This window comes from Thalassolituus oleivorans MIL-1, assembly GCF_000355675.1.
In the GTDB taxonomy this organism is placed as follows: Bacteria; Pseudomonadota; Gammaproteobacteria; order Pseudomonadales; family Oceanobacteraceae; genus Thalassolituus; species Thalassolituus oleivorans.
The window spans coordinates 2,587,501-2,644,977 of record NC_020888.1 but is presented as its reverse complement, the minus strand read 5'-3'; the positions used below and the strand labels follow the sequence as shown (position 1 = coordinate 2,644,977).

General features: G+C 46.5%; 61 protein-coding genes (2 of these 61 cut by a window edge). 46 read left to right on the top strand and 15 right to left on the bottom strand.

Translation table 11 applies throughout. The features are described 5' to 3' along the window. The 39 genes from fliF to TOL_RS11970 all read left to right on the top strand — a co-directional run. A protein-coding gene (gene fliF / locus TOL_RS12160) for a flagellar basal-body MS-ring/collar protein FliF (RefSeq protein ID WP_015487634.1) crosses the window boundary here: on the top strand, window positions 1–506 show its final stretch. The gene continues 1,207 nt to the left of window position 1, outside the view; the window shows 506 of its 1,713 coding nt (coding positions 1,208–1,713); its start codon lies beyond the left edge, outside the window; the stop codon is at window positions 504–506. After that, entirely contained in the window at window positions 499–1,524 is a 1,026-nt protein-coding gene (gene fliG, locus TOL_RS12155) for a flagellar motor switch protein FliG (RefSeq protein WP_197537893.1), read from the top strand. Before fliF ends, fliG begins: the two co-directional genes overlap by 8 nt. A 1-nt stretch (window position 1,525) precedes the next feature. Continuing rightward, window positions 1,526–2,602: a FliH/SctL family protein gene (locus TOL_RS12150; protein WP_015487632.1), complete on the top strand. Its 1,077-nt coding sequence runs from the start codon at window positions 1,526–1,528 to the stop codon at window positions 2,600–2,602. Further along, the gene (fliI, locus tag TOL_RS12145) at window positions 2,589–3,920 is read left to right on the top strand and encodes a flagellar protein export ATPase FliI (protein ID WP_015487631.1); all 1,332 of its coding nucleotides are present in this window, start codon (window positions 2,589–2,591) and stop codon (window positions 3,918–3,920) included. Before TOL_RS12150 ends, fliI begins: the two co-directional genes overlap by 14 nt. Beyond that, the gene (gene fliJ / locus TOL_RS12140; RefSeq protein ID WP_015487630.1) at window positions 3,917–4,378 is read left to right on the top strand and encodes a flagellar export protein FliJ; all 462 of its coding nucleotides are present in this window, start codon (window positions 3,917–3,919) and stop codon (window positions 4,376–4,378) included. The genes fliI and fliJ overlap by 4 nt, the downstream gene beginning before the upstream one ends. Before the next feature lie 84 nt (window positions 4,379–4,462). After that, window positions 4,463–4,750: an STAS domain-containing protein gene (locus TOL_RS12135; RefSeq protein WP_015487629.1), complete on the top strand. Its 288-nt coding sequence runs from the start codon at window positions 4,463–4,465 to the stop codon at window positions 4,748–4,750. 24 nt (window positions 4,751–4,774) lie between these two features. Beyond that, complete coding sequence (locus TOL_RS12130; RefSeq protein WP_015487628.1) at window positions 4,775–5,137, top strand: response regulator; 363 nt, start codon at window positions 4,775–4,777, stop codon at window positions 5,135–5,137. Window positions 5,138–5,143: 6 nt separating this feature from the next. Continuing rightward, window positions 5,144–7,228 (top strand): chemotaxis protein CheA, encoded by a 2,085-nt coding sequence (locus TOL_RS12125; RefSeq protein WP_015487627.1) that lies wholly within the window; start codon window positions 5,144–5,146, stop codon window positions 7,226–7,228. Between the two features lie 11 nt (window positions 7,229–7,239). After that, on the top strand, window positions 7,240–7,749 hold the full coding sequence (locus TOL_RS12120) for a chemotaxis protein CheW (protein ID WP_015487626.1): 510 nt from the start codon (window positions 7,240–7,242) through the stop codon (window positions 7,747–7,749). Between the two features lie 93 nt (window positions 7,750–7,842). Then, on the top strand, window positions 7,843–10,224 hold the full coding sequence (locus tag TOL_RS19435) for a methyl-accepting chemotaxis protein (protein WP_015487625.1): 2,382 nt from the start codon (window positions 7,843–7,845) through the stop codon (window positions 10,222–10,224). Window positions 10,225–10,230: 6 nt separating this feature from the next. After that, a complete protein-coding gene (locus TOL_RS12110) occupies window positions 10,231–11,079 on the top strand; it encodes a CheR family methyltransferase (protein ID WP_051052409.1) in 849 nt (282 codons plus the stop codon). An 8-nt stretch (window positions 11,080–11,087) separates the two neighbouring features. Then, window positions 11,088–11,741, top strand: a complete 654-nt coding sequence (cheD, locus tag TOL_RS12105) for a chemoreceptor glutamine deamidase CheD (RefSeq protein WP_015487623.1) — start codon at window positions 11,088–11,090, stop codon at window positions 11,739–11,741. 8 nt (window positions 11,742–11,749) lie between these two features. After that, the gene (locus TOL_RS12100; RefSeq protein ID WP_015487622.1) at window positions 11,750–12,802 is read left to right on the top strand and encodes a protein-glutamate methylesterase/protein-glutamine glutaminase; all 1,053 of its coding nucleotides are present in this window, start codon (window positions 11,750–11,752) and stop codon (window positions 12,800–12,802) included. 62 nt (window positions 12,803–12,864) lie between these two features. Next, entirely contained in the window at window positions 12,865–13,170 is a 306-nt protein-coding gene (locus TOL_RS12095; protein ID WP_015487621.1) for an STAS domain-containing protein, read from the top strand. Between the two features lie 12 nt (window positions 13,171–13,182). Further along, window positions 13,183–14,898 carry a SpoIIE family protein phosphatase gene (locus TOL_RS12090; RefSeq protein WP_015487620.1) on the top strand — a complete coding sequence of 572 codons (1,716 nt, stop codon included), beginning with the start codon at window positions 13,183–13,185 and terminating at the stop codon, window positions 14,896–14,898. Window positions 14,899–14,923: 25 nt separating this feature from the next. Beyond that, window positions 14,924–15,259 (top strand): Hpt domain-containing protein, encoded by a 336-nt coding sequence (locus TOL_RS12085; protein ID WP_015487619.1) that lies wholly within the window; start codon window positions 14,924–14,926, stop codon window positions 15,257–15,259. Between the two features lie 65 nt (window positions 15,260–15,324). Continuing rightward, on the top strand, window positions 15,325–16,668 hold the full coding sequence (locus tag TOL_RS18435; protein ID WP_051052408.1) for a flagellar hook-length control protein FliK: 1,344 nt from the start codon (window positions 15,325–15,327) through the stop codon (window positions 16,666–16,668). Between the two features lie 251 nt (window positions 16,669–16,919). Further along, window positions 16,920–17,453, top strand: a complete 534-nt coding sequence (locus TOL_RS12075; RefSeq protein WP_015487617.1) for a flagellar basal body-associated FliL family protein — start codon at window positions 16,920–16,922, stop codon at window positions 17,451–17,453. 8 nt (window positions 17,454–17,461) lie between these two features. Further along, window positions 17,462–18,430: a flagellar motor switch protein FliM gene (gene fliM / locus TOL_RS12070; RefSeq protein WP_015487616.1), complete on the top strand. Its 969-nt coding sequence runs from the start codon at window positions 17,462–17,464 to the stop codon at window positions 18,428–18,430. 12 nt (window positions 18,431–18,442) lie between these two features. After that, window positions 18,443–18,985, top strand: coding sequence for a flagellar motor switch protein FliN (fliN, locus tag TOL_RS12065; protein ID WP_015487615.1), 543 nt, complete (start codon window positions 18,443–18,445; stop codon window positions 18,983–18,985). Next, window positions 18,960–19,478: a flagellar biosynthetic protein FliO gene (gene fliO, locus TOL_RS18430; RefSeq protein WP_144055369.1), complete on the top strand. Its 519-nt coding sequence runs from the start codon at window positions 18,960–18,962 to the stop codon at window positions 19,476–19,478. Before fliN ends, fliO begins: the two co-directional genes overlap by 26 nt. Continuing rightward, on the top strand, window positions 19,475–20,287 hold the full coding sequence (gene fliP / locus TOL_RS12055) for a flagellar type III secretion system pore protein FliP (protein ID WP_015487613.1): 813 nt from the start codon (window positions 19,475–19,477) through the stop codon (window positions 20,285–20,287). Before fliO ends, fliP begins: the two co-directional genes overlap by 4 nt. Before the next feature lie 8 nt (window positions 20,288–20,295). After that, window positions 20,296–20,565, top strand: coding sequence for a flagellar biosynthesis protein FliQ (gene fliQ, locus TOL_RS12050; protein WP_015487612.1), 270 nt, complete (start codon window positions 20,296–20,298; stop codon window positions 20,563–20,565). 13 nt (window positions 20,566–20,578) lie between these two features. Then, window positions 20,579–21,355, top strand: a complete 777-nt coding sequence (gene fliR / locus TOL_RS12045) for a flagellar biosynthetic protein FliR (protein ID WP_015487611.1) — start codon at window positions 20,579–20,581, stop codon at window positions 21,353–21,355. A gap of 10 nt (window positions 21,356–21,365) precedes the next feature. After that, window positions 21,366–22,511, top strand: coding sequence for a flagellar biosynthesis protein FlhB (flhB, locus tag TOL_RS12040; protein WP_015487610.1), 1,146 nt, complete (start codon window positions 21,366–21,368; stop codon window positions 22,509–22,511). Window positions 22,512–22,810: 299 nt separating this feature from the next. Then, window positions 22,811–25,015: a flagellar biosynthesis protein FlhA gene (gene flhA / locus TOL_RS12035; protein ID WP_015487609.1), complete on the top strand. Its 2,205-nt coding sequence runs from the start codon at window positions 22,811–22,813 to the stop codon at window positions 25,013–25,015. Window positions 25,016–25,027: 12 nt separating this feature from the next. Next, window positions 25,028–26,407, top strand: coding sequence for a flagellar biosynthesis GTPase FlhF (gene flhF / locus TOL_RS12030; RefSeq protein WP_015487608.1), 1,380 nt, complete (start codon window positions 25,028–25,030; stop codon window positions 26,405–26,407). A gap of 6 nt (window positions 26,408–26,413) precedes the next feature. Beyond that, window positions 26,414–27,232 (top strand): MinD/ParA family protein, encoded by an 819-nt coding sequence (locus tag TOL_RS12025; protein ID WP_015487607.1) that lies wholly within the window; start codon window positions 26,414–26,416, stop codon window positions 27,230–27,232. 3 nt (window positions 27,233–27,235) lie between these two features. Beyond that, window positions 27,236–27,970 carry an RNA polymerase sigma factor FliA gene (locus TOL_RS12020; protein ID WP_015487606.1) on the top strand — a complete coding sequence of 245 codons (735 nt, stop codon included), beginning with the start codon at window positions 27,236–27,238 and terminating at the stop codon, window positions 27,968–27,970. A 118-nt stretch (window positions 27,971–28,088) separates the two neighbouring features. Further along, entirely contained in the window at window positions 28,089–28,463 is a 375-nt protein-coding gene (gene cheY / locus TOL_RS12015; RefSeq protein ID WP_015487605.1) for a chemotaxis response regulator CheY, read from the top strand. 16 nt (window positions 28,464–28,479) lie between these two features. Beyond that, complete coding sequence (locus TOL_RS12010) at window positions 28,480–29,256, top strand: protein phosphatase CheZ (protein WP_015487604.1); 777 nt, start codon at window positions 28,480–28,482, stop codon at window positions 29,254–29,256. A 12-nt stretch (window positions 29,257–29,268) separates the two neighbouring features. Next, the gene (locus TOL_RS12005) at window positions 29,269–31,542 is read left to right on the top strand and encodes a chemotaxis protein CheA (protein ID WP_015487603.1); all 2,274 of its coding nucleotides are present in this window, start codon (window positions 29,269–29,271) and stop codon (window positions 31,540–31,542) included. A 12-nt stretch (window positions 31,543–31,554) separates the two neighbouring features. Continuing rightward, window positions 31,555–32,574 (top strand): protein-glutamate methylesterase/protein-glutamine glutaminase, encoded by a 1,020-nt coding sequence (locus tag TOL_RS12000; RefSeq protein ID WP_015487602.1) that lies wholly within the window; start codon window positions 31,555–31,557, stop codon window positions 32,572–32,574. A gap of 211 nt (window positions 32,575–32,785) precedes the next feature. Beyond that, complete coding sequence (locus TOL_RS11995) at window positions 32,786–33,568, top strand: ParA family protein (RefSeq protein ID WP_025265076.1); 783 nt, start codon at window positions 32,786–32,788, stop codon at window positions 33,566–33,568. Beyond that, window positions 33,561–33,917, top strand: coding sequence for a hypothetical protein (locus TOL_RS11990; protein ID WP_015487600.1), 357 nt, complete (start codon window positions 33,561–33,563; stop codon window positions 33,915–33,917). The genes TOL_RS11995 and TOL_RS11990 overlap by 8 nt, the downstream gene beginning before the upstream one ends. Next, the gene (locus TOL_RS18425) at window positions 33,907–34,764 is read left to right on the top strand and encodes a chemotaxis protein CheW (protein WP_015487599.1); all 858 of its coding nucleotides are present in this window, start codon (window positions 33,907–33,909) and stop codon (window positions 34,762–34,764) included. The genes TOL_RS11990 and TOL_RS18425 overlap by 11 nt, the downstream gene beginning before the upstream one ends. A gap of 176 nt (window positions 34,765–34,940) precedes the next feature. Continuing rightward, entirely contained in the window at window positions 34,941–35,423 is a 483-nt protein-coding gene (locus TOL_RS11980; protein WP_015487598.1) for a chemotaxis protein CheW, read from the top strand. Window positions 35,424–35,432: 9 nt separating this feature from the next. Beyond that, complete coding sequence (locus tag TOL_RS18420; protein ID WP_015487597.1) at window positions 35,433–35,813, top strand: DUF2802 domain-containing protein; 381 nt, start codon at window positions 35,433–35,435, stop codon at window positions 35,811–35,813. A 173-nt stretch (window positions 35,814–35,986) separates the two neighbouring features. Further along, window positions 35,987–36,226 carry a hypothetical protein gene (locus TOL_RS11970; protein ID WP_015487596.1) on the top strand — a complete coding sequence of 80 codons (240 nt, stop codon included), beginning with the start codon at window positions 35,987–35,989 and terminating at the stop codon, window positions 36,224–36,226. 14 nt (window positions 36,227–36,240) lie between these two features. On the opposite strand, the gene TOL_RS11965 is transcribed toward TOL_RS11970, so the two are convergent. The 3 genes from TOL_RS11965 to TOL_RS11955 form a co-directional block, all read right to left on the bottom strand. Continuing rightward, window positions 36,241–36,615 carry an MAPEG family protein gene (locus TOL_RS11965; protein WP_015487595.1) on the bottom strand — a complete coding sequence of 125 codons (375 nt, stop codon included), beginning with the start codon at window positions 36,613–36,615 and terminating at the stop codon, window positions 36,241–36,243. A gap of 8 nt (window positions 36,616–36,623) precedes the next feature. Next, window positions 36,624–36,968 carry a hypothetical protein gene (locus tag TOL_RS11960; RefSeq protein ID WP_015487594.1) on the bottom strand — a complete coding sequence of 115 codons (345 nt, stop codon included), beginning with the start codon at window positions 36,966–36,968 and terminating at the stop codon, window positions 36,624–36,626. A gap of 136 nt (window positions 36,969–37,104) precedes the next feature. After that, window positions 37,105–37,581 carry an Mpo1 family 2-hydroxy fatty acid dioxygenase gene (locus TOL_RS11955; protein WP_015487593.1) on the bottom strand — a complete coding sequence of 159 codons (477 nt, stop codon included), beginning with the start codon at window positions 37,579–37,581 and terminating at the stop codon, window positions 37,105–37,107. Window positions 37,582–37,686: 105 nt separating this feature from the next. Here TOL_RS11955 and TOL_RS11950 point away from each other — a divergent pair, with 105 nt between their 5' ends. After that, window positions 37,687–38,700, top strand: coding sequence for an AraC family transcriptional regulator (locus tag TOL_RS11950; RefSeq protein WP_015487592.1), 1,014 nt, complete (start codon window positions 37,687–37,689; stop codon window positions 38,698–38,700). A 6-nt stretch (window positions 38,701–38,706) separates the two neighbouring features. Here TOL_RS11950 and bcp read toward each other — a convergent pair whose 3' ends face one another. From bcp to nrdA, 4 genes are all read right to left on the bottom strand, one after another. Then, the gene (bcp, locus tag TOL_RS11945; protein ID WP_015487591.1) at window positions 38,707–39,180 is read right to left on the bottom strand and encodes a thioredoxin-dependent thiol peroxidase; all 474 of its coding nucleotides are present in this window, start codon (window positions 39,178–39,180) and stop codon (window positions 38,707–38,709) included. 84 nt (window positions 39,181–39,264) lie between these two features. After that, entirely contained in the window at window positions 39,265–39,786 is a 522-nt protein-coding gene (yfaE, locus tag TOL_RS19535; protein WP_015487590.1) for a class I ribonucleotide reductase maintenance protein YfaE, read from the bottom strand. Further along, window positions 39,786–40,916: a class Ia ribonucleoside-diphosphate reductase subunit beta gene (gene nrdB / locus TOL_RS11935; RefSeq protein WP_015487589.1), complete on the bottom strand. Its 1,131-nt coding sequence runs from the start codon at window positions 40,914–40,916 to the stop codon at window positions 39,786–39,788. Before nrdB ends, yfaE begins: the two co-directional genes overlap by 1 nt. A 109-nt stretch (window positions 40,917–41,025) precedes the next feature. Further along, the gene (gene nrdA / locus TOL_RS11930; protein ID WP_015487588.1) at window positions 41,026–43,302 is read right to left on the bottom strand and encodes a class 1a ribonucleoside-diphosphate reductase subunit alpha; all 2,277 of its coding nucleotides are present in this window, start codon (window positions 43,300–43,302) and stop codon (window positions 41,026–41,028) included. A 409-nt stretch (window positions 43,303–43,711) separates the two neighbouring features. Here nrdA and TOL_RS11925 point away from each other — a divergent pair, with 409 nt between their 5' ends. Continuing rightward, window positions 43,712–44,452 (top strand): response regulator, encoded by a 741-nt coding sequence (locus TOL_RS11925; protein ID WP_015487587.1) that lies wholly within the window; start codon window positions 43,712–43,714, stop codon window positions 44,450–44,452. A gap of 60 nt (window positions 44,453–44,512) precedes the next feature. After that, complete coding sequence (locus TOL_RS11920; RefSeq protein ID WP_015487586.1) at window positions 44,513–46,033, top strand: ATP-binding protein; 1,521 nt, start codon at window positions 44,513–44,515, stop codon at window positions 46,031–46,033. A gap of 186 nt (window positions 46,034–46,219) precedes the next feature. Here the strand turns inward: TOL_RS11920 and TOL_RS11915 are convergent, their stop codons facing one another. Then, window positions 46,220–47,140 carry a LysR family transcriptional regulator gene (locus tag TOL_RS11915; RefSeq protein WP_015487585.1) on the bottom strand — a complete coding sequence of 307 codons (921 nt, stop codon included), beginning with the start codon at window positions 47,138–47,140 and terminating at the stop codon, window positions 46,220–46,222. Window positions 47,141–47,193: 53 nt separating this feature from the next. Beyond that, window positions 47,194–48,744 (bottom strand): methyl-accepting chemotaxis protein, encoded by a 1,551-nt coding sequence (locus TOL_RS11910; RefSeq protein WP_015487584.1) that lies wholly within the window; start codon window positions 48,742–48,744, stop codon window positions 47,194–47,196. A gap of 121 nt (window positions 48,745–48,865) precedes the next feature. On the opposite strand from TOL_RS11910, the gene glpK reads away from it, so the two are divergent. Together glpK and TOL_RS11900 are read left to right on the top strand one after the other, a co-directional pair. Beyond that, the gene (glpK, locus tag TOL_RS11905; RefSeq protein WP_015487583.1) at window positions 48,866–50,344 is read left to right on the top strand and encodes a glycerol kinase GlpK; all 1,479 of its coding nucleotides are present in this window, start codon (window positions 48,866–48,868) and stop codon (window positions 50,342–50,344) included. 141 nt (window positions 50,345–50,485) lie between these two features. After that, entirely contained in the window at window positions 50,486–51,577 is a 1,092-nt protein-coding gene (locus tag TOL_RS11900; RefSeq protein ID WP_015487582.1) for a GGDEF domain-containing protein, read from the top strand. A gap of 11 nt (window positions 51,578–51,588) precedes the next feature. Here the strand turns inward: TOL_RS11900 and argF are convergent, their stop codons facing one another. The 5 genes from argF to TOL_RS11875 all read right to left on the bottom strand — a co-directional run bounded on the left by argF (window position 51,589) and on the right by TOL_RS11875 (window position 55,479). After that, window positions 51,589–52,494, bottom strand: coding sequence for an ornithine carbamoyltransferase (gene argF, locus TOL_RS11895; RefSeq protein WP_223248719.1), 906 nt, complete (start codon window positions 52,492–52,494; stop codon window positions 51,589–51,591). A gap of 21 nt (window positions 52,495–52,515) precedes the next feature. Continuing rightward, a complete protein-coding gene (locus TOL_RS11890) occupies window positions 52,516–53,682 on the bottom strand; it encodes an aspartate aminotransferase family protein (protein ID WP_015487580.1) in 1,167 nt (388 codons plus the stop codon). Window positions 53,683–53,823: 141 nt separating this feature from the next. Continuing rightward, window positions 53,824–54,729 (bottom strand): 30S ribosomal protein S6--L-glutamate ligase, encoded by a 906-nt coding sequence (gene rimK / locus TOL_RS11885; protein WP_015487579.1) that lies wholly within the window; start codon window positions 54,727–54,729, stop codon window positions 53,824–53,826. Next, complete coding sequence (locus tag TOL_RS11880) at window positions 54,729–55,139, bottom strand: ATP-dependent zinc protease family protein (RefSeq protein ID WP_015487578.1); 411 nt, start codon at window positions 55,137–55,139, stop codon at window positions 54,729–54,731. The genes rimK and TOL_RS11880 overlap by 1 nt, the downstream gene beginning before the upstream one ends. Continuing rightward, window positions 55,132–55,479: a MaoP family protein gene (locus TOL_RS11875; protein WP_015487577.1), complete on the bottom strand. Its 348-nt coding sequence runs from the start codon at window positions 55,477–55,479 to the stop codon at window positions 55,132–55,134. Before TOL_RS11875 ends, TOL_RS11880 begins: the two co-directional genes overlap by 8 nt. A 126-nt stretch (window positions 55,480–55,605) precedes the next feature. Between TOL_RS11875 and TOL_RS11870 the strand changes: the two genes are divergently transcribed. Further along, entirely contained in the window at window positions 55,606–56,454 is an 849-nt protein-coding gene (locus TOL_RS11870) for a LysR family transcriptional regulator (RefSeq protein ID WP_025265087.1), read from the top strand. Further along, window positions 56,451–57,413, top strand: a complete 963-nt coding sequence (locus TOL_RS11865; RefSeq protein ID WP_015487575.1) for an alcohol dehydrogenase catalytic domain-containing protein — start codon at window positions 56,451–56,453, stop codon at window positions 57,411–57,413. The genes TOL_RS11870 and TOL_RS11865 overlap by 4 nt, the downstream gene beginning before the upstream one ends. A 15-nt stretch (window positions 57,414–57,428) precedes the next feature. On the opposite strand, the gene queE is transcribed toward TOL_RS11865, so the two are convergent. Continuing rightward, window positions 57,429–57,477, bottom strand: the 3' end of a protein-coding gene (gene queE, locus TOL_RS11860; RefSeq protein WP_015487574.1) for a 7-carboxy-7-deazaguanine synthase. 656 nt of this gene lie beyond the right edge of the window; only the last 49 of its 705 coding nucleotides appear in the window; its start codon lies beyond the right edge, outside the window — the gene reads right to left on this strand; its stop codon occupies window positions 57,429–57,431.

Sequence of the window (57,477 nt, the reverse complement as noted above, 5' to 3'; positions counted from 1 at the left end):
TAATGAATGCGGATGGCGACATGGTACTGCAGCCATGGACAGATGCTGATCTGCAGCGTTTAGAAGTATTGGTCAAAGATACGGTTGGTTTTAATGCTGCGCGTGGCGATAGCGTTAACGTGATCAATTCGCCCTTTATGGGCAAAGGTGAAACATTGCTGGGTGATCCAGATTTTTGGACACAGCCTTGGTTCTGGGAAATCATGAAGCAAGTATTAGCGGGTCTTTTCATACTGGTATTAATTTTCGGTGTGATTCGCCCAACGATTAAAAGTATTGCCAGCAGAGGTCGTGATGATGAATCGAGTTTACTGGATGAATTGGAAGATGCCGAAGCCGGATTAGATGATGATCGCGTAACACTGGCAGGTATGGACGAATATTTATTACCAGGCGCATCAGAAAGCTATGAGCGTCAGTTAGATGCACTTAAAGGTCTAATTGCCGAAGATCCTGCGCGTGTTGCTCAAGTGGTTATTGGATGGGTGAACGAAAACAATGGCTGAGAATACGATGCCCGAAAATGCACTAGCGAATTTAAGCCGTGTTGAGCGTGCCGCTATTTTGCTCATGACATTGGGCGAGAAAGACGCTGCTGAAATTTTAAAACACATGGGGCCGAAAGAGGTGCAACGTGTGGGTACGGCGATGGCGACGTTGAAAAATATTAATCAAGGCCAAGTCGAAGGTGTGGTCTCTGAATTTTTAGATGCGGTGAGCGGCCAAACGGGCATGGGGTTGGGCTCAGACGACTATATTCGAAATATGCTGACACAGGCTCTTGGTAACGATAAGGCCGGTGCATTAATTGATCGTATTCTACTCGGTGGTAATACCACCGGACTTGATTCATTAAAATGGATGGAGCCGCGTCAGGTAGCTGATTTAATTCGTCATGAACATCCGCAAATTCAAGCCATTGTTGTGTCGTATTTAGATGCGGATCAATCGGCTGAAATTTTATCGAATTTTGATGAAAAAGTGTGCCTCGATATCATTATGCGGGTAGCGGCATTAGAAGCAGTACAGCCTGCGGCTTTGCAAGAATTAAACGATATTCTAGAACGCCAGTTTTCGGGCAAAGCAGGTGCGCAAACCACAAGCATGGGTGGGGTCAAAGTGGCAGCAAGTATCGTCAACTTTGTGGACAGTACCATTGCTGCGGAATTGCTCGAACAAATCAAAGAGGTGGACGAAGACCTGGGAACACAAATTCAAGATCTTATGTTCGTATTCGACAACTTGGTGGATGTCGACGACCGCGGTATTCAGACCTTGATGCGCGAAGTCTCGACCGATCTTTTGGTTGTGGCGTTGAAAGGTGCCGATCCTCTGGTGCAAGAAAAAATCTTCAAGAATATGTCGAAGCGCGCTGCCGAATTGCTGCGTGATGATTTGGAAGCGAAAGGCCCAGTTAAAGTGAGTGAAGTTGAAGCGTCGCAGAAAGAAATTCTTACTATTGCTCGCCGCTTGGCAGACGCAGGTGAGATTGTCTTGGGCGGCGGTGGCGAGGCCATGATGTAATATGACCGACACTAAGCGCGATGCGCCGATTCCGGCTGATAAAGCAGATCATGCTAAGCCGTGGCGCCTACCTTTTTGGACGGAACCTCCAGCTTATGTTGTTGAGCGCGAAAAAAGCGAAGCGGCAGAAGCTGAAGCAGAAGAGAATCTTAAAGCCGAAGCTGAAGCGGGGGAACGTCATCATTATCCAACGGCTGAAGAAGTCGAACTGATTCGCCGTGAAGCCTATAACGCAGGTCTTGAACAAGGCTTAGTTGAAGGTCGTCAGCAGGGTGTGAATCAAGGGTTAGAAGAAGGTCGTGCCGAGGGCTTAGAAAAAGGCCATGCGGAGGGTTTTGTTACAGGTCAAAAAGATGGTTTGCTGGCGGGCGAAAAAGCCGGTCGTGAAGCAGGCCGAGTTGCGGTTGAAGCGGAAGCTGCGCGCGTTGCTAAATTAGTTGCGACATTACAGGCAGAGGTAGCATTACGCGATCGAGAATTACCCGATGTGCTGGCAGGGCTGATCGCTATGATGACTCAGCATGTGTTGCAGCATGAATTAAGTCTTGGTGCTCAATCGATTCTTACTTATGTGAATACGGCGTTAGCGGCTTTACCGAGTGGTGAAAAAAATGGCCGCGTTGTGGTGTCGACTAAAGATGCTGCTTTGTTAAAAACCGCACTGGATAACATTGGTCGCACATTAGCATTTGACGTTGATTCTAGCTTGGCAGCGGGTGAGTGTCGTGTGGAGTCAGAGCACTCACTGATTGAATACAGTGTGAGTGATCACATGCAGCAGCAGTTAATTGATATCACTACCCGTATGTTGACGCATGCGAGTGACTTCCCTTCATATGACGAAACTAGCGATTCACTCGTGACGGAGCCTGATGACGACATCTTAGCTGCTGATATCTCAGAGGATATTCATTCAGCAGATGTGGATTCAGCAAATGTGGATTCAGCAAATGTCGATTCAGCAAATGTGGATTTATCGGCAATAGATCCTAGCCAAACAGAAGGCACGTCCTCGAACGAACTCGAACCACATAATCCGCTATCACCCTCATCGGAATTTAACGATGAGCCTAAGTGATCGCTGGCGCAATATTCGTCCTGAAGCTCTTTATCATCCGCGCACTGCCGGACGCTTAATTCGCATGGTGGGTTTAACCCTAGAAGCCGTTGGCCTAGATGTTCGTGTGGGTGACCGTTGTCGAGTGGAGCGCCAACAGGGCGGTGACATAGAAGCTGAGGTTGTTGGCTTTGATGATCAGCGCGTATTTCTAATGCCCATTGAGCAGGTCGATGGGCTCCGTCCAGGCAGTAAAGTTTGGCCACTTAACGGCGCTGCTGACGTGCCTGTGGGTTTTTCTTTGTTAGGGCGGGTTCTTGATGGGGCTGGTCGTCCACTGGATAGCAAAGGCCCATTAGTGGATATCGAACATGGGCATTTGCAAGGGCGTCCTATTAATCCTCTGCATCGCGCTCCAATACGTGAGCCTCTTGATGTAGGGATTCGTGCAATTAATTCGTTGTTAACCGTTGGCCGTGGGCAACGTATTGGTTTATTTGCCGGTAGTGGTGTGGGTAAAAGTGTGCTGCTGGGCATGATGACGCGCTTTACTACAGCCGATGTGATTGTCGTCGGTTTGATTGGGGAGCGTGGGCGTGAAGTAAAAGAGTTTATTGATGAAATTCTCGGGCCTGAAGGTCTTACTCGTGCCGTTGTTGTTGCCTCCCCAGCAGATGATTCTCCTTTAATGCGTTTACGTGCAGCGGCTTATTGCACTTCTATCGCGGAGTTTTTTCGTGACCAAGGACAGAACGTCCTGCTTTTAATGGATTCTCTGACGCGCTATGCCCAAGCACAGCGTGAAATTGCTTTAGCGGTTGGTGAACCACCTGCAACGAAAGGTTATCCACCATCGGTATTTAATAAATTGCCAAAATTGGTAGAGCGAACCGGCAATGGCCAAGAAGGTGGTGGTTCTATTACGGCGTTTTATACCGTGTTAAGTGAAGGCGACGATATGCAGGATCCAATTGCTGATGCTAGCCGCGCGATTCTCGATGGTCATATTGTTTTGTCGCGTCGCTTAGCAGAAGAGGGACATTATCCAGCAATTGATGTTGAGGCTTCTGTGAGTCGAGTTATGCCGCAAATCGTGGATGATTCTTGGCTGCAGAAAGCGCAATTGTGTAAACGATTAATGTCACATCATCGGCAAAATCAGGACCTCATTAGTGTCGGTGCTTACCAGCCAGGTTCTGATCAAGTGCTCGATGTAGCTATTGAACGTTTACCGCGTATTAAAGCTATGTTGCGCCAGGGTCTAAAAGAAGGCTCCAGTATTAAAGAAAGCATGGCAGCGCTTAATGAATTGTTCCCTAGTCCGGATAAACGCGGGTGAGCTATCGGCATCCTCGCGCTCGTCGTTTGGCTGTCGTACTCGAACTAGCCGAAAAAGACGAAAAAGAAGCGTTACGTCGTTGGGGCGATAGCCAAAAGAAATTAGTCTTAGAAGAAGAGCGCCAACAGCAGCTAACCGTATATGCGGCTGATTATCAAAAACAGATTGCGACGCCCAGCAGTGGTCACATCAGTGCCGGTATGATTCACAATACACTCGGCTTTATCAGTCAGATTGAAACCGCATTAAACCAACAGCAAGAGCAAATTAAACGTTTACGGGCTCAAACTGAACGCGCCCGTGACGCCTATCTGAAGTCGCATGGCAAAGTACAAGCCATGCAGCAGCTGCTGCAGCGGCTGGAACAGGAGTTCGAGCACGAACAAGATCGTCAACAGCAGCGCGAAGCCGATGAATGGGCCACTCGCAATGCGGCCATACGGCCTAAGTCACGTTAATTCCACACTTTTTCTTGCGTTTATCTAGCACCTTTGACTTTCCGGTCTAGTCTTAGTTTTAGGACTGAATCGAGAGTATCTCTGATGGCAACAACTACCTCCATTGAATGCGGCGAACGCTTAAGTATCGATACCGTTGAAAAACTGTATGCAGCAATGGAAAGGGCATTGCTTGAAGGCTCTGATGTCGAGTTACGAGCCGCAGACATACAGTATTGCGATACTGCAGGTTTACAGCTCGTACTGTCACTACGCCAGACGTTAGCGACAACAGATAATGATATTCACTGGCACGACGCCAATGATGTGTTGTTATCGACGGCTAAACATTTAGGTCTTGTAGCGGCGCTGAATCTTTCTTCAGTTCAGTAATTTCGGTAAATCGGGAGTTTTAATATGGCGAGTATTCTAGCGGTTGATGACTCAGCATCAATGCGTCAGATGGTAGCCTTCACCTTAAAAGGTGCTGGTTATCAGGTAAAAGAAGCTTCAGATGGTGTTGAAGCTTTGGCAATTGCAAAACAAGAAAAATTCGATTTAGTACTGACCGACGTCAATATGCCAAATATGAATGGCATTGAGCTCGTTCAGCAACTACGCCAGCTGGATGATTTTAAGTTCACCCCTATGCTGATGCTAACAACAGAATCAGCGGGCGATATGAAAATGCAGGGTAAGCAAGCGGGAGCTACTGGCTGGATTGTTAAACCGTTTAACCCTGAGCAGCTTCTAAGCACCCTCAAACGCGTTTTGGGGTAAGTTCAAATGAGTGTTGATTTATCGCAATTCCACCAAGTTTTTTTCGAAGAAAGCTTTGAAGGGCTCGATATCATGGAAAGCCAATTGGTGGACATGAGCCCGGAGACGGTGGATGACGAGATCGTCAACACAATCTTTCGTGCGGCTCACTCCATTAAGGGTGGGGCAGGCACATTCGGCTTTATGCCAGTATCTGAATTTACTCATGTTGTTGAAACACTATTAGATGAAATTCGCGCAGGTAAGCGCGCAATGGAATCGGAATACATTGATTTATTTTTACAATCAGTTGATTGCCTACGAGAAATGCTTGGCGCAATGCAAGCGGGTAATGCACCAGAAACTGCGCGCCCTGCTGAAATTAAAGTCGCCTTTGAAGCGATATTAAATGCAGGAGCTCCCAAGGCTAAAAACGAAGAAGTCGCCAGTGACGGAGTTAATGCGGAATCAGAGATGATTGGATGGCGAATCGAGATGCGCCCGCATATCGATATGTTGCGCACTGGAAATGAACCATTTCGTATGTTCCGCGAGCTGCGGGATGTGGTCGGCGAAGAGTATTTGAATGTTGAAGCGCATTTAGAAAACCTTCCAGAATTTACCAGTATTAATCCCGAAGAGTGCTACATCTATTGGACTCTAACGATCAATACACCCGCCAATATTGACTATATTCGCGCGGTATTTGAATGGGTAGAAGACGATTGCGATATTGAATATCACGAGATTCACAATGAAAACGCTGAGTTGTCTAAACCAACGGATATTGCAGTCGAATCCCCCGAAATATCTTCAGATGCTGTCGATTCAGTAGATGCGGCAAGTAGTGAACCTGTAGCGCCTCCTGCGGCTAAATCTGCATCCCCCAAGGCGACACCGAAAAATGCCGAAAGCTCATCTATTCGCGTTTCTATCGATAAAGTCGATAGTCTGATTAATATGGTCGGTGAACTAGTTATTACGCAATCTATGCTGGGCCAACTTGGCCAAGATTTTGATATGAGTCGGCTAGCTAAGTTGCAAGAAGGTCTATCGCAACTTGAACAAAATACCCGTGAATTGCAAGAAAGCGTGATGAAAATACGCATGATGCCGATCAGCTTTGCCTTTAGCCGTTTTCCGCGTCTGGTGCGTGATTTAGGCAATCAGTTAAGTAAGAAAGTTAACCTAGTGACCTTGGGTGAAAACACCGAGTTAGATAAAACAGTGATGGAAAAAATAGGTGATCCACTGGTTCATCTTGTACGTAATTCTTTAGATCACGGTTTGGAAACAACTGAGCAACGCATCGCGAATGGAAAGTCTGAAGAAGGCACCATTACGCTGAATGCCTTTCATCAAGGTGGCAATATTGTTATCGAAGTTGCGGATGATGGTGCAGGCTTAAATGAACAACGCATTCTCGATAAAGCTAAACAAAAAGGTTTAGTACCAGAAAGTCAGGTATTAACACCAGAAGAAATACATCAGCTGATATTCTTACCTGGTTTTTCCACCGCCGATGTCGTGAGCGATATTTCGGGTCGTGGTGTTGGTATGGATGTTGTGCGTCGTAATATTTCCGCATTAAACGGCACCATTGAAGTACGCTCACAGCGTGGTATAGGTTCTACATTTATTATTCGTTTACCTCTTACCTTGGCTATTCTTGATGGCCAGCTAGTTAAGGTTTGCGATGAAACCTACATTTTCCCGTTGGTATCCATTGTCGAGTCTATTCAAGTTAATCGCCGCTCGTTAAGTCATATCACTGGAAGCCAGTATGTCATGCAGTTGCGTGACGAATACATACCAATACTTCGTTTAGATGGCATTTTCGGTTTACGCAATGATGAGCCTGAACCCGAAGAGTTAATGCTGGTGGTAGTAGAAGGTGATAATGAAAAAATCGGTGTTGTTGTTGATGATTTAATGGGCCAGCAGCAGGTAGTTATTAAGAGCCTTGAACAGAACTACGAAAAAGTATTAGGCGTATCCGGCGCTACTATTTTGGGTGACGGTACTGTGGCTCTAATCATCGATATTTCTGGTTTAGGTAAAACACTAGACCAAATGAAAAAACGCAGCCGCAAATCTGAGCGGGCAGCCTGAGGAATAGCATAATGGAAGCAGTTGCAGAAAAAAATCAACGTGATTTAGTTGGTCAGCACGAGCAACAGTATTTAACCTTCATTATGTCAGGGGAAGAATACGGTGTTGATATCTTGGCCGTGCAAGAGATACGCGGCTGGGAGGAGTCGACGACCATCCCGAATGCGCCACCGTATATCCGTGGTGTCATTAACTTACGTGGAACCATTGTCCCGATTATGGATTTGCGCGCGCGGTTTGGGCTTCCCGAAGTCGATTATAGCCCTGTCACTGTAGTGATTATTTTGAAGTTTGAAGGCGCTAACGGTGATCGCGTAATGGGCATAGTGGTCGATGCAGTATCGGATGTTTATACCATCGCTGATTCTGATACGCGCAAGCCGCCGGAGCTAACTGAAGATCAAAACTCGGATTTTATTAAAGGTTTGGTCAATGTGAACGACAAGATGGTTATCTTGCTTGATGTCGATATTCTGTTGAATATCAAAGCGAAAAAATCAATTCAAGATGTTGTTGAGTAGTAAGAACATAACGTAAAAATCCATTGCCGGAATTGCTTACTACTACTTCTAAACAAAGCCGGATTGAACGAAGATAATGAAAGGGCTGTTATTATGAGTTTTTTAAAGAATCTATTTTCCGCTGAGAATAATAACGGAACGCAGGAAGCGATGCGTGAGTTAGAAGCTAAAGTCGACGCCTTGAATAAAAGTCAGGCCATGATTGAATTTGATATGAATGGCAATATTCTAACTGCAAATGATAATTTTCTTAATGTGATGGGATATCGCCTTGATGAAGTTCAAGGTAAGCATCATAGCATTTTTGTTGGCGCTGACTACAAAGCGAGCAATGAGTATCGTCAATTCTGGGATAAGCTGAATCGTGGCGAATTTGATAGTAACGAGTATCTTCGTATCGGCAAAGGCGGAAGCGAAGTCTGGATTCAAGCAAGCTATAATCCCGTTTTTGATTTGACGGGTAAGCCTTATAAAGTTGTTAAGTGTGCAACGGACATTACTAAGCAAAAGAACCAAGCCAGAGAGAATGAAAAAAACGCCAATATTGCTAATGCACTAAAGCTTTGCCAAGCGAATGTGATGTTGGCAGATAACGATTTAAATATTGTTTATATGAATGATCGTGTAAGTGAAGTGCTAAGTGGTCGTGAAAAAGATATTCAAAAAGAATTGCCCAACTTTCATGTGAGCAAACTTATCGGAAGCTCAGTTGATCAGTTTCATAAAAAGCCCAGTCATCAACGTCAAATGATGGGTGAACTAAAAGAATCCTACCAAACAGATTTAAAAGTATCAGGGCTTACATTCTCGCTTACTGCAACGCCATGGATTGGTACTGACGGCACTCGCATTGGTACTGTGGTTGAGTGGGTTGATCTGACCGAAGAACTCGCTCGTCAGCAAGTTGCTAAACGAATGGCAGATGAGAACTCTCGAGTTAAGCAAGCGTTAGATGTGGTAACCACCAATGCCATGATTGCCGATGGCGATCTGAATATCGTGTATATGAACAATGCTGTTAAAGACATGATGAGTAATGCGCAAAGCGATTTGCGTCAGGATATTCCTGGTTTTGATGCCAGTCGCTTAATGGGCGCAAATATTGATACTTTCCATAAAAAGCCTGCTCATCAGCGTGGTATGTTGGCGGCGCTGAAATCGACTTACTCAACGGAAATTAAAGTTGGCGGTCGTACTTTTGGTTTAATTGCAAATCCAATTCTCAATGACGCGAACGAGCGTATTGGTACGATTGTGGAGTGGAAAGATCGGACCGCTGAAGTATCGGCAGAACAAGAAGTGGATAATATTGTTGAAGCTGCAGCAGCAGGTGATTTATCTCGTAGACTTGAAACGGCCGGTAAAGACGGTTTCTTCTTGAATTTAGCGCAGGGCTTAAACCGCTTGCTGGCGATTTCTGAAAACGTGGTTAACGATACGATTCGTGTATTTGATGCGCTCGCCCACGGTAATTTAACGCGTAAAGTAGAATCTGATTATGAAGGTACATTTGGTAAGTTAAAACAAGATGCTAACTCAACGGTAGATCGCTTAACGGAAATCATTACTCGTATCCGCGAAGCCGCTGGCACTGTAGCAACCGGAGCCAGTGAAATAGCTCAAGGTAACGCCGACTTAAGTAAGCGAACCGAATCACAGGCTTCTAGCCTCGAAGAAACCGCATCAAGTATGGAAGAAATGACCAGTGCGGTTAAACAAACCAGCGAGAATTCGGTTCATGCTAATGAGCTGGCGTCTTCTGCGCGTCAAAAGGCACAAGAAGGTGGCCAAGTCGTTAGCAAAGCAGTAACTGCTATGGAAGAAATTAACCACGCCAGCAAAAAGATTGCCGATATTATTGGTGTGATTGATGAAATCGCTTTCCAGACTAATTTACTTGCGTTAAACGCCGCGGTAGAGGCTGCACGAGCGGGTGAGCAAGGTCGTGGTTTCGCGGTTGTCGCAGGTGAAGTTCGTAATCTCGCGCAGCGCTCTGCTGCTGCAGCCAAAGAAATTAAAGATCTCATTCGTGACAGCGTCGATAAAGTAGATGCGGGCACATCATTGGTTAATGAATCCGGTAAGACGCTTGCTGAAATTATTGACTCAGTTGATCGCGTATCTCTGATGATTCAAGAAATTAGTACGGCAGCTACCGAACAATCTTCAGGCATTGATCAGGTAAACAGTGCCATTGCGCAAATGGATGAAATGACTCAGCAAAACGCTGCCTTGGTTGAAGAAGCAACGGCTGCAGGTGAGGCGATGTCAGAGCAAGCGCAGAACATGACGCAAATGATGGGCTTCTTTACTCTGGATGCAGCTAGCGGTATGGGGCAAGTCGGTTCTATGAACTCGATGACATCAATGAATAGCCCAGCCCCCCGAGCTTCCGTTTCAGCGCCTAAGTCGAAAGCGTCAGGACAAGGTGGTTTATCGGTTAAAAGTAACGCTGATGAATGGGAAGAGTTTTAAGTCATTATGGGTACAGCCGAAAACATCGTGAATATAGGGGGTGATCAGGAATTCCTGATGACCCAAAAAGACTTTGACGAAATAGCGGCGCTGGCAATGACCCATACGGGAATTGTCTTAGGTAACCATAAGGTCAATATGGTTTATGCCCGAATTGCACGTCGGTTGCGTGTATTGGGCATGAACACATTCAGAAACTATTTAACCTATCTTAATGCGAATTTTGAGGCTGAATCGACCGAGTTTGTTAATGCTTTGACGACGAACTTGACGTCTTTCTTTCGCGAAAATCATCATTTTGATTTTTTACGCAGTGAAGCCTTTCCTAAGCTAAGACAGCAAGGGAAAAAACGCCTGCGTATCTGGTCTTCCGGGTGTTCGATTGGTCAAGAGGCCTACTCAATTGCAATTACGTTAAAGCAAAGTTCATTTCCTAGCGATTGGGATATTAAGATTCTGGCAACAGATCTCGATTCAAATGTGGTAGAAAAGGGGAATCAAGGTATTTATCCCGCGGATAGTATTTCGTCGTTACCTAAGGATGTTAAGCAAAATTACTTCAAGCACAGCCCAGACGGAAAAACGATCCGAGTTAAGGATGGGTTGCGAGAAATGGTGTATTTTAAGCGCCTAAATTTATTGGAGGATTGGCCGGTAAAAGGGCCGTTTGATATTATCTTTTGCCGCAATGTTGTGATTTATTTTAACAAGGACACTCAACGTACCTTATTCGATCGTTATGCTAATCTCCTGCCGGTTGGTGGTTATTTATTTATCGGCCATTCTGAGTCGTTGAATGGTATTTCCACTCGCTTCGAGTCTATTGGCAATACTATTTACAGAAAAATCCGGTGAGTGGGACTATGGCTATTCAGCTCAAAGCGGAACAACCCAAAGCATTACGAGGGTTTGAACACGTTAATCGTTATTGGGATGAAGTACACCAAACGTGGGCGGCGAAAATATTACCCGGTGAATTTTATGTCTCAACGCATGGCGAGATGATTGTGACGATACTGGGTTCCTGTATATCGGCATGCATACGCGATCGGGTGTTAGGTATCGGTGGCATGAATCATTTCATGTTACCTGTTCAGAATGAAAACTCTAGCGAAAATTGGGGCAGTAACCCAGTAACGCAAGAATCCCGCTATGGCAATTGGGCCATGGAGTTTTTGATCAATGAGATCTTAAAGCGTGGTGGTCGTCGTGAAAATTTAGAAGTGAAGTTGTTTGGTGGTGGCCAAATGATCGCCTCTTTAACCGATATTGGTCAGCGTAATATTTTATTTGTTTATAATTACTTGGCCAAAGAAGGTTTGAAAGTCGCGGCGGCGGACGTTGGCGATGTATATGCTCGAAAGGTTCTCTATTTTCCTGATACTGGCGCAGTGAAGATGCGCAGAATTACACATACTAAGAACGATACTTTGTTGCAGCGTGAAAATGAATACCGGAAATCGGTGGCTAAATCGAATCAGCCTAACTCTGGCGCCGGTAGCATCGATCTATTCTGAGAGGATTTATGAGTAAATCTATTCGCGTATTAATTGTTGATGATTCAGCATTAATCCGGCAAATGTTAAAAGAAATATTCGATGCAACACCTGATATTGAAGTCGTAGGGGTTGCCCATGACCCTTTCATTGCTAGAGATAAGATCAAACAGTTAAATCCCGACGTACTGACACTGGATGTCGAAATGCCCAAAATGGATGGGCTGCAATTTCTTGGTAATATCATGCGTCTGCGCCCTATGCCGGTTGTTATGGTCTCGACCTTGACTGCCGCAGGTGCTCCGGAAACGCTTGCTGCATTAGAGGTCGGCGCAGTCGATTACATCGCTAAGCCTCAGGCGCGTAATGCCGAGGAATTTGCTCAGTTCGCCCAGGTTCTGGTCGAAAAAATTCGTGTTGCCGCCGTCGCAAGAGTGCAACCTAAAGACGTAAGGCGAGAGTTGCCTCCGCGTGTTTTGACATCGATCAGTTCGAACTCGGCCGTGTACAAGCGCATTGTCGCAATAGGCTCGTCGACAGGCGGTACGGAAGCTATTAATACCTTGATTGAAGGTTTGCCTGGTCATTGTCCGGCAATCGTAATAACGCAACACATACCGGCGGTATTCAGTGCTTCTTTGTGCCTTCGACTTAATAATCGCTATCCAATGGAAGTCTTGGAAGCGAGTGAAGGGTTAGAGGTTAAACCGGGTCGCATTATTATTGCTCAAGGCGGCAGACATTTGCGTTTTCGTAAGCAGGGAGAGCGCCTTTTTTGTGTGATGGACGATGGTCCTAACGTCAACTTGCACAAACCTTCCGTGGAAGTCATGTTCGATTCACTACGCGAACTCATTGGTGGACGTAAGTTAGTGGTCGCTATGTTAACCGGGATGGGCGCCGACGGTGCTGCGGCTATGAAGCGTTTGCACGATGACGCAGCTATTACCGTAGCCCAAGATGAAGCCTCATGTGTGGTCTGGGGTATGCCGAAAGTCGCAGTAGAGCTAGGCGCTGTAGATACCATTCTTCCACTGTCAAAAATTGCTGATCACTTGCTAAATAAGGCGGTGAAAGCATGACAAATGGAATCCTTGTGCTAAACCTAAAGTAGCAATGATAAGAAACTTTTGGAGTAAATATAATGACAGTGAGTGCCTCTCTAGCCAGTAATGGCCGTGAGCTTACGATAAAGGTTCATGGGCGTTTCGACTTCAGTGCCCATCAAGAATTTCGTGATGCGTATGAGCACGGTGATTCGAATGTAAATAGCTACATTGTCGATTTGTCGGGTACTTCGTACCTCGATAGTTCAGCTTTAGGCATGTTATTGCTATTACGCGATCACGCTGGTGGCGATCAAGCTGATATTCGCCTAACCAACTGTAATGACGATGTTCGAAAAATTCTGACAATTTCTAACTTCGAGCAATTATTCACCATTCAATAAGAAGTCCTCGACATGGAAGCCATTAAAGTACTGATTGCTGATGATAACGAAATTGACCGCATGGTCTTGTCTCGAGTCATCCGCAACCAAGGAAATACAGTACTTGAGGCTAAAAATGGCACAGAAGCTATTGCCGTATACCTAGAGCATAAGCCAGATATTATTTTAATGGATGTGTTAATGCCGGGTGTAAACGGCAAAGAGGCAACGTTAAAAATAAAGGAAATAGCAGGAGAAGACTTCGTTCCTGTTATTTTCTTAACCTCCCTTACCGACGCCCAAAGCCTAGCAGATTGCTTGGAATGCGGTGGCGATGATTTCCTTAGCAAGCCATACAATCACATAATACTTCAAGCCAAAATTAATTCCTTTTATCGCATGTGTGATATGCACCGAACTGTGCGTAATCAGCGTGACACTATTGCTAAAAGTAACGAGCATATGCTGCAAGAGCAGCATGTGGCAAAAGCCGTGTTTGACAATGTTGCGCATGCTGGTTGTCTTAGCGCCCCTAATATTCGTTATATGTTATCGCCTTTAGCAGTATTCAACGGTGATGTTGTTCTTGCTGCTCGTAAGCCTGATGGCGGCATGCATGTACTGCTCGGAGACTTTACTGGCCATGGTCTGCCAGCGGCCATTGGCGCTATGCCATTAGCCGAAATATTTTATGGTATGACGGCAAAAGGCTTTGGTTTGGCCGACGTCATGCGTGAAATGAATTTGAAGTTAAAAGGTATTTTACCCATTGGTTTTTTTTGTTGTGCTGCTGGTGTTGATTTAGCCGTCGATCGACAGTCTGTGAGCGTTTGGATGGGTGGTGTTCCCGATTGCTACTTATTGCGCGCGGACGGTAAAACCGTCGAAACATTTTCATCGACTCATTTACCGCTAGGTGTGCTCAGCAATGAGAAATTTAGTGACAGTATGACGCGATTACCTATGAGTGATGGTGATCGGTTATTTCTCTGGTCTGACGGCATCATTGAAGCCCGCAATCCTGCGGGGGAATTATTTGGTCAAGAAGCGTTACGCGCTATATTCGACGATATAGATCAACCACAGAATGTATTTGATGCAATCCTTTCTCGGGTTACTGCTTATATCGGTGAGGCTGAAAAGGATGACGATACCACCTTGCTAGAATTACGTATGGTGGACTACGCCTTACCGGAAGAAGTGGAAGTTGCTCAAAGTGCCGGACCTATTGCGGGACCAATTGATTGGCAGATGATTTATGAATTAGGTCCACAAAGTCTACGTCACTTTAATCCTGTGCCTTTAATGAATCATGTAATGATGGAGGTGCCGGGCTTACGCGCTATGGGCGGACAATTATATACCGTCATGGCAGAGTTGTTTTCCAACGCTTTTGAGCACGGTGTGCTTGGTTTAAGTTCAAACTTGAAAGGTTCTGCTGACGGTTTTATGGAGTACTACCGATTGCGTGAACAACGTTTGAATGAGCTAGATGAAGGATATATTCGTATTGAAATGAACCACAAAGGGAACGGTCGTACTGGGACATTAACTTTACGTCTGATGGATAGTGGTGTTGGATTCGATTATAGCGCCATTAATTCAGAGCTATCCGATAGCCAATCAGGCACCTACAGCGGGCGTGGTATTCCTTTGTTAGGAAAAATTTGCGAGTCGCTGCAATTTCAGGGTTCAGGTAACATAGTGGAAGCAGTTATTCAGTGGCCACAAAATCAGTCTGGTTCCTAGTGCCGCAATTAAAGGAGAATACAGTATGGATGCCCTAGATATTGAAGCGATTACTACTCTGCGTGAAATCATGGATGATGAATTCGATGATTTAATTGATATTTATATCCGTGATGCCGACGAGCGAGTCTTGGCCATACGGGCACTCTATGAGAGCCATGATGCGGCAACACTGCGTATGACGACTCATAGCTTTAAAGGTGCTAGCAGCAATGTGTGTGCGCTTGGTTTAGCGAAAATAGCACAGAGCATTGAAAATGCCGCCCACAGTGGTCAGTTGGACGGCTTGGACGCGTCTATTGAGTTACTCGAAACCACTTACCAAGAAGTCCGTCACGACCTTCTCGCCTTACATTCTTAACTTCTATCTAATATTGGCCCGTCCTTTGCGTTAGTAGGAATATCCTCGACACACTGGAGACCGGGATGAATTCAACTGCACCTTCAAATCCATTAGCTAGTTTGCTGATGTCATTAGGTGGTGGCCTTCAGCCTCAAGGGCTGCAAGGCGCATCATTACTGACTGACGGCGAAGGTGACTTTGCCTCGTTGATGTCGCAGCTCAGCGGCACTGACTTAACTAATGGGTTATTAACTGATGGTACAAGTACGCTATTTAGCGGCAATAGCCTATTGCCAACGGCATTAACCGACGGCCAAAATTTGCCGTTAACCATTAATGCTGAAATGAATCTTGATGCGGATGGTTTGCCTTTAGCGTTAACAGATGATGCTGAGTTACTCATGATGCAAATCGAGACTCCGCCGGCTATTCGCTACTTACCCACTTCTTTGCGTGGTGAAGTCATTTCCGACGACGAATTACCAGATGATTCCTCGGACGCCGGGCTAGCGGATGAAGAGCTATTGGATGATCGAGTTGGGGCTGCATTGTTTTACGCGGGACCGCCATTACCAACGACTCCTGTTGATCAAACTCCTACCGACGTGGCAGCCGACCCTCTAGCGGCTATGCGTCAAGCTGCCTTAAAAGAGCGGTTACAAGGAAATGCGCAGGGGGTAGCGACAGATAACACAGATGTTGATGGCAGTACTGAGGCTGTTAATGATGACGGCTATGCGCCCCCCACCTCATTGGAAGAAGATAGACGGTTACGCGAGCACTTAGGTAATGGTATATCGCCAATGTCATCGCTGGCATCACAAGCTCCAGCGGCCGTTACTACTCCACAGAGTGCTCTTGCAGCGGCGATCAATGATGCCCAGTTACCGGCTGCAGCCGTAGACGCCGAGGCAGCATCAGATGCTACCTCTGATGTTGAGTTATCTGCCGACGTGGAGTTGAAATCCATGAATGAGCGATTGCAAACACAACTGCGAGAACGCTTGGAGTTTGGCCAAGATCGTCGCGAATGGGGTGGTGCGCTAGGCGCTCGTATAGCAACCATGGTGGCCGAGAATATTCAGCATGCTCGAATTCAATTAGATCCGCCGGAACTGGGTAGTTTAGAAATTAAATTACAAGTAATGCATGATCAGGCAACGGTGCAGGTGCATGCGCAGAACCATCAAGTGAGAGAAGTCTTGGAAGCAAACTCTCATCGTTTACGCGATGCCTTGCAAGGGCAAGGTCTAACGCTTGCTCAGTTTGATGTCAGTGAACAAGCATCGGGTGGAAATACGGGTGGCCAGTCTGATGGTAGCGGTCCATCCGGAGGGGAAGGCGAATGGCTCGCGACGGATGACGCTGAAGAACTGAATCGCCCAGTTGTTAAAGAAACTAATAATCTATTAGACACATTTGCGTAACCCGATTAACCACTTAGGGCGGGACGCCCGCACTTAGTCTTATGACGTCTGCCCGAGCCCAAGGATGATTGCTCGGGTTCTTTTAGGCTGGGATTTTGTATTTCCCAATCAAGCCGATTGTCTCCATTCCCAGCAGTTAACCCAGAACCTTCTAAACTAACAGTAGCGTGCAATAGCTTGTGACGTATTTTTGACGAAAATACATGGCACAACCTTTGCTATTTTGACTATAGGACAGGAGATTAGGTGATATGGCAGCGGAACAAGATTTAAAACTCGAAGGTGGCGCAGCGCCAGAAGAGCCACCAAAAAGCGGTAAGAAAAAGCTGATTCTTATCATCGTGCTCGTACTGATTATTTTAGGTGCTGGTGGCGGAGCAGCAGCCTTCTTCCTTCTAGGTGGCGAGGATGAGGCCGCGGCAGAGGGCGAGTTAGCCACTGAGGTTGTTGAGGAAGCGCCTGCGGAACCTGCCCAGTATGTGATTTTAAAGCCAGAGTTTGTCATTAGCTTTCAAGTGGGTACTCGCCAGCGGTTTTTGCAGGTGAGCATCGAAATTATGACGCGTCATCAATCCGTCGCGGATGCTTTGGCGTTGCACGAACCTATGATTCGCAACGAAGTGATACGAATTATAAGTGCTCAACCGTTTGAAGAACTGCGTACAGCTCTTGGACGTTTAGCGTTGCAACAAACGTTAAAAACTGAACTCGCACAGATTATGTCGCGCGAAGCAGGGTCCGATGATGTGGAAGCCGTATTGTTTACTAATTTTGTGATGCAGTAGGAAGAGTCGTGCAAGATTTACTGTCGCAAGACGAAATTGATGCGTTATTGCATGGTGTTGACGATGGCGATATTGGGCCGGAAGAAGACATCGATGCGGCTGGAGTTAGATCGTACGATCTGACCAGTAACGACCGTATTGTTCGCGGTCGTATGCCAACGCTTGAAATGATTAATGAGCGTTTTGCGCGGTATACCCGCATTAGCATGTTTAACTTTTTACGTCGCAGTGCCGATGTTGCATCTGGTGGCGTACAAATTATGAAATTTGGTGAGTACGTTCATACGCTCTACGTACCCACCAGTTTAAACCTAGTAAAAATGCGTCCACTACGCGGCACCGCATTATTTATTATGGATGCCAAATTAGTTTTTAAATTAGTTGATAACTTTTTTGGCGGTGATGGACGTCACGCCAAAATTGAAGGACGCGAATTTACCCCAACAGAAGTACGCGTTGTACAGCTAGTTTTAAGCCAAATATTTAATGACATGATGGAAGCCTGGGCACCCATTATGAAATTAGAATTTGAATATGTTGGGTCTGAAGTTAACCCTGCGATGGCGAATATTGTAAGCCCGAGCGAAGTGGTGGTGGTTAGCACCTTTCATATCGAATTAGATGGCGGTGGCGGCGATCTACATTTAACCATTCCGTACTCAATGATAGAGCCAATACGGGAAGTACTCGATGCAGGTGTACAAAGTGATATCGACGATGTTGATGAGCGCTGGCTGCATTCATTACGTGAAGATATTTTAGAGGCTCGTGTACCTATTCACGGTACGTTAGTTGAGCGTGAAATTAGTCTACGTGAGGTTGCGAAATTAAAGGCCGGGGATGTTATCCCGATTGAAATGCCCGAGAATTTTATTTTGCAAGCGAATGGTGTTCCTGTATTCCGCGGAAAAATGGGTATATCGAATGAGAATCTGGCGGTGAAAATCATTGACCAGTTAAAGCCAAGAAAACGCTGATAGGAGATCCCGATGAGCGACGATAAAGATCAAGATAAAGCCCCAGAAGAAGCCGAAGAGCTCGATCCCCAAGCGTTGGCTGACTCAGTAGCCGACGGTGTTAGTGAGGCCGAAGGCGACGATCAAGCGTTGGCAGACGAATGGGCTGCTGCAATGGAAGAATCTGGTGATGACGTAAGTAGTGATGATCCAGATGAAATTATGGCGGCGGCAACGACGCCCCAAAAGAATGTCCGCCAAGTGGAGCTCGATGAATTGGAAGATGAAAGCGTGCCGAGAGCTCAGCCAGAAGGCGGCCCAGAGTTGGACGTTATTCTTGATATTCCGGTGCGTATTTCTATGGAAGTAGGTTCGACGCAAATACCCATTCGCAATTTATTGCAATTAAACCAAGGCTCGGTGGTAGAACTCGATCGTTTGGCTGGCGAACCCTTAGATGTACTCGTCAACGGTACTCTGATTGCGCACGGTGAAGTTGTGATGGTTAACGATAAATTTGGTATCCGCCTAACGGATGTGGTGAGTCAGAGTGAACGTATTCAGCGCTTGCGCTAAAACCCTATTAATAGCCTTCTTTATGCTTTTAACGTTTTCGCTAAATGCAGAGGAAAGTACGGCTATTGTTGATGAAAATAGTGCTGAACTGGCTTCTACCGTTGGTAATAATGAACAATTGACGACTCAAAAACCGGCTGAAACAGTCAAAATTCAGCCAATGCTCGCGGTTAATCCGATGGCTAGCGCAGGAAAGGTAGCGCTATTTTTGGTGGTGATTGTTGGCTTGATTCTTCTTCTTGCATGGTTGGTTAATAAAACTAAAGCAGGTCAGTTGTCTCAGAGTAACGCACAAATTCGCTTACTTGCCACACTTCCTCTGGGTTTAAAAGAGAAGATCGCAGTCATTGAGGTTGGAGATCAACAAATTGTAGTGGGCATTACACCGCAGCAAATTACCACTCTGGCGACATTAACTGAAAAGCTCGATACAACAACGACTAACAGTAGCAAGAATTTTGCGGATGTTTTGAAAATGGCCATACGTAAATGACGATAAAAAAAGCACTAGGTTGGTTTCTACCGATATTTTTACTGGTTATGCCAACCTTAGGTTGGGCAGCGGATGCCGCTAGTATGATTGGTGCTACTGGAAGTGGCTCGGCGAGTGGAACGGGGGGCATGCTAGGTATCCCAGCGGTTGTTTATAAAACTACCGATACTGGCGGGGAATACACGGTTACCATTCAAATTTTAGCCATCATGACCTTGCTGTCGGTGTTGCCATCGCTACTAATTATGATGACATCATTTACCCGTATTATCGTCGTGATGGCGATATTACGTCAGGCTATGGGGTTGCAGCAAACGCCGTCGAATCAAGTCTTACTGGGTTTATCCTTATTTTTGACATTATTTATTATGATGCCTGTGTTTCGCGTGATCAACGTTGAAGCCGTACAGCCATATATTGCTGAAGAAATAACACCGCAAGTAGCATTAGAACGCGCCATCGTTCCTGTGCACGAATTCATGCTGGCTCAGACCCGCGAAACCGATTTGCAGCTGTTTATGCGTATTAGTGGTCGTCAAGATATTGCTACTCCCGAAGAAACACCGATTCATATCTTGATTCCGGCCTTTATTACCAGTGAACTGAAAACCGCCTTTCAAATTGGTTTTCTAATTTTTATTCCATTTTTGATCATCGACTTAGTCGTCGCCAGTATTTTGATGGCCATGGGTATGATGATGTTGTCTCCCATTATTATTTCGCTACCGTTTAAGATAATGCTGTTCGTTTTAATTGATGGTTGGGCCCTTATTATGGGAACACTCGCGAATAGTTTTGGTACGGTATAGGGGGGACTATGACCGAAGCATTGATTGGCGACATCTTCACCAATGCACTTTATTTAGTATTGGCAATTGTTATGGTCGTCATTATTCCTAGTTTGGTCGTTGGTTTGGTGGTAAGTACTTTTCAGGCCGCTACGCAGATTAACGAACAAACCTTGAGTTTTTTACCGCGTTTGATAGTTACCTTATTAGCGATTATTGCGTTTGGTCCATGGGCCGTGAATGCCGTATTAGATTACACCCGAGATATTTATCTTAATATTCCATTCTTGATCGGCTAATGGTACATATTCTATGTTTGAAATAGCCGCTCTAGATGTTAGCCATTGGGTGGCGCGCTATATTTTTCCCTTCGCTCGTATTGCTGGGTTATTGATGGTAATGCCTTTGATCGGTACGCGCATGGTGCCACAGCGTATACGTTTATTATTGGCGATTACCATTACTTTTGTTGTCGTGCCTGTACTACCGCCTTTTATCAAAGTCGACGCTCTTTCTCTTGCGTCTATCATCATTATTGCTCAGCAAATATTGATCGGAATTGCGCTAGGTTTTGCAGTGGAATTGCTGACCCAAGTGTTTGTTATTGCAGGGCAATTAATCGCAATGCAAACCGGCTTAGGTATTGCGACGACTGTCGATCCTAGCCAAGGGGCGTCGGTTGTTGTTGTTTCGCAATGGTTTTTGTTCATGGTGAGTTTAGTCTTTCTAGCACTTAATGGGCATTTAGTACTGATTGAAATACTGATTGATAGTTTTCGTACCATACCCATAGGCTTTGATGGATTTTCGGTAGAGCAGTGGGGGTTATTGATAACTTGGAGTGGCTGGATGTTTGCGGCTGCAACCGTTATCGCTTTGCCAGCAATCGCTGCTCTACTGATCGTTAACTTGGCGTTTGGTGTTATGACGCGTGCTGCGCCGCAGCTGAATATTTTTGCACTAGGTTTTCCGGTTACTATGATTGTGGGTATTTTTATTATCTGGATCAACATCGGTGAAATGGCTGTTGGCTTCCATTTATATATGGATACCTTGTTCGAATTTATTAAAAAACTGACGGTAATGTAGCGGAGCTATTATGGCAGAAGATACTAGTCAGGAAAAAACCGAGGAACCCACCTCCAGAAAACTCGAGAAATCGAGAGAAGAAGGTCAGGTTCCGCGATCAAAAGAATTGAGTACAACCATGGTATTGGTTGCGGGTGCCGCCGGGCTGCTTGCCCTTGGACCGTGGATATCCGAACGTGCAATCCGCATTGCGAAAATGGGATTTTCGTTCGAGCGTGAAGCCATTTACGACTTAGGCAGTATGTCCGCTCATCTTAATGCAGCAACACTAGAAGCAGCCGGAGCATTAGCACCTTGGCTGTTGATCGTTGTTGTTGCGGCTTTTGCTGGTCCTCTTAGTGTTGGTGGTTGGTTATTTTCAACCAAAGCGCTGGCTCCGAAAATGAATAGACTGAATCCCTTTAGTGGATTAAAGCGTATGTTTTCGGCGAACTCTTTGGTCGAATTGATTAAAGCATGGGCTAAAGTAGGCGTTGTTGGCACCGTTGCTTGGTTGGTTTTTACTTTTTATTTTGATGCGGCGATGAGCTTGCAGCACCAAGCGCTACGTCCAGCGATTGGCGGTACGCTCGAAATTATTTTATGGAGCGTTTTATATCTTTGTTTATCAACCTTAATTATTGCAGTTGCAGATGTACCTTGGCAGATATACAGCCACACCAAAAAATTGCGTATGACCATGCAAGAAATTAAAGACGAGTACAAAGAGTCTGAAGGTAAGCCAGAAGTTAAGAGCAAAATACGGCAATTACAACGTGAAATGGCCAACCGCCGTATGATGGCCGATGTGCCCGAGGCCGATGTTGTTATTACCAACCCGACACATTTTGCTGTGGCCTTAAAATATCAAGCTGACAGCATGGGAGCACCTTTGCTTGTGGCGAAAGGGAGTGATGAAGTGGCTATGCGTATTCGTGAGGTAGCCAAAGAAAATAACATCCCGCAAATGCAAGCACCGCCGTTGGCGCGTGCCTTGTACACTCACGGTAAGATTGGTGAAGAAATTCCAGAGGGTTTATATGTCGCTGTGGCACAAGTACTAGCGTACATCTATCAAATGGATATGTTTATTAAAGGCAAAGGACAAAAACCGAAGAAGAAACCAGATATGCCAATACCGCGGGATTTGCGAGTTGACCCCGAGCCGAAGGCGTAGCTTATGTGGCGTCCTGTGGGATATTTCGAATGGCGTTGTAGGAGGGAGTCAACGAACGTTTTTTGTTCGTACTCCCGATTGTTGTTTGGCGGCATATTCGGCACTGCTCGCTGGCGCTCCCTGAGTACCTCCTACAGCGTCACCTTCTTATACAAATCCAGAGAAACACATATCTTTTGTCTTTATCCTGCGTCACCGCATAAACCAACACCAAAAACAAAATATTTCCGCCGAAAACCAAAACAGGAAGGCTTCTTGCAATAGCTCTAAGCAGTGATAGTTTTTTGACGGATTTCAGAATGGCAACAGCCTCTAGAGCAGCCGTATTAGGGCAGTTTAAAAGTGTCGGTTCGATCTTAGCCAACGGTAATTTGGGCATCCCTACTATGGTGCTCATCTTGCTCGGTATGATGACGTTGCCGTTGCCGCCGTTTTTGTTGGATACCTTTTTTACCTTTAACATCGCCCTTTCTATCGTGGTGTTGTTAGTGAGTGTGTATGCGCAGCGTCCGCTCGATTTCGCCATTTTCCCGACGATTTTACTTATTGCGACATTACTCCGTCTTGCGTTGAACGTAGCGTCTACTCGTGTGGTGTTGTTGTACGGTCATGAAGGTGGGGATTCTGCCGGTAAAGTGATCGAGGCGTTTGGTGAGGTACTCATCGGTGGTAACTATGCGGTCGGTTTGGTGGTGTTTGCGATTTTAATGATCATTAACTTCGTGGTGGTAACCAAAGGTGCTGGTCGTGTTTCGGAAGTAACAGCGCGTTTTACCTTGGATGCAATGCCGGGTAAGCAAATGGCGATTGATGCGGATTTAAACGCAGGTCTTATTGATGCTGATCAAGCCAAGACTCGTCGTGCGGATGTGGCGGCGGAAGCCGATTTTTATGGTGCCATGGACGGTGCTAGTAAGTTCGTAAAAGGTGATGCTGTCGCCGGTATTTTGATTTTGATTATTAACGTTGTTGGTGGCTTCGCAATCGGTATGGCGCAGCATGATCTTACGTTTAATGATGCTGTTGCGGCCTATACCTTGTTAGCGATCGGTGATGGCTTGGTTGCACAAATTCCGTCGCTTTTACTATCGGTTGCTACTGCGATCATGGTGACCCGTAACGGCGGTGACGAAGACATGGGCCAGCAGGTATTTGGCCAAATGTTTGCCTCTTCACGTGCTTTGGGTGTGTCGGCAGGCGTGGTTCTACTGATGGGCTTAGTTCCGGGTATGCCGCACACCGTATTTCTGAGCGCTGCGGCTATTTCTGCAGCAATCGCGTACTACATTTATTGGAAAAAAGAAGGCGGTAAGCTCGGTGATGAAATCGCAAAACGTATTCGTGGTAAGACGGCAACGGCGGAAGCTGAAATTGCGGCAAATACCAAAAATGCGTTGGCAGCACCGAAAGAAAAAGCAGAGGCGGCGATCAAGCAGTTAGAAGTGAAAGAGCTGGGTTGGGACGATGTGGAACCTGTGGATCGCGTTGGCCTCGAGGTTGGTTATCGTTTAATTCCTCTGGTCGATAAAAATCAAGGCGGCCAACTGCTGAATCGTATTAAAGGTGTTCGCCGTAAGCTGTCGCAAGAAATGGGTTTCTTAATGCCTTCAGTGCATATTCGCGACAATCTTGATTTAACCCCTAACCAATATCGCATCACTTTAATGGGGGTGACATTAGCGGAAGCTGAAATTCATCCAGAGCGCGAACTCGCGATCAACCCTGGACAGGTGTTCGGCAAAATTGATGGTATTCCAACGGTTGATCCAGCCTTTGGTTTGGATGCCTTTTGGATTGATCCAAGTCTAAAAGATCGGGCGCAAACGCTCGGCTATACCGTGGTCGATGCTAGTACGGTGGTGGCGACGCATTTAAATCAAAAACTCAGTAATCACTCGCACGAACTACTGGGTCATGAGGATGTGCAGCACTTGGTCGATATGTTGGCGAAGCAGTCGCCAAAATTGGCGGAAGAGTTGGTGCCGGGTACGGTCAGTATCAGCCAGTTGCTAGCTGTGCTGCAAAACTTGCTGCGTGAGCAAGTGCCTATTCGTGATTTACGCTCTATCGCCGAGTCCTTGGCGAATTATCAAGGACAGAGTCAAGATACCGCCGCTATGACCACGGCTGCGCGCCTATCGTTAGCGCGCTTAATCACCCAGAACATCTTTGGCCATGCGGATGAACTGCCGGTAATGACGTTAGATCCAAGTCTGGAACAGTTGTTGCTTAAGACCTTACAACAGAGTGCTCAACAGGGCAGTCAGTATGGTTTGGTTCTTGAACCTACCATGGCAGATACGTTGCAAAGATCATTGGCCGAAGCTGTACAAGGGCAAGAAGCGGCAGGACGCGCCGCGGTGTTGTTGGTAACAACACAACTTCGCTCAAGCATGGCTCAGTTCGTTCGCAACAGTATCCCGCAGCTGCATGTTCTGGCTTATCAGGAAATACCAGATAACAAGAGTATTACCATTGTCGCCTCGGTTGGCGGTAAATCGTAGTGAGTACGTAACATGAATGTAAAACGTTTCGTCGCGGCAAATATGCAACAGGCTCTGCGTTTGGTGTCTCAAGAATTGGGGCCGGATGCAGTGATTATGTCGAGCAAGAAAATCGCCGAAGGGTTTGAGGTTGTGGCGGCATTGGATTATCAGAGCGGCCAAGACGCTTCGAGTAATCCAGAAGTTGAGCGCCAGTTGCGTTTGCAGCGCGAGCTAGAAGCCGCGAAGTCAGCCACTCGACAAGCAGAATTACAGCGTCAACGTACTGCTGATCGCGTTGCTTTTGCGGAAAAGAGCGATCTAACCAGCCGTGATGGTATTCGCGAAGCGTTAGCGGGTCTGCGCCCAGGCGCTCAGCCGGCAGGACAAACGGCAGCCGAAAAAGATATGGCTGCACAGGTGGCAACCGCTAAACCTATGTCAGCAAAAAATGACGATGGTTCTCATGTGTATAACAGCCGCTTGCAAGAGATGCAGGGCGAGTTGCGTGAATTAAAAGATTGGATGGTGAGTCATCAAGGCAGTGCTTGGGATACTCGTCGTCCGTTAACTTGGCAGCAATCGCAATTGTGGCAGCGCTGTCAGGATATGGGTATTGAACCAGCATGGGCCGATCGCATTGCTAGTAATTGTGCTGCTGATGTGGCGATGGACGAAGCTTGGAAAGCCGCTTTAAAACAAATAGCGGGTGATTTACCCATTACCCCAGCTGGACTACTTGAACGTGGTGGGCGTATTGCGCTTGTTGGCCCTACCGGCGCAGGTAAAACCACTACAATCGGCAAAATAGCGGCGCAGTTTGTAATGCGTCACGGTGCTAAATCGGTGGCTTTCGTAACTCTTGATAATTATCGCGTGGCCGCACATGACCAGTTAAAAGCTTTCTCTCGCATCTTAGGTGTGGAGATGCGTGTGGTGACTCAGGGCGGGGATCTCGCTAAAACACTGCTTGCACTGCGTGATAAGAAATTAGTTTTAGTCGATAGCGCCGGTTTAGGCAGTCAAGATCCACATTTTTCTGTGCAATTGTCTATGCTTAAACAGGCTGGGGCAGGTTTAAGTAAATTATTAGTACTGCCTTTGACTAGCCAAGGCCGCTGTTTACAAGAGAATTTTGAACACTTTAAAGCTGCCGGGTTAAGCGGCTGCATTTTTACTAAGTTAGATGAATGTTTTTCGCTAGGGCCGGGCATGAGTATCGCTGCATTAGGGCACTTACCGGTCACGCTCGTTACAGATGGCCCGCACATTCCGGATGATTTGCATTATCCAGATGCGATGCGATTGGTGAACTTAGCAGAGCAAATGGCCCGCATGGCCAGAACTCGTTGGCAGGCGGCCGAAGCCTTAAATATGGCAACGCAGCAAACCAGCTTTCAACACGGAGTATAAAACACGATGGCAAGGCACCCGGTTCAAGTGATCGCTGTTACTGGTGGTAAGGGCGGTGTGGGTAAAAGCAACGTCTCCGTTAACCTCGCAATTGCGTTGGCCGAAATGGGACGACGCGTTGTTGTACTCGACGCCGATTTAGGTTTGGCGAATATCGATATTTTATTGGGGATATCGTCCAATAAAACGATTGAAAATGTACTGCAAGGTGAATGCGATTTACGGGAAGTGATGGTTAAAGGCCCGGCAGGAATTCGTATTGTTCCTGCTTCCTCGGGGACGCAGAAATTGTCGCAATTAAATGCGATGGAACACGCTGGTTTAATTCAAGCATTCAGTGATATTGGTGATGATATCGACGTATTAATCGTTGATACCGCTGCGGGTATTTCTGATTCTGTGATGAGTTTTGTGCGCGCAGCGCAAGAAGTACTGGTTGTGGTAACCGATGAACCGACTTCTATTACCGATGCTTATGCACAAATTAAATTATTAAATCGTGACTACGGTGTATTTCGCTTCCGTATGGTGGCAAATATGGTGCGCACGCCGCAAGAAGGGCAAGCGCTATTCCAAAAACTGACCAAAGTGACTGATCGTTTTTTAGAGGTTGCCATGCAGTACGTCGGTGCTATCCCTATGGATGATGCCGTACGTCGTGCCGTACAGCGCCAAAAGGCGGTCGTCGATGTGTATCCTCGCTCTAAAGCTTCAACAGCATTTAGAGCTCTCGCCAAAAAAGTCGATGCTTGGCCGCTGCCGTCTTCGCCGCGTGGGCATTTAGAGTTTTTTGTCGACCGGCTGCTTCAGGAAGTTGAGGCCTAATCAATGTCTGCGGGTAGTTGTCTGGTGTACTCTGACGTTCAAAAAAACAATTTCGATCAGTTGGTTCGCGAACACGCAGGACTGGTAAAGCGTATTGCCCATCACATGATGGGACGTTTACCCGATAGCGTACAGGTGGACGATCTTATTCAAGCCGGCATGATAGGTTTGTTAGAAGCATCACGTAAGTACGATGGCGGTAAAGGCGCAAGTTTTGAAACCTATGCCGGTATTCGTATTCGTGGCGCTATGCTGGATGAAATTCGTCGTGGCGACTGGGCTCCGCGTTCCGTGCATCGCAATGCTAGGCGAATTACCGATGCAATTAAGCAGATAGAAAGTGAGAAAGGTCGTGATGCCGACGACAGTGAAGTTGCTGCATTTCTTGGTATTAGCCAAGATGAATATCATGGCATTTTACGCGATAGCGCTGGCTGCCGGCTGTTTAGTTATGAAGAAGTCGCCGAGAAAAGTGAGAACGGCTTTGAAGTTTTTAACGAAACTGCGCCCAATCCATTTGCAGGTATCGAGCGAGATGCCTTCCAAACTCAGCTCGCAGAAGCCATCAAAGGGCTTCCTGAACGCGAACAGCTGATTCTAGCCCTGTACTACGACGAAGAGCTCAACCTCAAGGAAATCGGCGCTGTGCTGGGCGTCAGCGAGTCTCGTGTCAGTCAATTACACAGCCAAGCGACCCATCGTTTGCGTTCACGCTTGGGCGATTGGCTTACTCGCTAATAAATATTGCATTCCGTATGTCGTGTTTCTGGATAAAGCGGTAACTAGGTCTACACTAAGTTTTAGGAACGACTGGGAATATTAAAGTCGATTATTGGAGGTCGTTTTGGACAAAAATATGAAAATACTCATCGTTGATGACTTCTCTACGATGAGACGTATCGTTAAAAACCTTCTTCGCGATTTGGGCTTTACCAACACGCAAGAAGCTGACGACGGTACGACAGCGCTCCCCATGTTACAGAATGGCGATTTTGACTTTCTAGTAACTGACTGGAATATGCCGGGCATGACGGGTCTCGACCTGTTGAAGCATGTTCGTGCAGACGACCGTCTTAAGAGCCTTCCGGTTCTTATGGTTACCGCAGAAGCGAAACGCGATCAGATTGTTGCAGCTGCTCAGGCAGGAGTAAACGGCTATGTAGTTAAGCCTTTTACTGCGGCAGTTCTGAAGGAGAAAATCGATAAGATTTTCGAACGAGTCGAAGGCTAAATAAGAAGGTTGGTCAATGGGTGACATAAGCCTGAAAGCTGCTAACAGTAAAGTCGGCTCAGAAATCAGAGAGCTAGCTGAGAACATGCTGCTGCAATTAGAGCAGGGTGATATCAGTAAAGCCGTAGCGCTAGTGAACAACCTCAATGAGGTTCGTGACCGCACTTTGTATAACGAGATCGGCCGCCTAACGCGGGCACTGCATGAGGCTATTAAAAACCTTAATGTCGATTCCGTTGGTGCTGGCTCTGACATTGAAAATACAACCGATAAACTCGCGTATGTATTAGAAATGACGGATAAATCAGCTAATCGAACCATGGATTTGGTTGATGCAGGGATGCCTTTAGCCTCCGATATTCATGATCGGGCAAAAACATTATCGGAACAATGGCAGCGCTTTTTAAATAAAGAATTAACACCTGCAGAGTTTCGAGCGTTAAGCAAAGAAGTGAATGAATTTTTGGGTGAAAGTGCCGATAAATCGCGGCAAATTCAGGGACACTTTTCCGAAATTGTCTTAGCTCAAGATTTTCAGGATCTCACCGGACAAGTGATACATAAGGTGACGGCCCTGATAAAAGATGTAGAAGATCGGCTAGTGAGCCTAGTGTTAATGGCCGGGCAAGTGGATGAGATCACAGGTATTAAACATGATCTCAATGACATAGCAGAAACTTCCGACGAAGGTGCCAACATCCGTGCGGAAGGTCCTCAAATTAATAAATCCAGTGACGACGTAGTTAACAGCCAGGATGATGTTGATGACCTATTGTCCAGTCTTGGTTTTTAAAGGAGCAAACGGATGAGTTTCGATGCAGATGAAGAAATCCTCCAGGATTTTCTCGTTGAGGCGGGTGAGATTCTAGAATTGCTCTCAGAACAACTCGTTGACCTCGAACAACGCCCAGATGATAAAGATCTTCTGAATGCTATTTTCAGGGGCTTCCATACGGTTAAAGGCGGCGCAGGTTTTTTACAATTAAATCCGCTGGTGGACTGCTGTCACGCTGCAGAAAACGTGTTTGATACTTTACGTAATGGTCACCGTCGCGTTAATCCTGATTTAATGGATGTCGTGCTGCAAGCACTCGATTCCGTAAACGAAATGTTTGAAAGTGTGCGTTCTGGTGCAGCACCAGCAGATGCTGATCCTGCCATTATTGAACGTTTACACCATTTAGCTAAACCGGCATCTGAAGACGAAGAAGTTGTTGCGGAAGCTGAAGAGCCTGTTGAAGACGAAGTGGAAAGCGTCGCTGAAAACAATATCGAAACTGAAGCAGCCACGGCTGATAATGGCGATATTACCGACGATGAATTTGAACTTCTATTAGATGCCTTAGATGAAGAACGCAGTCAGGCTGCTGCGCCGGAATCGACACCACCGCAAGCCGCCGCTGACGATGACGATTTGTTTGACATGGGTGGGCCTGTTACTACATCTGCGTCAGATGATGAGATTACTGAAGATGAATTTGAGGCCTTACTGGATCAAATTCATGGGAAAGGTAAAGGCGCAACAGTCGGTGAGGTGAAGGCTAGCGCTCCGTCTGCACCAGCCGGTACTGCTGATACTGCGCCAGTAGATGCACCACTAACAAGCGGTGGAGATGAATTAATCAGTGATTCTGAATTTGAGGAATTGCTTGATAGATTGCATGGTAAAGGCAAGCACGCATTTGCACCTGAAGGTGGAACCGATACCAAAGCGAAAAAGCCTGCAGAGCCGGTTAAGTCAACTCCAGCGGCAAAAACGCCTGCTCCTGCAGAGCCAGTGAAACCTGCTGCAAAAGCACCTACCGCAAAAGCGCCTGCTGCAAAAGCAGAGCCGACTAAGGTTGAGTCAATTGCTACGCCCGAAGCTAAGAAAGTTGAAAATAAAGAGGCAATGCAAGCTGAAGCGACGGTTCGCGTTGATACCAAACGTCTTGACGATATTATGAACATGGTTGGTGAATTGGTTCTGGTGCGTAACCGATTAGTGCGTTTAGGATTGAAGAGCACTGATGAATCAATGGCCAAAGCAGTTGCAAATTTGGATGTGGTTACTGGTGATTTACAAGCATCGGTAATGAAAACTCGAATGCAGCCAATCAAAAAGGTTTTTGGTCGTTTCCCGCGAGTTGTACGTGATTTAGCGCGACAGCTGAAAAAAGAAATTAATTTAGAATTACGCGGTGAAGAAACAGACTTAGATAAAAACTTAGTGGAAGCATTGGCTGATCCGTTAGTCCACTTAGTGCGTAATGCCGTGGATCATGGGGTAGAAATGCCAGATGATCGCGAGAAGTCCGGTAAGAACCGCGTCGGTACTGTGGTGTTATCGGCTGAGCAAGAAGGCGATCATATTCTGCTAGTGATTCAAGATGATGGCGGCGGTATGGACGCGGATGTCTTACGTCGTAAAGCCGTCGAAAAAGGCGTGATGGATCAAGATGCCGCCGATCGCTTAACTGAAAATGAATGTTTTAACTTGATTTTTGCTCCAGGTTTTTCTACCAAAGATGTGATCTCTGATGTGTCAGGGCGTGGCGTTGGTATGGACGTGGTTAAAACGAAAATTAACCAGTTAAACGGCACTATCAATATTACGTCGCGAATGGGTGAAGGCACCAGTATTCGTATCAAGGTGCCATTAACTTTGGCCATTATGCCAACCTTGATGGTGATGCTAAAAGATCAGGCATTTGCCTTTCCTTTGGTCAATGTTAACGAGATTTTCCACTTGGATTTAACCCAGACTAATATTGTAGATGGGCAAGAAGTGGTTGTTGTTCGAGAAAAACCGATCCCGCTGTTTTATTTAAAACGTTGGCTAGTTAAGGGTGATCATTCTGAGAATGTAGATGACTCTGCCCATGTTGTTGTCGTTTCGGTAGGTAATCGTCGTGTTGGTTTCGTCGTTGACCAGCTTGTAGGTCAAGAAGAAGTGGTGATTAAACCTCTTGGCAAAATGTTGCACGGGACCGCAGGCATGGCGGGCGCTACGATCACCGGTGACGGCCGTATTGCTTTGATTTTAGATATTCCGAGCATGCTGAGTCGCTACGCGACCCGTCAATCCAGTGCAGCATAATTAAGGCTTACTATGACGATTCGGGTATTAGTAGTCGATGATTCGGGTTTCTTTCGGCGACGAGTGTCTGACATCATTAATAGTGATGGCCGTATGGAGGTGGTTGGCGTCGCCAGTAATGGTCGTGAGGCGATAGAGCAAAATGAATTGCTCAAGCCAGACGTCGTTACGATGGATTATGAAATGCCAGTCATGGATGGTATTACCGCCGTTAAGAACATTATGCTGCAGCGGCCAGTTCCCGTTTTGATGTTCTCATCCCTCACCTTTGAGGGAGCAAGGGTAACGCTAGACGCTTTAGATGCAGGTGCTCTGGATTTTTTACCTAAAAATTTCGAAGATATTGCCACTGACTCTGCGCAAATAAAGCGTTTATTAACGGATAAAATAGCAGGTGTTGCGCGTAATCAAACACGTGTTAGTAAGCCGATAGCGACTAAATCGACGATTAAGTCAGATTTATCTAAAACTGAACTTATCATAATTGGCACTTCCACAGGTGGACCGGCGGCGTTGCAAGTTTTGTTTAAAGCACTGCCTGCTACGTTTAAAACGCCCATTATTATCGTTCAACATATGCCAGGGTCGTTTACTCCTGCTTTTGCCGAAAGGCTAAATAATATCAGTCCATTGGCAATAAAAGAGGCCGTCAACGGTGATGTTATTAAATCGGGACATGTCTACGTTGCACCAGGTGGTATGCAATTAATGGTTGATCGGCGTAATGGAGGATCGATTCATATTCGCGAGAGTGATCCACGCGTTAATTATCGTCCGAGCGTAGATATTGCCTTTGCTTCAGCGGCTAAACATTATGGTGCCAATGTTCTTGGTGTTGTCTTAACTGGGATGGGAGCCGACGGCCGCGAAGGGGCGCGTTTATTAAAAGAAGCGAAGTCTCACATATGGGCTCAAGACGAAGAAAGCTCAATCATATTTGGTATGCCAATGGCTGTTATCAAAGAAGGACTCAGTGATGAGATACTTGCGTTAACAAATATTGCAGGTCGCTTAGCGTCTGATGTCGGTTAATATCGATAGGCAATGATTCGCCGTGTGCGGAATGGTCATACCGTTGGTCATTCAATTATGCCGATTTTTGTCCCGTCTTTATGGTAATTACTACCGAAATCACTTTTTTTTAGCGAATTTATGCAGTCTGACACGGATTTTGCTTAGGTTGTTGTAATAACAGCAGGCAGCCGGAAAGCCGGGTTTGCCAGAATTCTACAGGATGGTCGTCGTGCGAATTTGGTCAATTTCAAATCAAAAAGGCGGGGTCGGTAAAACGACCAGTGTAGTGACGTTAGGCGGACTGCTAGCGGCGCAAGGTAAGCGTGTATTATTAGTTGACCTTGATCCCCACGGTTCTTTAACCAGCTATTTTCGTCAAGATCCAGATAGTTTAGATCGCAGCATTTACCATTTATTTTTTGAACAGCGGTATAAAGATAAACACTACATTGAGTCTGTTTTAAAGCCGACCTCACTGGCGAATGTTTCTTTATTACCAGCAACAACCTCTTTAGCTACTCTCGAACGTCAGGTGAGTGGGCAAGATGGAATGGGTTTGGTGGTTGCGCGTACCTTAGCTCAACTGTGGGACGACTATGATTATGCATTGATTGATACGCCGCCGATTTTAGGGGTTTTATTAGTGAATGCGTTGGCGGCATGTCAGCGTTTGGTGGTGCCAACTCAAACAGAGCACTTAGCCATGAAGGGTTTAGAGCGTATGGTGCATACGCTTAAAATGGTGATGCGCTCGCAAAATAGGCAATTGCCTTATTTAATTGTGCCTACGTTATTTGATCGTCGTACATCGGCATCGGTGACGACGTTAAAAGAAATGCGGCGTACTTATGTAGAATCCCTTTGGGATGAGGCTATTCCTGTCGATACGCGACTGCGAGATGCTAGCCATGAAGGAGTATTTCCTCATCAAATGGATCCCGATACTCGTGGCGTTAGGGCATATCGTCATCTTCTGAATATTTTGGATATGTCGGAGGATGCCCATGCCTGATGTTACTTCACCATTAATGGATTATTTCGATAGCCTGTTAGGTACAGCCTCTAGTGATATTGAGACAGTCGCGCTTAATCAGCGTCGTCAGCTTGATGATTTATTGGCGCAAGCTGTGGCACCCTTTGATGATGCTTCGGCGAAAATGGCAACGCAGGTTATAGAAACCGTTGCTGCAGGTTATGCCTTAATTCCATTATGGCTGCCGGGAACTCGACCGAGTAAAGCGCAGGCGTTAACCAACATGTTTGAATTATTGGACTTGGCCCGACAATTACCTATGGGGCGTATACATTCTGCATTGCTTGCAGCCTGTAAGCTTCCGGAGCCAGTAGATAATGAGTGCTAATAAGTCCGGTACTGCCACAGGGAATCAAGTGGATGGTGTGCTGCAGGATTATTTAGACCAGTTATTAGTGATTGCGACTGAGGTCGAGCCTTTGGCTTGCCAGCCAGTCACGCAGCGCGAAGTAATAAAGCCTATTCAAGCTACCACTGCACAGTCCTCACCAAGCGTGAATACAGTTGCAAATTCTCCTCAATTACTAGATTTAGTTGAAACCATAAGCCCAGAACGGTCATGGCCGACTGAAACTCTGGCTGAGCCAATGCTGGCCTCTACGCTGACAGTATCGACCTCAGAGCCAGTAACAGACGTCCCTGAAGTGCAAGATTGGGATGAAGGTGCAATAGCCGTTAGTCCGGTTGAAGAGCTAGAGCTTGCACCGCAAAAAACTGAAATGGCGAAGCTTAACTGGGCGTCAAGCCAAGGTATCGAATGTCTGATATTTAAAGTGGCAGGTTTAAAGTTAGCAATACCACTGCCATTATTGGGCGGTGTTTTTAATGTTAACGATAAAGTGACGCCACTTTTCGGCCAAGCTAAATGGTCGCTGGGGGTGTGGCAAAGTGATGAGCAGAAATTAACTGTGGTAGATAGTGCGCAGCTGATTATGCCTGAACGCGGAAAATCGCTCGTGGATGAAGGTTACAGTTACCTGATTCAGCTAGATCGTGCGCCTTGGGCACTCGCTTGCCAAGAAATTACGGATACCGTCACTTTGGTGGAGCAGTCAATTAAATGGCGTGGAGAGGGTAGTAAGCGTCCATGGTTGGCAGGAACGGTTATTGCGGAAATGTGTGCGTTGATTGATGTTCCTGGATTACTCTCTTTGCTTGAAGAAAATAGACGCTGAAGTACACGGTTCGCCGGCTTTTTGGCTTTATTTTCTCTATTCTTTCGCTATTTCTTGGCGACAATAAAAAATTTGCAATTCGGCTGGTACAGTTTGTGCTCTGATCTATAGTTAAGGAAGGTCCGTTATGTTTTTTGACACAGTCGGACAACGGCCTTTCTTAGCGAGGATGTTTTATGTCAGCGATTGCCGGAAATAAAAGTGTGGAAGATCCGGTTCTGCAATGGGTTACCTTTCGCCTTGAGAACGAATCTTACGGGATCAATGTGATGCAGGTGCAAGAAGTATTGCGTTACAGCGAGATAGCTCCTGTACCCGGTGCACCCCCATACGTACTCGGTATCATCAATCTACGTGGTAACGTAGTTACTGTGATTGATACCCGATTACGATTTGGCTTGCCAACGTCTGACACCACGGACCAGACCCGTATCGTGATTATCGAGGCGGAGAATCAGGTGGTAGGCATTCTTGTGGACGCAGTGGCTGAGGTGGTTTATCTACGTCAGTCGGAAATTGAAACCACTCCGAATGTCGGCAACGACGAGAGCTCAAAATTCATTCAGGGCGTCTGTCATAAAAATGACGAACTGTTGATTCTTGTAGATCTTGAGAAAATGATGTCAGACGAGGAGTGGACCGAACTTCAAGGCTTATAGGGGTCTGTTATGGTCACGCTTTCGTTAGTGCACTGGTTATTGTTGGGCAATATGGCAATGCTGTTCGTCGTGGGAGGTTTTATGTGGTCCCTACGCCGACAACAGCAGTTGGATACACAGCGATTTGAACAGCATATTTCCGCACTTGAGCAATCAAGCGGCGCTATGAGTAAAAGCACGATCGGTATTGGCAGACGCGTAAAGCAATTAGAAACGCGGTTACAACAAGCAGAGCGACATGCGGTGATGCCTGGCTCAGAAGATGCCAGGTTTGAGCAGGCTTCGCGTCTGGTTGGTATGGGTGCAACAGCTAATGATTTGGTTGATAACTGTGGTGTCGCCCGCGGGGAGGCCGAACTATTAGTGTCGCTTCGTCGGCAAGTGCAGTAGCCCTAATTAGATAGAACTCACAGACTCTAAAAGCCAACTGTGTTAGCACGTTTTATTCGTTGCTAACCGGTTGGTTTTTTTATGTGATCAGAGTAACGATTTATAACAAATCAGCGACCCCTTTTTTCAATCACTACCTATACTGATAGTACGGGATGAGCAGAGGGCACATCATGAAACTATTAATGTTAATGGTTTTCGCCGCTGTAATAGCGACAGCAGCTGGGCAACCACAGGCGCTTGAGCGTAGTGGAGATACAGCGCAATTAATTCGGAATGCGACGTTTATGGAGCGAACGCCCGAATTTACCGATCTTTATATCATTCACACCCATGATAAAGGCCGACAAATCGTCATTTATTGCAATGCTTCGTATTGCTATAAACAGATTGGTCACACCGTTATGGTGTGACGCAATAACAAGGTTTACACGCCAGCGACAAATAATGCGATATTACAGCCAAGTGCTGCCGTCCATATCAGAGTTCGCATCGTAGCGAAATTACCGATATATAATGCGCCGTACACTACGCGTAGTCCGATAAATGCCATTGCTAATGTATCAATCCAGCCTTGCTCACCGCCAGTTAAGTGCGCGATGATGACGGCTGCAGCAAAGGGAGGAAAGGCTTCGAAGCTGTTCATTTGTGCCCAGTTGGCGCGCTTGCGAAAGCCTTCTTGTTTTTCTAAAAATTCACGCGGCGAGAAATTGTTGTAACGTCCGCCAGTAAATTTCGCAATGAAGGTGAAAATGTACGGCATCATTGCTGCTATCAATACGCACCAGTAAGCGTTAGTCATGTGTATTCCTATTCTAGAGTTAGTTCTTGGCACAGCCCAAGACGAGCAAGTGCATCATTACGTGCGAAACAGTAACGGCCTAGCGGTGACTGAACAAGGTCATTTTCAGCACTAAAGCCCGAGAATTCGGTCGTATGAGTGACTTCGTAAGATTCCCCTTTGGCCATTTGATAGGTACGCCATACTTCGTTTTGATAGCGCTCGGTTTGCAAAGCGTAATGGGTAACCTGATAGTCGGCATTATCTAGGATATCTGGTAGATAGGTGAGGCCTGTGCCTGTCAGGACGGCGCTCAATGACAAGCCTAAGGTAAATTGCAGTGTGCTAAAGCCTTTGCAGTTGTGCCGTTGCATAGTATGCCGGTCCTTGGTATGTGCCGCTGATTGTATTGGCAGGCGCTATGTAGTGTTGACCAAGGACGATACCCGAGTGGCGTTAAATAACCAATGGGCAAGTACGACATACTATTGTGTTATTTGAGCCATGCAATCAATGGTAGGGAATATGCAGTTTGCGATAGATAAAGCCCATCAGCCATGCAGGTCCAATCAATAGAAATTGAATGTCTTTAAAAAATGAAGGCTTTTTCCCCTCGACATGATGTCCAATAAATTGAAAAATCCATAAAATAACAAAGCCGATTAAAGATATTTGCCAGATGGGAATTGTTAGTAAGTGGTCGAGGGTAGAAATAATCCAGCAACACGTGATGGCAAATATTGATAAGCCAACCGATAGCGATAGCGATAAACGTATATAAAAAATAATGGAAAGTAATACGGCGACTGTTCCCCAGTTTAAGTAAGGAATTTGCTGCATTATATTGGGGGTCGGAATTGACCAAAGCAAGCCTATGATCACTAAATAGATAAGCGGCACGCATACCCAATGAATGAGTTTATTGATTGGGTTTGTATGGCTGGAGCCGTACTCCGAGAACCATTGATCTGCGCTCTTTGCCATCATTGTTTTAACCTTTTTCGTTTTCCTATTATGAATGCTAGTGTACCTTATTAGGTTAGCCAGGCCTTGGCCTTAACGGCCATAGAATTGACCTAGGAAGCTGAATTGATGACTGCAGATAAAGACGAAGCGACGATGACAGTATCTACCCAGTGGATTCGTGCATTGTTACAAGCGGCTGCTGTCATGGGGTTAGATCGTGAAGCTTTGAGGCGTACGGTCGATATCACCGAAGACACGTTAAATAATCCTGCTTGTCGGGTGCCAATGACGAATACCCTGCGTTTATGGCGCGGCCTAGAAGCCTTATGTCCGTTCGATTTGGGCCTGCAGTTAGGACAGCATCTTAGTCCCGCTCATTTCCCGCTGTTATCGATGAATTTAATGCACTGTGAAACACTCATGGAAGTTTTGACAGTGGCTAGTCGATATTCGCCGTTAGTCAGTGAAGGTGCCGGTTTTCAGGTGCGGGGTGCAACGAATGAAATCCATATTTGTTATACACCACGATTGCCAGACTTTAGTCGCCAGCAAATAGATACAGTACTGATTTTATTGTTGCGTTTTGGCGCTTGGTTGAGTTGTAAGCCGGTTTTACCGATACGGGTGGAATTAACGGTGGCTAAACCTGATTGTAATCAAGCATATGAAAAAGCATATGGTGTTGTCCCCATCTTTAATTCACCTGAAAATGTTTTAGTATTCAGTACTGATTGGTTGGCAGAGAAATTACCAGGTGGAGATCCTGCTTTGGCAGAAATTCATCGTCAAATGATTGATGAGCAACTGAAGAATTTACAACTTCCAGATACCGTTGTGTTAATGCGGCAATGGCTGCAGGAAGCGTCAGATTTAACGATAGATCGTGATGTTTTCGCGCAGCGATTGCATATTAGTGGACGCACTTTGCAACGCAAGCTGCAAGAGGTTAATACCAGTTTTCAACAGTTATTAGACGAAGAGCGAGAGCGTCGAGCCGTATTTTTGCTAAGTACAAGTAAAAAGTCATTAACGGAAATTAGCGCTGAATTAGGTTTTGCAGAAAGTAGTACGTTTTCGCGTGCATTTCGTCGCTGGCGAGGCGTATCTCCACAGGAGTTTCGCCAGCAACAAAATCGCTAGGATTGGTTACAGCGAATTAACAATCGCCATAACATCATCATGATGAGACTTGGTTTTTACCTTTTCCATGATGTGTCTTAGCACACCATTGGCATCAATAATAAAGGTAATGCGGTGAATGCCTTCGAATTCTTTTCCCATAAATTTTTTCATCGCCCAAACGCCGAATTGATCAGCAATTTGGTGTTCTGGATCAGACAATAAATCAAAGTTTAGATTTTCTTTTTCGATAAATTTCTGCAAGCGCGCAGGGGCATCAGGGCTAATACCCAACACAATAGTATTGGCTGCGGCGAAGGTGTCTTTGCTATCGCGAATACCGCAAGCCTGTACTGTGCAGCCAGGAGTCATGGCTTTTGGGTAAAAGTACAAGACAACATTTTTGCCTTTTAAGTCACTTAAACTAACTGATTCACCATTTTGATTTAGCGCGGTGAAAGCGGGTGCGGCTTGGCCAACGGCTGGTAAATTCAGACTCATGAAATGCCTCTGTATAGGTGATGTATAAGTTTGGTGGTTAAGGCTACCGTAGCGTCGAAATAAATCAACCTTAATCCGCAGGGATTATTGTAGCTTGATGCGCAGGGCGCTTTTCGGGATGCAACAGCAGGGAAGAATCTCATCGTCGTCGATCCAAGCCATAGGCTCTTCTAGATAATGTACGTCACCATCCAATAATTGGGTGCGACAGCTCCCACAATAGCCCTCACGGCATTGATAGTGAACTTCGATGTCTTGGGATTCCAATGATTCTAAAAGTGTGTGAGCGTGCTGAAAACGCGCTTGGCGACCATCTTCAAGGATTATGTCGAAGATGGGCTTCTGCATACCCTCAAATTCAATTTGCGGAGTTGGTTCAGGTGTTTCACCTTGAAACTCAGGTAGTAATAATTCTCCCTGTATTGGCACAGGTTCATCAGCGCGCCTTTTGACAAGGATTGGCGGGAGTAGCAGATCTAATTCGATTTGGCTGGATGATCCTTGACCTTCAGGAAGATCCAACTCAGTTTGTGCTGGGGAGTGGAAGGTTCTCGCTTTACCCCAACGACGGCGCCCCAAACGGGGCGCTTTACGCGGACTGGGCATTAGAGATCAAAATCACCGAAGTCGTTGGTATCTACTTCGCTATCAATTGCTCCAACAAGGTAAGAGCTGATCTCTGCTTCCTGTGGAGCCACTTGTACGTTATCGCTATTTAACCAAGCATTAATCCAAGGTAGAGGATTATTTTTGGTTACAAAAATAGGATCGAAGCCTAAAGCACCTATGCGTTGGTTTGTGATGTATTCAACGTACTGGCAAAGAATGTCTTTATTTAAGCCGATCATTGAACCGTCTTTAAATAAATACGCAGCCCACTCTTTTTCTTGCTCTGCGGCTTCGGTGAATATATCGATCACATCTTGACGGCATTCTTGTGCAATAACTGCAAATTCTGGGTCGTCTTTACCACGCGCCATAATTTGTAATATGTGCTGTGTACCTGTTAGATGCAGTGCTTCATCGCGTGCGATCATTTTAATGATTTTTGCGTTGCCTTCCATTTTTGCGCGTTCTGCAAATGCGAATGAGCAGGCAAAGCTTACATAAAAACGAATGGCTTCGAGTACGTTAACTGACACCATCATGACGTACATGCGGCGTTTTAATTCATGTAGGGAAACTTCTATTGTTTCACCATTAACCGTATGCGTGCCTTCACCTAATTGAATGTAGTAATTACACAGGTGAATAAAGCTATCGTAATATTTAGTTACCGATTCAGCGCGACGAGTGATGTATTCATTTTTAGTGATGTCATCAAAAATGGCGGCCGGATTAGGCACGATATTACGCACAATATGTGTGTAAGAACGGCTGTGAATCGTCTCACTGAATGACCAAGTCTCAATCCAGGTTTCTAATTCTGGGAGTGAAACAACCGGTAATAGAGCAACGTTAGGTGAGCGACCTTGTACGGAGTCGAGCAATGTTTGATATTTTAAATTGCTAACGAAAATATGCTTTTCGTGGTCCGGCAAATCGACAAAGTCTTTGCGGTCGCTGGTTAAATCGACTTCTTCAGGACGCCAAAAGAACGACAATTGCTTTTCAATCAGACTTTCAAAAATTTTGTGTTTCTGCTGATCGTAGCGAGCAACGTTGACGTGTTCTCCGAAAAACATCGGTTGAGCGAACGTATCAAATTCGTTGCGATTAAAGGTGGTGTAAGCCATACCCGGTATCAGTCTCTTAATGTCGGGCCCATAAAAAAGGGGGCCGTTTAAAAATAGTTTTCACACTCTGCTCGGCAAACACAGAGTGTGATGCCGAGCAGAACACAAATTAAATTTTACACGCGCCACCGGCGCAATCATCGTCTTCTGCAATCGCGTCTTGCTGAGGATCTTCCATACCGTCACGGGTGTTGTGATAGTACAAAGTCTTTAAGCCATTACGATAAGCCGTCAGCAAATCTTTCAGTAACTGCTGCATCGGTACTTTGCCGCCGAAGCGAGTAGGGTCGTAGTTGGTGTTTGCTGAAATCGCCTGATCGACGAATTTTTGCATAATACCAACTAGCTCTAGGTAACCTTGGTTGTTTGGAATTTTCCACAACAATTCGTATTCGCCCTTAAGACGATCGAACTCAGGAACAACTTGCTTGAGGATACCATCTTTGCTTTGCTTTACGCTGATATATCCGCGTGGCGGTTCGATACCGTTGGTCGCGTTACTAATCTGCGACGATGTTTCTGACGGCATCAATGCTGTTAGCGTTGAGTTGCGTAAGCCGTATTTTTGAATATCGGAACGCAGAGCTTCCCAATCGTAGTGCAATGGCTCTGTACAGAACTTATCAACGTCTTTCTTGTAGGTGTCGATAGGTAACAGGCCTTGAGCGTAGGTTGTGTCGTCAAAGGCTTCACAAGCGCCTTGCTCTTGCGCCAATTTGTTGGAAGCGCGTAGCAGCCAATACTGTATGGCTTCAAAGGCACGATGCGTTAAACCATTGGCGCTGCCATCTGAGTACTTAACACCATTTTTCGCCAAGTAGTAGGCGTAGTTGATCACACCAACACCCAATGTGCGGCGCGATAGACTGGCGCGTTTAGCGGCGGCTACCGGGTAATCTTGGTAAGTCAGCAAGCTATCTAGAGCCCGGACAACCAGATCAGATAAATCTTCTAATTCGTCTAAGTTGGTCAGCGTACCTAAGTTAAATGCAGCTAGGGTACACAGTGCAATTTCACCACTTTCGTCGTTGATATCATTCAGTGGCTTAGTCGGTAATGCGATTTCTAAACACAGGTTGGATTGACGTACCGGTGCTTTCTTCGGATTAAACGGGCTATGAGTATTACAGTGATCGACGTTTTGAATATAGATTCGGCCCGTGCTGGCGCGCTCTTGCATCATGCTTGAGAACAAGTCGACGGCTTTCATCGTTTGCTTGCGAATATTGGCGTCAGCTTCGTACTTGGTATAAAGCTGTTCAAACAAGGCTTGGTCTTCAAAGAAAGCGTCGTATAACCCTGGTACGTCGGATGGCGAGAACAGGGTGATGTTGCCGTTTTTGATTAAGCGTTCGTACATGAGTTTGTTGATCTGCACGCCGTAATCAAGATGACGGACGCGGTTTTCTTCAACACCTCGGTTGTTCTTCAATACCAGAAGGTTTTCAACTTCATAGTGCCACATAGGGTAGAACAGGGTTGCCGCGCCACCACGAACACCACCTTGCGAACACGATTTAACCGCTGTTTGGAAGTGTTTGTAGAATGGAATGCAGCCAGTGTGGAAGGCCTCGCCGCCACGAATCGGGCTACCTAGAGCGCGAATGCGTCCACCATTGATACCGATACCGGCGCGTTGCGATACATATTTCACAATGGCTGCGGCAGTAGCGTTAATGGAATCTAAGCTATCGCCTGCTTCGATCAATACACACGAACTGAACTGACGAGTCGGTGTGCGCACACCGGCCATAATGGGCGTCGGCAACGAAATTTTAAATAATGATGTCGCATCGTAGAAGCGTTTGATGTAGTCCAAACGGCGTTCTTTGTCGTACGACGAGAACAAGCAGGCAGCTATCAATACATATAAAAACTGCGCACTTTCGTAAACTTTTCCAGTCACACGGTTTTGAACTAAATATTTGCCTTCAAGCTGTTTGACAGCAGCGTAGCTAAAATTCATGTCACGACTGTGATCAATGAAGGCATCCATCGCTGCAAATTCTTCGGCGCTATAGTCTTCCAGCAAGTGACGATCGTAACGTTCGTCTTCCACCATGCGTGTGACGTGATCAAGCAAAGTCGGTGGCTCAAACTGGCCGTACGCTTTCTTGCGTAAGTGGAAGATATTCAAGCGTGCAGCCAGATATTGGTAATCTGGTGCCTCTTCGGAAATAAGATCCGCTGCGGCTTTGATCAGGGTTTCGTGAATTTCACCTGTCTGAATGCCGTCGAAAAATTGAAGGTGTGCCTTCAATTCAACTTCTGATACGGACACACGGTCGAGGCCTTCTGCAGCCCAAGTGACAACTTTGTGAATCTTATCGAGATCCAAGGTTTCTTTTCGACCGTCGCGTTTGCTGACGTTTAGCGCGCTGTTCATGTTTTGTGTGCCTGTATTCAAGGGGAAGCTACTCCATCTATCCCTGATGTCTGCGTCTTTCTAATAATGCTTGACGCTTGCGCTCAACATCGGTTAGGAGACGTTCTAAGTATCTGACTTAACGGTGGATTTTTTACTGACCCACAAGATAATGCGGTGACTAGGGGAATTCAACCCCAAGATGTTGGGGTTATTACATTGTCAGGTGTGGATAACTTGTGTGTAGGTGGTGGACACCTTCGGGATGCTTTTCCACAGGCGTGATGGCCAGTGAGTTACGAGAATTTACAGACATTTGCTCGGGTAACCGGAACAATGCAGAAGTTACTGTGCAACATTGCGTAACAACGTCTAAAGTTAGTACAGGTGCCTTTAACGGGTAGCAGAGAGAAAGGAACGGTACTTGTCCATGTTGAAACATGAAAGCGGTCATAACCCAGAAGAAAATTGGCGAATTCTTATTGTCGAAGACGATGAGCGTCTAGCTGCGCTGACTAAAGATTATTTAGAGAGCAACGGACTAAAAGTTTCGATAGAAGGTGACGGCAGTCGCGCTATTGAGCGCATTAAAACGGAACAGCCAGATCTTGTGGTTTTGGATTTGATGTTGCCAGGTGAAGATGGACTGGCGGTTTGCCGCATAGTACGTCCTTACTATAAGGGGCCAATCTTGATGTTGACGGCTCGCACTGAAGATCTAGATCAGGTATTGGGTTTAGAGATGGGAGCCGACGATTACGTTGCTAAGCCGGTGCGGCCAAGAGTATTGCTGGCCCGTATTCGAGCTTTGTTACGTCGTGTAACGGATGGTCCAGATGAAGAAGTGGCGGTTAGTGGTTCGGAGAATCGTCTGACATTCGGTAATTTGGTTGTTGATAGTGCGATGCGAGAAGCGTGGCTGGAAGGACAAAGCATTGACCTAACCAGTGCCGAGTTCGATTTACTCTGGTTGTTAAGTAGTAGCGCCGGTAAAGTGCTCACTCGTGAAGAAATTTTCAACCAGCTACGTGGTATTGAATACGACGGACAGGATCGTTCGATTGACGTTAGGGTATCGCGCATTCGCCCCAAGGTTGGTGACGATCCCATGAATCCTAAGCGTATCAAGACGGTACGTAGTAAGGGATATTTGTTCGTCAAAGAAATCTGATCGCCGGGGGATGCGGCTATATTTATTCGGGTTTACGCGGGTCTGTTAGGGGCCCTGCTGATGGTTGCCATATTATGCATGGCAGCTCTTCAGCTGGTTAACTTTGTGCGTTCTGCACAATTCAATGAAGAGATTGTCAGTGGCAGTCTCGTTCTTCTTGCTCAACGATTGCACAATGATCCTGATTCATTGGCGGAGCTATCTGCGCGTTTTGACGCGGATATTCGTATTCTTCCTGATGAGCAGGGACCGAAAGATTCATACGAGCGCACGCGTTTGGATCGTGGTCAGGTATTGATTACCACCAGTAGTGATGGTCGAACTGCACATGTATTACGACGGATGCCCGGAAATCAGTGGCTAGATGTGAGTCTAAATACGGTTACTGAAGTGCAAGCGCAGGCGACAGCGTATTTAATCTTGGAAGATTGGCAGCGCAGCGGTGAGAGCATTGATGATTTCTTAGTGAAGATGCGGCCGCTATTTGGCTTTCCGTTATCGACAATCGACATTAATGAATTGTTTTTGTCTGACGCTGATTTTGCGCGTATGCAATATGGCGATGTTTTGGTGCGCATATCTATCGAGGGCAATCGTGCCGAAGCGCTGGCCAAAATACCGGGTCAAGCTAAAGCGTTGCGGCTAGGTCCGATTGATGCCTTTGATCCGTATTCTTGGCAAGCCATTGTGGTGATCGCGTCCATTGGTATCTTGCTGATTGGTTTAGGCGTCTACTGGGTGGTGAATTCTTTTGAAATGCGTTTGCGCAAGTTAGAGCAGGCCACCACGCGTCTTGCTCAGGGACACCTCAACGCTCGTGTGGCAATTAGCGGCAAAGATCCAGTAAGTAGGCTAGGTCAGTCTTTTAACAAGATGGCAGAGCACATACAGCGCCTCATTTCGATTCAGCGAGAAATGGTACGAGCGGTATCGCATGAGTTGCGCACGCCCGTTGCCCGTATTCGCTTTGGTGTGCAAATTATTGAAGATTCGGTGCCCGACGATCCGTTTGTTAGTAAACAACTAAGCGGTATGGATTCAGATATTCAAGAGCTGGATGAATTGATTGATGAAATTCTCACCTATGCGCGGCTGGAAGAGGGCGGTCCGTTACTCGACTTCCAGCGTACTAACGTTGCTGCATTGGCAGTTCAAGTTGTTACCGAGGCGCGACCACCTTCTCATGTTACGGTTGGCTACAACGGCGGTGATCCAAAAAATAGTCTGCAATCCGATGTTGAATCTCGCTACATCCATCGCGCGATTCAGAACTTGGTAGGTAACGCTGGGCGTTACGCTGCAACTCGTGTCGAAGTGACCTGCAACATCAGCGGAGATACTTGCCGTGTGGATGTAGAGGATGACGGCCCGGGTATTCCAGAGGAAGATTGGGATCGCGTATTTACCGCATTCGCGCGATTAGACGACAGCCGAACTCGAGCTTCTGGTGGTTACGGTTTGGGTTTATCTATTGTGAGACGTATCGTCTATTGGCATGGCGGTCGCGCCATGGTGAGTCGCAGTGAGCGTTTAGGTGGTGCGAAATTTAGTTTAATTTGGCCGCGTACTCAATATGAGTGACGATTAAATCTAGCACTTTATGCTTACAAGTAGTTACATAACGCTACGTACTTGCAACAGACGAACGTGTTAGATCAGGCCAATATAGTCGCACGTATCCTTTGGAGACGTGGTGAGAATGTAGCGACACTCCGTAGTCGTTTACTTTGGGGCTCAATTTTTGAGCCCTTTTTTTTCGCCTAAAATTTATAAGGCGACGGGTAAAATGCCGGGTAAATTACTAAAGCAACTATCTAGGGCTTGCTGCAAAAAATCACGCATATAATGCGTATCTTGCTGGTCTTTACGCACCGCCGCATACAGTGTTGGCCAGACCCCATCGACGCCTAACGGCCTTGCGGTGACGAGTTTGCTATCTAAGTAAGGCTGTAATGCCCAGCTTGGCAAACACGCTACACCTCGACCACTAGCCACCAATTGAATCATCATCAGCGTTAATTCTGTTTGCCGAGTCGATTGCGGTTCGATGCCCATTGGACTTAAAAAATATTCAAAAATATCTAAGCGACGGCGATCAACAGGGTAGTGAATAAGTGTTTCTTCACGTAAATCTTCTGGTTTCACAAATGCTTCTGCAATCAAACGATGTTGGTTCGCAAGGGCCAAAACCGATTGGTAGCGAAATAGCGGTTGATAGTGAATGTCGGCATGAGGAGCTGGATCTGAAGTTACGACAAGATCAATATCGCCGCGAATCAACGCTGGAATGGGTTCGAAATGAAAGCTAGTGCTGAAGTCAATTTCGACTTCGGGCCAATGATCTCGAAAACGATTAATGGCGGGCATTAACCAATCAAAGCAACTATGGCACTCAATGGCCATATGTAAGCGCCCACTATGGCCACTGGCCAGTTTTTGCAGGTTACGTTCAGTTTGGCTAATGAGCGGGAGAACCTTATCTGCTAGCTGCAGTAGCTCAAGGCCTGCCCGGGTAAAGCGGAGAGGTTTACTTTTACGCTCAAAGAGCGGGCTGTTGAGTCGCTCTTCCAGATCTTTTAATTGATGGGAGAGTGCCGATTGCGTGAGATGCATACGACGTGCAGCTTCCACTAGGCTTCCACCGTCTCGTAAAGCAGCGAGGGTGCGCAGATGTCGGATATCGAGCATAAGAAACTTCTTGAGTTAAATTCAACCAATGGATAGTTGCCTATGTTAATCCTTCATATACCTTGCTGGAAGCGATGAATAATCTGATTTTGATCGTTCATAAGAAGAGCGAGGTTGTCACACTCTTTATTCATTCCTCCAGCAAGCGACTCTGCATCTTGTGCTAGGGCTTCTAGCTGAGAAAGATTGTTGTGAATACTTTCTGCCGAGCGACTTTGTTCATCAACAGAGTCGCGATTGGTGTCGGTTATATGCTTGATATCATTAAGTCCCGAGCGGATGTTGGCAAATACATCGGTGATTTTCTGCGCTAACTCTAGGGTATGGTCGGTCGACTGTTCGCCTTGTTTCATCGCTTCTACTGCAAATTCACTATGCTGATTCAGGCCATTCACAATTGTTTGAATTTCGGCTGCAGATTCTTGTGTTCGCCGCGCTAGATTGCGTACTTCATCAGCAACTACCGCGAATCCTCGGCCTTGATCACCAGCGCGAGCCGCTTCAATTGCAGCATTTAATGCCAGCAGGTTGGTTTGTTCAGCAATATCACTAATAGCTTGGAGAAAACGATTAACCGCTTGGACTTCTGCCGTTAAGCGCGAAACCGCCTCCGCTGTACTCCGCAACTCACCTTGCAGTGATTCCGTTTGAGTAACCATAACGCCCATGTCGTGTAACCCTTGTTGGGCTGTCGTGTTGGCACTACTGGAGGCGGCGGCCGAAGAATTACTGTTATCTAAAATCCGCTTTGCAATCGCTTGAATATGGTGACTGGTTTTCCCTACGGCCTGAGTATGGCTGTGCTGTTCTTTTACTCGCTTTAGCGTGGTGCCAGATAGGTCGAGGGTAGTAAGTGTGGCTTTTTTTAGATGATCTGCATTATCGGCGATACGCACCAATACAGTTTGTAGGCGTCGGCGCTGAGCATATAGCGCAAACTCAATGGCACCTTGGTTGCCGAAATGGCCGGTATAAATCCACGCCATTAGTTCATCATTGATTACTTTGGTACTACCTATGCCAAGCTTTCGCTCAGTCTGGCGTTGTATCAATATACTGGCAAAAGCAGCGATTAAAGCTCCAGAGGTAACCAACCAATCGGCTTTTAAAACTGCCATTGCAGCGATCAATGCCCCCCATATAGCGAGTTGCGGAATGAGTGGTCGCCAGCGATGAGCGATTGGGAAGGGTGAGCGTTTTTGACGTAGGGTCTTATAAGCTTTTTCTGCTCGTGTGATTTGTTCCCGTGAGGGTTTTACTCGAACGGACTCATAACCAATGACTTCTCCATTGTCTTGTAGCGGAGTGACATAGGCATCGACCCAATAAAATCCTCCATCTTTTGTACGGTTTTTAACCATCCCCAGCCAGTGTTGGCCCGATTTCAATGTTTGCCACATGGACGAGAATGCGACTTCGGGCATATCTGGATGTCGTACCAGATTATGCGGAGCTCCAATGAGCTCATTATGTGAGAAGCCACTGATATTGACGAAGGCATCGTTACAATGAGTAATCACACCTTTTAGATTGGTGGATGAAACTAACGAGGCATTGTCCTTAAGGGATACCTCGTTGTTGTTTACTGGCTGATTGTTACGCATTACTTTGTACCACCATTATTGATAATGACTAAAACTATAGTCAATGGGCATTAAAATGCCGCATTTTTGACCTATTCGGATATATTCGTGACTCAAATAAAAAGATTGCTAGGAGCGCTGCATGCCAAGCTATTTGCTAAGTCTTGATCAAGGTACGACAAGTAGTCGAGCCATCGTGTTTTCTCATCAAGGTGAGATTGTCGCGACGGGGCAGCATGAGTTTCCCCAGCATTTTCCTCATCCGGGCTGGGTTGAGCACGAACCGCAGGATATATGGAATTCCACTATAGATAGCGCCCGCGAGGCGATAGAGAAAGCGGGTATCCAGGCTGCGGACATAACAGCGATTGGTATTACTAATCAGCGCGAAACGACTTTAGTGTGGGATCGCCATACAGGAGAACCTGTCTATCGAGCGATTGTTTGGCAAGACCGCCGCACGGCCGACGAGTGTTTACCTTTGCAGCAGCATACCGAAATGTTGCGTGAGCTCACGGGGTTGCTTCCAGATCCTTATTTTTCCGCAACCAAAATTGCTTGGATTTTAGACAATGTTGAAGGCGCTCGAGTACGTGCTGAAGCCGGTGACTTACTTTTTGGTACGGTGGATAGCTATTTATTGTGGCGTTTAACCGATGGCGCGGTGCATGCAACAGACGCAACCAATGCCTCGCGTACTTTGTTGTTTAATATCCATACTCAGCAGTGGGATGAGGAGTTACTAGCGTTATTTCGTGTACCGCGGCAAATGCTGCCAGAAGTGAAAGATAGCGCAGCTGAGTTTGGCCATAGCGCTGCACACTGGTTTGGCGGCGAAATTACGATTGCGGGCATTGCTGGGGATCAGCAAGCGGCGCTGATCGGTCAGGCTTGTTTTAGTGAGGGCATGGCGAAGAGCACGTATGGAACGGGTTGTTTTGTGATCTTAAACACAGGCAAGCAGGCGTTAATGTCGGAACATAGGCTGCTAACAACGGTTGCCTACCGTCTAAATGGTCAGGTGACGTATGCCCTGGAAGGCTCCATTTTTATGGCTGGGGCGACCATTCAGTGGATTCGAGATGGGCTGCAGCTGATTAGCAACGCTCAGGAGTCGCAATCGCTCGCCGAAGAGACGGGATATGATAATCCGGTTTACATGGTACCGGCGTTTGCTGGATTGGGGGCACCATACTGGGATCCTGATGCGCGTGGTGCCATATTAGGTTTGAGTCGCGATACGGGTATCAAAGAGATTGTGACTGCTGGGCTGCAAGCCGTGTGTTATCAGACTCGTGATTTATTGGATGCTATGGCGGGTGACGGTGTTCGTCCTGCCGAGCTACGTGTCGATGGTGGCATGGTTGTGAACGATTGGTTAGTGCAATGTTTGGCCGATATTTCTGGTGTACCTATTTCTCGTCCAAAGGTGACTGAGACCACGGCGTTGGGTGCTGCTTTTCTCGCCGGTTTGCAAACGGGTGTATTCAATAGTCTCGATGACGTCTCTCAACTTTGGGTTCATGAGCGCGCATTTATTCCGGAACTGGATGTAACGACGCGCGAGCGTTTGTATCAAGGATGGCAATCCGCGGTGAAGCGAGTTTGTAAGGTCGAATAATTTTTTGTCTATGATATGGAGGTCAGTTATAAAAACGAATTTTTAAATTCGTGTTTGTTTGTTGGTATTACGTAATTTGACATAGCGGAAGAGTGTTGAAGACTGCTAGTCTTTGGCCTCTCCGGCGCACAGGAAGCCTGTATGGGACAGCTACAGAAGGATATCTTACGTCGCCATGGGTTGGCGATAGCAGGTATGCTCTTGTTTACCTTGGTGTATATCACTGGGTATCAAATTGAATATGAAGTCGAGGAGCTAAACAGTGTTTTAGTTCTTTTTTCAGTCTTCTGGTTTGGACAGATTTTTCTGGTGTCTCTTGTTTGGTCTGGCTTTAGCAATCGCTTTAAAGATCCTAGCCTGACTATGCCCATGATGCTTTGGATCATCACGCTTGTGTCGATGATGATGTTCGCCGCACCAGCACTGCGTTCTATTATTATGCTTGGCTTCTTGAATGTGCTGGCCTTTGGTGTCTTCCGCCTAAGTTGGCGCGAATTTATTGGGATCTCTCTTTATACCGTCGCTTGTTACACCTTGGTCATATTCGGTATTAATTACACTCGCAGCGGTACTTTAATGCCGGAGATAGAAGCGCTTACCGGTATTGCTTTTCTTACCAGTATTTTCGTTTATGCCCTTACTGGACGTGAATTCACTGTGTTGCGCCGCGCCTACCGCGAGAAAAATCAAGAATTGCGTCGAGCATTAGCTCGCATTGAAGAGCTTGCGGTGACAGATGAGCTTACAGGTCTTAATAATCGCCGTTACTTACTGCGTACGTTAGAGAAGCAGCGGGCACTATCAAATCGTGAAAACCTGCCTTTTGTTCTTGCCTTCGTTGATATCGACAATTTTAAAACCGTAAACGATGACTACGGCCATCGCATTGGTGATCAAGTGCTGGCGGAGTTGTCGCATTTATTACGAGTATCAATTCGGGAAGTCGATTTAGCCGCGCGCTATGGTGGTGAAGAATTTGTGTTGCTACTGAGTGGTTTATCGCTAGAGGCTGCGAGCAGTGTGCTAGAGCGAATTAGGATATCCGTAGAGTCCAGCAAGCTATCCGAAGCTGAGCTCACGTTGACGGTTTCAATCGGCGTTGCTCAATATCACAATGGTGAAGAAGGGGATGAGTTGCTCAATCGAGCCGATCGTTTATTGTACAAAGCTAAACGAGCTGGTCGAAACCGAGTTGAGCTTGAAAGCGGCTCAACTCTTCAGGTTCCGAGCTGATTTTCTTCGATTTAATCTTCTTGGCAAAGCAAGAATTCAAGCAAGGCCTTTTGCGCGTGTAAGCGGTTTTCAGCTTCATCCCAAACAACGGCACGAGGATCATCGAGAAGGTCTAGGCTGACTTCTTCTCCGCGGTGCGCTGGTAAGCAATGCATAAACAACACATCACTGGCAGCTAAATCCAACAGTTCACGCGATACCTGATAGTTACGAAACTTGGCTTTACGTTGTTGCTGTTCGTCTTCTTGACCCATTGAAGCCCATACATCGGTGGCAACAAGGTGAGCACCTCGGACGGCTTCTTGTGGATCGGTGAACAGTAATACACGATCTTGCGCTTCAGCAACGATGTCGGCTTTTGGTTCGAAGCCTTCTGGCGTAGCAATACGCAATTTAAAATCAAACTGTTGTGCTGCATTGATGTACGACTGACACATGTTATTGCCATCGCCTATCCACGCCACGGTTTTGCCTTTGATCGAACCACGATGCTCGACAAAGGTTTGGATGTCCGCCAGTAACTGACAAGGATGATAATCGTCCGTAAGGGCATTGATCACAGGCACGCGCGAGTTCGCGGCGAAACATTCAATATCTTCATGATCGAAGGTTCGGATCATAACGACGTCGACCATGCGCGATAGTACTCGGGCACTGTCTTCGATAGGTTCACCGCGACCCAGTTGGGTATCGCGTGGCGATAAAAAGATAGCGCCACCGCCCAATTGAATCATGCCCGTTTCAAATGACACGCGTGTGCGAGTTGATGACTTTTCAAAGATCATCCCTAGTACGCGATTTTTCAATGGCTCGTAGATGACGCCTTTGTGTTGCATCGCTTTTAGTTCTATCGCTCGCTCGATGACCCAATTGAGTTCATCAGAGGAAAGATCCATCAAAGTTAAAAAATGTCTCACATCCGTTCCTTATCTTTGCGCTCAGTTAAGCGCTTCGATCAGCTGGCTTACGATCTCTACAATCTGATCTGCATCAGTTTGGGTAAGATTCAGTGGTGGTAACAACCGCACCACATTGCCGGCCGTTACGTTCAGCAATAAGCCTTTATCCAGCGCAGCTGCCATAAGTTGTGGGCAATCTTGATTGATTACCAAGCCTACCATTAAGCCGCGTCCTCTAATGGACACCAATTGTTCTTTACCCGCTAAACGCGCCGTGAATTGATCGCGTAAATATTGCCCCATTTTTGCGGCGTTATCGGTCAAATTTTCGTTTACGATCGTATTTACTACGGCGACGCCTGCGGCACAAGCGAGCGGGTTACCACCATAAGTTGAACCATGGTTACCCGGCTGTAATATTTCCGCTGCGCGACCTCGCGCTAAGCAGGCACCAATAGGGACACCATTGCCTAAACCTTTAGCGGTAGTAACAACATCTGGCATAAAACCGCATTGTTGATAGCAGAAGTAGGTGCCTGTACGGCCATTACCGGTTTGGATTTCATCAACCAGCATTAATAAATCATTGCTATCACACAAGGCGCGTACACCTTGTAGATACTCATTGCTAGCGGTAGCCAAGCCACCTTCGCCTTGGACGGGTTCCAACATAACGGCAACCACATTCGGGTTCGATTTCACTACTGCTGTTAGCGTGTTTAGATCGGTAAATGGCACCCGAATGAAACCACTTAGTAATGGGCCGAAGCCTTCTTGGGCTTTGGCGTTACCAGTTGCTGTTAATGTCGCGATGGTTCGACCATGGAATGCCTTGGTCATCACAATAATGACAGGCTCATGAATACCTTTCTGATGGCCGAATTTACGCGCGATTTTAATCGCTGCTTCGTTGGCTTCTGCACCAGAATTCGAAAAGAAAACATTATCCATGCCCGATACGTTTACCAGTGCTTCCGCCAATTCTTGTTGACGACCAACACCGTAAAGATTGGATGTATGGATTAGAGTTTCGGCTTGTTCTTGAATGGCACGCGTAACGGCTGGGTGTGCATGGCCTAAGCCGCACACAGCAATACCGCTAAGAGCGTCGAGATATCGGCGGCCATCAGTGTCCGTAAGCCAGCTTCCTTGGCCAGAAGTAAAAGTTACGGGCAGACGACCGTAGGTATTCATGATGGCTTGCATATTGGCGATGTCCTCAAAACGCAAAAGGGCAGCCTTTGCTGCCCGGAAGGGGGAGCATAATACGAAAGGGTGTGTATTTTGTAAACGATCTACGAAAACCAGTGCTAAAACACCGGTTTTTCGTCGTTAAAAGATAAAAACTTAGCCTTTTCCGCGGGTTCGAGTATTGTTGGCGCGCGCGTTTTTCTCAATAAAGATAATGATTTTGCTCGCGACATCAATTCCTGTTGATGTTTCGATGCCTTCGATGCCCGGTGAAGAATTAACTTCCATCACCACTGGGCCGTGATTCGAACGCAAAATATCAACACCGGCAACATTGAGGCCCATGGTACGGGCAGCACGAACCGCTGTTGCTCGTTCTTCTGGAGTAATACGCACGATAGAAGCCGATCCGCCACGATGTAGGTTAGAACGGAACTCACCTTCTGCCGCTTGGCGTTTCATCGCCGCAACGACGCGATCTCCCACTACGAAGCAGCGAATATCGGCGCCGCCAGCCTCTTTGATGTATTCCTGTACCATAATGTTGGCTTTTAAACCCATAAAGGCTTCGATAACGCTTTCCGCAGCCTTACGGGTTTCTGCCAATACCACACCAATACCTTGCGTGCCCTCAAGCAGCTTAATCACTAAGGGCGCGCCGCCAACCATCTTAATTAAATCGGGGATGTCATCAGGGCTATGGGCGAAACCAGTAATGGGTAGACCGATGCCTTTACGAGCCATCAGTTGCATAGAGCGTAGCTTGTCGCGTGAACGGCTGATAGCAACGGATTCGTTCAAGGGGTAAACCCCCATCATTTCGAACTGACGCAACACTGCGGTGCCGTAGAACGTAATAGATGCACCAATACGAGGAATAACGGCGTCAAAGTCGTCGAGCTCTTCACCTTTATAATGAATGCTGGAATCAAGACTATTGATATTCATGTAGCAGTGCAGAGTATCAAGTATCTGTACTTCATGGCCTCGGGCTTCAGCCGCTTCAACTAAACGACGAGTTGAATAAAGGTTTGCACCACGAGAGAGAATTGCGATTTTCATTAAGATTCGGCCTCAACATCGACCAGAAAGCGGCCAGCTAACGCCTTTCTCCCAATCAACATAGGATATTTCATACTGCCGCGATGACTAAGGCTGAGTTCGATATCCCAGCGTTGATCTTTAGCAATAAGTTCTGTTTTTACAATATAACGATGACTGCGATCGCCATTCGAACTTGCGATAACACGACGATCGATGACTTTAGCTTCGCAAATTTGATCTAGATGAGCTGCCGCCTTGTGGAACAGTACGTGAAAACGTACCCATCGTTCGCCATCACGGGTAAATGGCTCGATTTGCTCGGCATGAAGGCTGCTGGTGCAGGCACCTGTGTCTACTTTGGCATCACACTCGATGCCAAAGAGAGGGAGTTGAACGGTTTCGATGTATCCGATGATGGGTTTAATCATCGGTATCGATAGAGTCTGATCCGGTATCTGAAACCGCAGCAGACGAGGCTGTAAAGTAAATCTGTTTACGTGCCAAAGCCTTCATATAGGTACTCCAGGTACGCTCTACTTCACTTTGCGGCTCGATTTCTTGTTTGCACATACTGACGAAACGCTCTTCTTCATCAGTAACAGGCTCACGCGTACCTTCATGCAGTGCTTTCAACGCTACACCCATGGATTCTAAAATTTGCGCTTGGTTGCGGGTGAAGTCACCGGCACGCTGGAATCCACGAGGGAAGTTCAAGTCATCAAAGAACTTCTTGGGGCTTTCAAAACTCTTCACTTGGATATTACTCATTATGCACCTACTATCCCGAGGGGTCTTTGAGAGGCTTCAAAGGGTATTTGCAGCGGAGTATGGTCAGCCATGATTCCGTGGTAAAACAAAAAAAACTTATCGTTACATTAAAGTTTTTTGGTTGATATGGACACAGAATTACTAAAAACATTTATGGAAGTTTCTCGCACTCGACATTTTGGTCGTGCAGCTGAGAATCTGTACCTTACACAATCCGCAGTTAGCTTCCGTATTCGTCAGTTGGAAGGCTTGCTTGGCGTAGAGCTATTCTCGCGTCAGCGCAATAATATCCAATTGACCAGCGCTGGCGAAAAGCTGATGCCACTGGCGGAAAGCAGCGTATTACTGGAGCAACGTATCCGTCAGGAGGTAGCGATTGCTAATGGTAGTAACTATCAGTTTTCGCTAGGTGCAACCCCTAATCTCTGGGATGCGGTTCTGCAACAACGCTTGCCAGTGCTGCTAAGTCGTCCGGGTATTGCGGTGAATGCCATGGCCCACAGTAGCAGCACTTTAGTGCGGCAAATTATCGAACGTACGTTAGATCTCGCTTTTGTTTTCGATGCGCCAAAAGTGGATGAGCTGCACAGTCAGGAGGTGATGACTGTTCCTTTGGCTTTGGTCGCCTCGCAGCCATGTAAAAATTGGCAAGAAGCTACTGAGCTTGGTTACGTATTGGTCGACTGGGGGACATCTTTTCAGATTCAGCATGCGCAAGAATTCAAAGGCATGGTATCTCCTGGTTTAAAAACCAATACCGGCAGGATTGCGATGGATGCAATTCTATCCCATGGCGGTAGTGCGTATTTGCCAGAGCCTATGATTGCGCAGTATGTAGAGTCGGGTGAATTGTATGTGATCGCTGGAGCTCCGGAATTGAATCGAGTCGTTTACGCGACATGCCATAGTAGCCGCAGTGATGACCCATTATTGGCGGATATTATTCAGGGGCTAATGGAGACCGCAGAGCCATGATATTAAAAAATTCCGCATGGCAGTTCGAAACCACAGGTAACCCAGATGTCTTGCAGCCAGTGGATATCGCTATGCCTGAGGTGTTGCCGGGGCAAGTATTATTGCGTGTGCTGGCCTCTGGTTTTAATCCTATAGACACCAAGATTAGAGCGGGTTTAGCGCCAATAGCAGCCGATAATCATGTGCCGGGGTGCGATGTATGCGGTGAGGTTATAGAAGTAGGCGCAAGGGTCACTCAATTTGTAGTTGGTGATTTGGTTTACGGTTGTGCTGGTGGAGTGAAAGGCAGTAGCGGTACTTTATGCCGTTATATGGCGGCAGATGCTGAGTTATTAGCGTTGGCTCCAGCCTCAATTCGTCCAGCAGAAGCTGCAGCACTTCCTTTAGTGAGTATCACGGCCTTTGATGCGCTAGAGCGTTTAAATGTCACTGCTGGTGATGAGCTTCTTATTATGGGCGGCACTGGTGGTGTTGGTCAGATGGCGGTGCAGCTAGCGAAGTTAAAAGGCGCTAATGTCACAGCAACCGCAGGTTCTGATGTGGGCATGGGATTTATTGAGACTCTGGGTGCGAAAGGTATTCGTCACGCGGACGTGGTAAATGTACAAGGGGGGTTCAATAAGGTCCTTGATACCCATGGCGGCGAAAGCTTTCAGGCTGCATTGTTGGCAGCGGGACCTAGTGCTCAAGTCGCAACCATTAATGCACGCAATAATTACGATTTAGCCCAAGCTCATGCCAAGGCATTGACCATTCACGCGGTATTTATGTTGTTGCCACTGTTAACAGGTACTGGTCGTAAGGCGCATGGTGAGTTTTTAGCTTGGCTGTCCAAGGAAGTTGATAGCGACAGAGTGCGAGCTCCTTTTGTGGAGGAGCTAACTAGTGCAGACGTTGCGGATGTGCATCGCCGTTATGAGTGTGGCGAGTTAAAGCACAAAGTGGTCTTCAAGCTCTGAATAGGTATCGAGTTGCTACTCGATACCAATCATTTTGTGTGTCTGTAAACTTAACTTCCATTTT

Coding starts and splice junctions, on each gene's coding strand:
- fliG (WP_197537893.1), top strand. CDS start 499: ATGGCTGAGAATACGATGCCCGAAAATGCACTAGCGAATTTAAGCCGT.
- TOL_RS12150 (WP_015487632.1), top strand. CDS start 1,526: ATGACCGACACTAAGCGCGATGCGCCGATTCCGGCTGATAAAGCAGAT.
- fliI (WP_015487631.1), top strand. CDS start 2,589: ATGAGCCTAAGTGATCGCTGGCGCAATATTCGTCCTGAAGCTCTTTAT.
- TOL_RS12135 (WP_015487629.1), top strand. CDS start 4,463: ATGGCAACAACTACCTCCATTGAATGCGGCGAACGCTTAAGTATCGAT.
- TOL_RS12130 (WP_015487628.1), top strand. CDS start 4,775: ATGGCGAGTATTCTAGCGGTTGATGACTCAGCATCAATGCGTCAGATG.
- TOL_RS12125 (WP_015487627.1), top strand. CDS start 5,144: ATGAGTGTTGATTTATCGCAATTCCACCAAGTTTTTTTCGAAGAAAGC.
- TOL_RS12120 (WP_015487626.1), top strand. CDS start 7,240: ATGGAAGCAGTTGCAGAAAAAAATCAACGTGATTTAGTTGGTCAGCAC.
- TOL_RS19435 (WP_015487625.1), top strand. CDS start 7,843: ATGAGTTTTTTAAAGAATCTATTTTCCGCTGAGAATAATAACGGAACG.
- TOL_RS12110 (WP_051052409.1), top strand. CDS start 10,231: ATGGGTACAGCCGAAAACATCGTGAATATAGGGGGTGATCAGGAATTC.
- cheD (WP_015487623.1), top strand. CDS start 11,088: ATGGCTATTCAGCTCAAAGCGGAACAACCCAAAGCATTACGAGGGTTT.
- TOL_RS12100 (WP_015487622.1), top strand. CDS start 11,750: ATGAGTAAATCTATTCGCGTATTAATTGTTGATGATTCAGCATTAATC.
- TOL_RS12095 (WP_015487621.1), top strand. CDS start 12,865: ATGACAGTGAGTGCCTCTCTAGCCAGTAATGGCCGTGAGCTTACGATA.
- TOL_RS12090 (WP_015487620.1), top strand. CDS start 13,183: ATGGAAGCCATTAAAGTACTGATTGCTGATGATAACGAAATTGACCGC.
- TOL_RS12085 (WP_015487619.1), top strand. CDS start 14,924: ATGGATGCCCTAGATATTGAAGCGATTACTACTCTGCGTGAAATCATG.
- TOL_RS18435 (WP_051052408.1), top strand. CDS start 15,325: ATGAATTCAACTGCACCTTCAAATCCATTAGCTAGTTTGCTGATGTCA.
- TOL_RS12075 (WP_015487617.1), top strand. CDS start 16,920: ATGGCAGCGGAACAAGATTTAAAACTCGAAGGTGGCGCAGCGCCAGAA.
- fliN (WP_015487615.1), top strand. CDS start 18,443: ATGAGCGACGATAAAGATCAAGATAAAGCCCCAGAAGAAGCCGAAGAG.
- fliP (WP_015487613.1), top strand. CDS start 19,475: ATGACGATAAAAAAAGCACTAGGTTGGTTTCTACCGATATTTTTACTG.
- fliQ (WP_015487612.1), top strand. CDS start 20,296: ATGACCGAAGCATTGATTGGCGACATCTTCACCAATGCACTTTATTTA.
- fliR (WP_015487611.1), top strand. CDS start 20,579: ATGTTTGAAATAGCCGCTCTAGATGTTAGCCATTGGGTGGCGCGCTAT.
- flhB (WP_015487610.1), top strand. CDS start 21,366: ATGGCAGAAGATACTAGTCAGGAAAAAACCGAGGAACCCACCTCCAGA.
- flhA (WP_015487609.1), top strand. CDS start 22,811: ATGGCAACAGCCTCTAGAGCAGCCGTATTAGGGCAGTTTAAAAGTGTC.
- flhF (WP_015487608.1), top strand. CDS start 25,028: ATGAATGTAAAACGTTTCGTCGCGGCAAATATGCAACAGGCTCTGCGT.
- TOL_RS12025 (WP_015487607.1), top strand. CDS start 26,414: ATGGCAAGGCACCCGGTTCAAGTGATCGCTGTTACTGGTGGTAAGGGC.
- TOL_RS12020 (WP_015487606.1), top strand. CDS start 27,236: ATGTCTGCGGGTAGTTGTCTGGTGTACTCTGACGTTCAAAAAAACAAT.
- cheY (WP_015487605.1), top strand. CDS start 28,089: ATGAAAATACTCATCGTTGATGACTTCTCTACGATGAGACGTATCGTT.
- TOL_RS12010 (WP_015487604.1), top strand. CDS start 28,480: ATGGGTGACATAAGCCTGAAAGCTGCTAACAGTAAAGTCGGCTCAGAA.
- TOL_RS12005 (WP_015487603.1), top strand. CDS start 29,269: ATGAGTTTCGATGCAGATGAAGAAATCCTCCAGGATTTTCTCGTTGAG.
- TOL_RS12000 (WP_015487602.1), top strand. CDS start 31,555: ATGACGATTCGGGTATTAGTAGTCGATGATTCGGGTTTCTTTCGGCGA.
- TOL_RS11990 (WP_015487600.1), top strand. CDS start 33,561: ATGCCTGATGTTACTTCACCATTAATGGATTATTTCGATAGCCTGTTA.
- TOL_RS18425 (WP_015487599.1), top strand. CDS start 33,907: ATGAGTGCTAATAAGTCCGGTACTGCCACAGGGAATCAAGTGGATGGT.
- TOL_RS11980 (WP_015487598.1), top strand. CDS start 34,941: ATGTCAGCGATTGCCGGAAATAAAAGTGTGGAAGATCCGGTTCTGCAA.
- TOL_RS18420 (WP_015487597.1), top strand. CDS start 35,433: ATGGTCACGCTTTCGTTAGTGCACTGGTTATTGTTGGGCAATATGGCA.
- TOL_RS11970 (WP_015487596.1), top strand. CDS start 35,987: ATGAAACTATTAATGTTAATGGTTTTCGCCGCTGTAATAGCGACAGCA.
- TOL_RS11965 (WP_015487595.1), bottom strand. CDS start 36,615: ATGACTAACGCTTACTGGTGCGTATTGATAGCAGCAATGATGCCGTAC.
- TOL_RS11960 (WP_015487594.1), bottom strand. CDS start 36,968: ATGCAACGGCACAACTGCAAAGGCTTTAGCACACTGCAATTTACCTTA.
- TOL_RS11955 (WP_015487593.1), bottom strand. CDS start 37,581: ATGATGGCAAAGAGCGCAGATCAATGGTTCTCGGAGTACGGCTCCAGC.
- TOL_RS11950 (WP_015487592.1), top strand. CDS start 37,687: ATGACTGCAGATAAAGACGAAGCGACGATGACAGTATCTACCCAGTGG.
- bcp (WP_015487591.1), bottom strand. CDS start 39,180: ATGAGTCTGAATTTACCAGCCGTTGGCCAAGCCGCACCCGCTTTCACC.
- yfaE (WP_015487590.1), bottom strand. CDS start 39,786: ATGCCCAGTCCGCGTAAAGCGCCCCGTTTGGGGCGCCGTCGTTGGGGT.
- nrdB (WP_015487589.1), bottom strand. CDS start 40,916: ATGGCTTACACCACCTTTAATCGCAACGAATTTGATACGTTCGCTCAA.
- nrdA (WP_015487588.1), bottom strand. CDS start 43,302: ATGAACAGCGCGCTAAACGTCAGCAAACGCGACGGTCGAAAAGAAACC.
- TOL_RS11925 (WP_015487587.1), top strand. CDS start 43,712: ATGTTGAAACATGAAAGCGGTCATAACCCAGAAGAAAATTGGCGAATT.
- TOL_RS11920 (WP_015487586.1), top strand. CDS start 44,513: ATGGTTGCCATATTATGCATGGCAGCTCTTCAGCTGGTTAACTTTGTG.
- TOL_RS11915 (WP_015487585.1), bottom strand. CDS start 47,140: ATGCTCGATATCCGACATCTGCGCACCCTCGCTGCTTTACGAGACGGT.
- TOL_RS11910 (WP_015487584.1), bottom strand. CDS start 48,744: ATGCGTAACAATCAGCCAGTAAACAACAACGAGGTATCCCTTAAGGAC.
- glpK (WP_015487583.1), top strand. CDS start 48,866: ATGCCAAGCTATTTGCTAAGTCTTGATCAAGGTACGACAAGTAGTCGA.
- TOL_RS11900 (WP_015487582.1), top strand. CDS start 50,486: ATGGGACAGCTACAGAAGGATATCTTACGTCGCCATGGGTTGGCGATA.
- TOL_RS11890 (WP_015487580.1), bottom strand. CDS start 53,682: ATGCAAGCCATCATGAATACCTACGGTCGTCTGCCCGTAACTTTTACT.
- rimK (WP_015487579.1), bottom strand. CDS start 54,729: ATGAAAATCGCAATTCTCTCTCGTGGTGCAAACCTTTATTCAACTCGT.
- TOL_RS11880 (WP_015487578.1), bottom strand. CDS start 55,139: ATGATTAAACCCATCATCGGATACATCGAAACCGTTCAACTCCCTCTC.
- TOL_RS11875 (WP_015487577.1), bottom strand. CDS start 55,479: ATGAGTAATATCCAAGTGAAGAGTTTTGAAAGCCCCAAGAAGTTCTTT.
- TOL_RS11870 (WP_025265087.1), top strand. CDS start 55,606: ATGGACACAGAATTACTAAAAACATTTATGGAAGTTTCTCGCACTCGA.
- TOL_RS11865 (WP_015487575.1), top strand. CDS start 56,451: ATGATATTAAAAAATTCCGCATGGCAGTTCGAAACCACAGGTAACCCA.